The sequence below is a fragment of the Pseudoalteromonas sp. XI10 genome, assembly GCF_001469895.1.
In the GTDB taxonomy this organism is placed as follows: domain Bacteria; phylum Pseudomonadota; class Gammaproteobacteria; order Enterobacterales; family Alteromonadaceae; genus Pseudoalteromonas.
Window position 1 is genome coordinate 57,672 of record NZ_LOPY01000039.1, and the last position, 57,671, is coordinate 115,342.

At 39.4% G+C, this 57,671-nt stretch carries 59 protein-coding genes (2 of these 59 cut by a window edge); 41 read left to right on the forward strand and 18 right to left on the reverse strand.

All coding sequences use genetic code 11. The features are described 5' to 3' along the window. From AUR67_RS08735 to AUR67_RS08745, 3 genes are all read left to right on the forward strand, one after another. A protein-coding gene (locus AUR67_RS08735) for an ABC transporter ATP-binding protein (RefSeq protein ID WP_054561430.1) crosses the window boundary here: on the forward strand, nt 1-664 show its 3' portion. It extends 125 nt beyond the left edge of the window; the window shows 664 of its 789 coding nt (coding positions 126-789); the start codon falls outside the window, past its left edge; it ends in the stop codon at nt 662-664. Beyond that, complete coding sequence (locus AUR67_RS08740; protein WP_058584971.1) at nt 657-1,865, forward strand: ABC transporter permease; 1,209 nt, start codon at nt 657-659, stop codon at nt 1,863-1,865. Before AUR67_RS08735 ends, AUR67_RS08740 begins: the two co-directional genes overlap by 8 nt. A gap of 172 nt (nt 1,866-2,037) precedes the next feature. After that, on the forward strand, nt 2,038-5,076 hold the full coding sequence (locus AUR67_RS08745) for an ATP-binding protein (RefSeq protein WP_058584972.1): 3,039 nt from the start codon (nt 2,038-2,040) through the stop codon (nt 5,074-5,076). On the opposite strand, the gene AUR67_RS08750 is transcribed toward AUR67_RS08745, so the two are convergent. From AUR67_RS08750 to AUR67_RS08775, 6 genes are all read right to left on the reverse strand, one after another. After that, nucleotides 5,073-5,906 carry a UDP-2,3-diacylglucosamine diphosphatase gene (locus tag AUR67_RS08750; protein WP_058584973.1) on the reverse strand — a complete coding sequence of 278 codons (834 nt, stop codon included), beginning with the start codon at nt 5,904-5,906 and terminating at the stop codon, nt 5,073-5,075. The genes AUR67_RS08745 and AUR67_RS08750 overlap by 4 nt on opposite strands. 142 nt (nt 5,907-6,048) lie before the next feature. Beyond that, nucleotides 6,049-7,773, reverse strand: coding sequence for a proline--tRNA ligase (locus AUR67_RS08755; protein WP_058584974.1), 1,725 nt, complete (start codon nt 7,771-7,773; stop codon nt 6,049-6,051). 113 nt (nt 7,774-7,886) lie between these two features. After that, a complete protein-coding gene (gene tsaA / locus AUR67_RS08760; protein ID WP_058584975.1) occupies nt 7,887-8,591 on the reverse strand; it encodes a tRNA (N6-threonylcarbamoyladenosine(37)-N6)-methyltransferase TrmO in 705 nt (234 codons plus the stop codon). A 99-nt stretch (nt 8,592-8,690) separates the two neighbouring features. Continuing rightward, nucleotides 8,691-9,263 carry an outer membrane beta-barrel protein gene (locus AUR67_RS08765; RefSeq protein WP_058584976.1) on the reverse strand — a complete coding sequence of 191 codons (573 nt, stop codon included), beginning with the start codon at nt 9,261-9,263 and terminating at the stop codon, nt 8,691-8,693. 231 nt (nt 9,264-9,494) lie between these two features. Further along, nucleotides 9,495-9,959 (reverse strand): acyl-CoA thioesterase, encoded by a 465-nt coding sequence (locus AUR67_RS08770; RefSeq protein ID WP_054561436.1) that lies wholly within the window; start codon nt 9,957-9,959, stop codon nt 9,495-9,497. A gap of 103 nt (nt 9,960-10,062) precedes the next feature. Further along, nucleotides 10,063-11,709 carry an electron transfer flavoprotein-ubiquinone oxidoreductase gene (locus AUR67_RS08775; protein WP_058584977.1) on the reverse strand — a complete coding sequence of 549 codons (1,647 nt, stop codon included), beginning with the start codon at nt 11,707-11,709 and terminating at the stop codon, nt 10,063-10,065. 193 nt (nt 11,710-11,902) lie between these two features. Here AUR67_RS08775 and AUR67_RS08780 point away from each other — a divergent pair, with 193 nt between their 5' ends. Next, on the forward strand, nt 11,903-12,652 hold the full coding sequence (locus AUR67_RS08780; RefSeq protein WP_054561438.1) for an electron transfer flavoprotein subunit beta/FixA family protein: 750 nt from the start codon (nt 11,903-11,905) through the stop codon (nt 12,650-12,652). Continuing rightward, on the forward strand, nt 12,653-13,579 hold the full coding sequence (locus AUR67_RS08785; RefSeq protein ID WP_058584978.1) for an electron transfer flavoprotein subunit alpha/FixB family protein: 927 nt from the start codon (nt 12,653-12,655) through the stop codon (nt 13,577-13,579). Nucleotides 13,580-13,644: 65 nt separating this feature from the next. On the opposite strand, the gene AUR67_RS08790 is transcribed toward AUR67_RS08785, so the two are convergent. Further along, entirely contained in the window at nt 13,645-14,574 is a 930-nt protein-coding gene (locus tag AUR67_RS08790) for a substrate-binding domain-containing protein (protein WP_058584979.1), read from the reverse strand. Between the two features lie 154 nt (nt 14,575-14,728). Continuing rightward, nucleotides 14,729-16,126, reverse strand: a complete 1,398-nt coding sequence (gene asnS, locus AUR67_RS08795; RefSeq protein ID WP_054553906.1) for an asparagine--tRNA ligase — start codon at nt 16,124-16,126, stop codon at nt 14,729-14,731. Between the two features lie 271 nt (nt 16,127-16,397). On the opposite strand from asnS, the gene AUR67_RS08800 reads away from it, so the two are divergent. Further along, nucleotides 16,398-16,832: an ATP-binding protein gene (locus tag AUR67_RS08800; protein ID WP_054561441.1), complete on the forward strand. Its 435-nt coding sequence runs from the start codon at nt 16,398-16,400 to the stop codon at nt 16,830-16,832. A 345-nt stretch (nt 16,833-17,177) separates the two neighbouring features. Here AUR67_RS08800 and bioA read toward each other — a convergent pair whose 3' ends face one another. After that, nucleotides 17,178-18,470, reverse strand: coding sequence for an adenosylmethionine--8-amino-7-oxononanoate transaminase (bioA, locus tag AUR67_RS08805; protein WP_058584980.1), 1,293 nt, complete (start codon nt 18,468-18,470; stop codon nt 17,178-17,180). Nucleotides 18,471-18,568: 98 nt separating this feature from the next. Here bioA and bioB point away from each other — a divergent pair, with 98 nt between their 5' ends. The 5 genes from bioB (at nt 18,569) to htpX (ending at nt 23,270) form a co-directional block, all read left to right on the forward strand. Further along, the gene (gene bioB, locus AUR67_RS08810) at nt 18,569-19,609 is read left to right on the forward strand and encodes a biotin synthase BioB (RefSeq protein WP_058584981.1); all 1,041 of its coding nucleotides are present in this window, start codon (nt 18,569-18,571) and stop codon (nt 19,607-19,609) included. 7 nt (nt 19,610-19,616) lie between these two features. Then, nucleotides 19,617-20,750: an aminotransferase class I/II-fold pyridoxal phosphate-dependent enzyme gene (locus AUR67_RS08815; RefSeq protein ID WP_058584982.1), complete on the forward strand. Its 1,134-nt coding sequence runs from the start codon at nt 19,617-19,619 to the stop codon at nt 20,748-20,750. Further along, complete coding sequence (locus tag AUR67_RS08820) at nt 20,747-21,538, forward strand: methyltransferase domain-containing protein (protein ID WP_058584983.1); 792 nt, start codon at nt 20,747-20,749, stop codon at nt 21,536-21,538. The genes AUR67_RS08815 and AUR67_RS08820 overlap by 4 nt, the downstream gene beginning before the upstream one ends. A gap of 13 nt (nt 21,539-21,551) precedes the next feature. Next, entirely contained in the window at nt 21,552-22,235 is a 684-nt protein-coding gene (gene bioD, locus AUR67_RS08825; RefSeq protein ID WP_058584984.1) for a dethiobiotin synthase, read from the forward strand. A gap of 174 nt (nt 22,236-22,409) precedes the next feature. Continuing rightward, a complete protein-coding gene (gene htpX, locus AUR67_RS08830; RefSeq protein ID WP_058584985.1) occupies nt 22,410-23,270 on the forward strand; it encodes a protease HtpX in 861 nt (286 codons plus the stop codon). A 38-nt stretch (nt 23,271-23,308) separates the two neighbouring features. Here the strand turns inward: htpX and AUR67_RS08835 are convergent, their stop codons facing one another. Beyond that, the gene (locus AUR67_RS08835; protein WP_054561447.1) at nt 23,309-23,512 is read right to left on the reverse strand and encodes a hypothetical protein; all 204 of its coding nucleotides are present in this window, start codon (nt 23,510-23,512) and stop codon (nt 23,309-23,311) included. An 80-nt stretch (nt 23,513-23,592) separates the two neighbouring features. On the opposite strand from AUR67_RS08835, the gene AUR67_RS08840 reads away from it, so the two are divergent. The 8 genes from AUR67_RS08840 (at nt 23,593) to AUR67_RS08875 (ending at nt 28,018) form a co-directional block, all read left to right on the forward strand. Then, nucleotides 23,593-24,072 (forward strand): GNAT family N-acetyltransferase, encoded by a 480-nt coding sequence (locus tag AUR67_RS08840; RefSeq protein WP_058584986.1) that lies wholly within the window; start codon nt 23,593-23,595, stop codon nt 24,070-24,072. Between the two features lie 82 nt (nt 24,073-24,154). Continuing rightward, nucleotides 24,155-24,586 carry a DUF3859 domain-containing protein gene (locus AUR67_RS08845; protein ID WP_054553896.1) on the forward strand — a complete coding sequence of 144 codons (432 nt, stop codon included), beginning with the start codon at nt 24,155-24,157 and terminating at the stop codon, nt 24,584-24,586. A gap of 21 nt (nt 24,587-24,607) precedes the next feature. Continuing rightward, nucleotides 24,608-25,018 (forward strand): GFA family protein, encoded by a 411-nt coding sequence (locus tag AUR67_RS08850; protein ID WP_058584987.1) that lies wholly within the window; start codon nt 24,608-24,610, stop codon nt 25,016-25,018. Between the two features lie 5 nt (nt 25,019-25,023). Beyond that, on the forward strand, nt 25,024-25,335 hold the full coding sequence (locus AUR67_RS08855; protein WP_058584988.1) for an antibiotic biosynthesis monooxygenase family protein: 312 nt from the start codon (nt 25,024-25,026) through the stop codon (nt 25,333-25,335). Nucleotides 25,336-25,582: 247 nt separating this feature from the next. Next, the gene (locus AUR67_RS08860) at nt 25,583-25,969 is read left to right on the forward strand and encodes a group I truncated hemoglobin (protein WP_058584989.1); all 387 of its coding nucleotides are present in this window, start codon (nt 25,583-25,585) and stop codon (nt 25,967-25,969) included. Next, nucleotides 25,960-26,844, forward strand: a complete 885-nt coding sequence (locus AUR67_RS08865; RefSeq protein ID WP_058584990.1) for a GGDEF domain-containing protein — start codon at nt 25,960-25,962, stop codon at nt 26,842-26,844. Before AUR67_RS08860 ends, AUR67_RS08865 begins: the two co-directional genes overlap by 10 nt. Before the next feature lie 66 nt (nt 26,845-26,910). After that, the gene (locus AUR67_RS08870; protein ID WP_058584991.1) at nt 26,911-27,339 is read left to right on the forward strand and encodes a hypothetical protein; all 429 of its coding nucleotides are present in this window, start codon (nt 26,911-26,913) and stop codon (nt 27,337-27,339) included. A gap of 70 nt (nt 27,340-27,409) precedes the next feature. Beyond that, a complete protein-coding gene (locus AUR67_RS08875; RefSeq protein ID WP_058584992.1) occupies nt 27,410-28,018 on the forward strand; it encodes a HEAT repeat domain-containing protein in 609 nt (202 codons plus the stop codon). 202 nt (nt 28,019-28,220) lie between these two features. Here AUR67_RS08875 and AUR67_RS21470 read toward each other — a convergent pair whose 3' ends face one another. The 3 genes from AUR67_RS21470 to AUR67_RS08885 all read right to left on the reverse strand — a co-directional run bounded on the left by AUR67_RS21470 (nt 28,221) and on the right by AUR67_RS08885 (nt 30,450). Next, the gene (locus tag AUR67_RS21470; protein WP_268801424.1) at nt 28,221-28,355 is read right to left on the reverse strand and encodes a hypothetical protein; all 135 of its coding nucleotides are present in this window, start codon (nt 28,353-28,355) and stop codon (nt 28,221-28,223) included. Nucleotides 28,356-28,548: 193 nt separating this feature from the next. Further along, the gene (locus tag AUR67_RS08880) at nt 28,549-29,757 is read right to left on the reverse strand and encodes a porin (RefSeq protein WP_058584993.1); all 1,209 of its coding nucleotides are present in this window, start codon (nt 29,755-29,757) and stop codon (nt 28,549-28,551) included. 171 nt (nt 29,758-29,928) lie between these two features. Next, the gene (locus AUR67_RS08885; RefSeq protein WP_058584994.1) at nt 29,929-30,450 is read right to left on the reverse strand and encodes a TetR/AcrR family transcriptional regulator; all 522 of its coding nucleotides are present in this window, start codon (nt 30,448-30,450) and stop codon (nt 29,929-29,931) included. A 206-nt stretch (nt 30,451-30,656) separates the two neighbouring features. On the opposite strand from AUR67_RS08885, the gene AUR67_RS08890 reads away from it, so the two are divergent. The 7 genes from AUR67_RS08890 (at nt 30,657) to AUR67_RS08920 (ending at nt 39,096) form a co-directional block, all read left to right on the forward strand. Beyond that, on the forward strand, nt 30,657-32,243 hold the full coding sequence (locus tag AUR67_RS08890) for an ABC-F family ATPase (protein WP_082401562.1): 1,587 nt from the start codon (nt 30,657-30,659) through the stop codon (nt 32,241-32,243). Between the two features lie 148 nt (nt 32,244-32,391). Then, nucleotides 32,392-32,874: a 5-(carboxyamino)imidazole ribonucleotide mutase gene (purE, locus tag AUR67_RS08895; RefSeq protein ID WP_058584995.1), complete on the forward strand. Its 483-nt coding sequence runs from the start codon at nt 32,392-32,394 to the stop codon at nt 32,872-32,874. Between the two features lies 1 nt (nt 32,875). Continuing rightward, nucleotides 32,876-34,024 (forward strand): 5-(carboxyamino)imidazole ribonucleotide synthase, encoded by a 1,149-nt coding sequence (locus AUR67_RS08900; protein ID WP_058584996.1) that lies wholly within the window; start codon nt 32,876-32,878, stop codon nt 34,022-34,024. Nucleotides 34,025-34,178: 154 nt separating this feature from the next. Further along, nucleotides 34,179-34,409 carry a DUF2798 domain-containing protein gene (locus AUR67_RS08905; protein WP_058584997.1) on the forward strand — a complete coding sequence of 77 codons (231 nt, stop codon included), beginning with the start codon at nt 34,179-34,181 and terminating at the stop codon, nt 34,407-34,409. Continuing rightward, on the forward strand, nt 34,406-35,338 hold the full coding sequence (locus AUR67_RS08910; protein ID WP_414858331.1) for a YeiH family protein: 933 nt from the start codon (nt 34,406-34,408) through the stop codon (nt 35,336-35,338). Before AUR67_RS08905 ends, AUR67_RS08910 begins: the two co-directional genes overlap by 4 nt. Next, nucleotides 35,335-36,498 carry an endonuclease/exonuclease/phosphatase family protein gene (locus AUR67_RS08915; RefSeq protein ID WP_058584999.1) on the forward strand — a complete coding sequence of 388 codons (1,164 nt, stop codon included), beginning with the start codon at nt 35,335-35,337 and terminating at the stop codon, nt 36,496-36,498. Before AUR67_RS08910 ends, AUR67_RS08915 begins: the two co-directional genes overlap by 4 nt. 105 nt (nt 36,499-36,603) lie before the next feature. Further along, a complete protein-coding gene (locus tag AUR67_RS08920) occupies nt 36,604-39,096 on the forward strand; it encodes a prolyl oligopeptidase family serine peptidase (protein ID WP_058585000.1) in 2,493 nt (830 codons plus the stop codon). Nucleotides 39,097-39,168: 72 nt separating this feature from the next. Here the strand turns inward: AUR67_RS08920 and AUR67_RS08925 are convergent, their stop codons facing one another. Beyond that, complete coding sequence (locus AUR67_RS08925; RefSeq protein WP_058585001.1) at nt 39,169-39,762, reverse strand: hypothetical protein; 594 nt, start codon at nt 39,760-39,762, stop codon at nt 39,169-39,171. A gap of 52 nt (nt 39,763-39,814) precedes the next feature. Then, nucleotides 39,815-40,399: a rhombosortase gene (rrtA, locus tag AUR67_RS08930; RefSeq protein ID WP_058585002.1), complete on the reverse strand. Its 585-nt coding sequence runs from the start codon at nt 40,397-40,399 to the stop codon at nt 39,815-39,817. Nucleotides 40,400-40,484: 85 nt separating this feature from the next. Here rrtA and ggt point away from each other — a divergent pair, with 85 nt between their 5' ends. From ggt to AUR67_RS08945, 3 genes are all read left to right on the forward strand, one after another. Next, entirely contained in the window at nt 40,485-42,242 is a 1,758-nt protein-coding gene (gene ggt / locus AUR67_RS08935) for a gamma-glutamyltransferase (protein ID WP_058585003.1), read from the forward strand. A gap of 174 nt (nt 42,243-42,416) precedes the next feature. After that, nucleotides 42,417-44,111: an NAD-dependent malic enzyme gene (locus AUR67_RS08940; RefSeq protein ID WP_058585128.1), complete on the forward strand. Its 1,695-nt coding sequence runs from the start codon at nt 42,417-42,419 to the stop codon at nt 44,109-44,111. Between the two features lie 136 nt (nt 44,112-44,247). After that, nucleotides 44,248-44,964, forward strand: coding sequence for an SIMPL domain-containing protein (locus AUR67_RS08945; protein ID WP_058585004.1), 717 nt, complete (start codon nt 44,248-44,250; stop codon nt 44,962-44,964). Nucleotides 44,965-44,970: 6 nt separating this feature from the next. Here the strand turns inward: AUR67_RS08945 and AUR67_RS08950 are convergent, their stop codons facing one another. Then, on the reverse strand, nt 44,971-46,323 hold the full coding sequence (locus AUR67_RS08950) for a DUF2254 domain-containing protein (protein WP_058585005.1): 1,353 nt from the start codon (nt 46,321-46,323) through the stop codon (nt 44,971-44,973). Between the two features lie 119 nt (nt 46,324-46,442). Between AUR67_RS08950 and AUR67_RS08955 the strand changes: the two genes are divergently transcribed. The 5 genes from AUR67_RS08955 to AUR67_RS08975 all read left to right on the forward strand — a co-directional run bounded on the left by AUR67_RS08955 (nt 46,443) and on the right by AUR67_RS08975 (nt 49,535). Further along, nucleotides 46,443-46,817, forward strand: coding sequence for an MAPEG family protein (locus tag AUR67_RS08955; RefSeq protein ID WP_058585006.1), 375 nt, complete (start codon nt 46,443-46,445; stop codon nt 46,815-46,817). Between the two features lies 1 nt (nt 46,818). Next, the gene (locus AUR67_RS08960) at nt 46,819-47,721 is read left to right on the forward strand and encodes a substrate-binding periplasmic protein (RefSeq protein WP_058585007.1); all 903 of its coding nucleotides are present in this window, start codon (nt 46,819-46,821) and stop codon (nt 47,719-47,721) included. Beyond that, complete coding sequence (locus AUR67_RS08965; protein ID WP_058585008.1) at nt 47,718-48,350, forward strand: sulfotransferase; 633 nt, start codon at nt 47,718-47,720, stop codon at nt 48,348-48,350. The genes AUR67_RS08960 and AUR67_RS08965 overlap by 4 nt, the downstream gene beginning before the upstream one ends. A gap of 45 nt (nt 48,351-48,395) precedes the next feature. Further along, nucleotides 48,396-48,968 carry a tRNA-(ms[2]io[6]A)-hydroxylase gene (locus tag AUR67_RS08970; RefSeq protein WP_058585009.1) on the forward strand — a complete coding sequence of 191 codons (573 nt, stop codon included), beginning with the start codon at nt 48,396-48,398 and terminating at the stop codon, nt 48,966-48,968. Nucleotides 48,969-49,163: 195 nt separating this feature from the next. After that, nucleotides 49,164-49,535, forward strand: a complete 372-nt coding sequence (locus tag AUR67_RS08975) for a hypothetical protein (RefSeq protein ID WP_058585010.1) — start codon at nt 49,164-49,166, stop codon at nt 49,533-49,535. Here AUR67_RS08975 and AUR67_RS08980 read toward each other — a convergent pair. Next, nucleotides 49,527-50,234, reverse strand: a complete 708-nt coding sequence (locus tag AUR67_RS08980) for a metallophosphoesterase (RefSeq protein WP_058585011.1) — start codon at nt 50,232-50,234, stop codon at nt 49,527-49,529. The two genes, AUR67_RS08975 and AUR67_RS08980, sit on opposite strands and share 9 nt — an antisense overlap. A 244-nt stretch (nt 50,235-50,478) precedes the next feature. Between AUR67_RS08980 and AUR67_RS08985 the strand changes: the two genes are divergently transcribed. The 4 genes from AUR67_RS08985 (at nt 50,479) to AUR67_RS21280 (ending at nt 54,431) form a co-directional block, all read left to right on the forward strand. Then, nucleotides 50,479-52,056, forward strand: a complete 1,578-nt coding sequence (locus AUR67_RS08985; protein WP_058585012.1) for an ATP-binding cassette domain-containing protein — start codon at nt 50,479-50,481, stop codon at nt 52,054-52,056. 59 nt (nt 52,057-52,115) lie between these two features. Then, nucleotides 52,116-52,496 carry a hypothetical protein gene (locus AUR67_RS08990; RefSeq protein WP_058585013.1) on the forward strand — a complete coding sequence of 127 codons (381 nt, stop codon included), beginning with the start codon at nt 52,116-52,118 and terminating at the stop codon, nt 52,494-52,496. 1,621 nt (nt 52,497-54,117) lie between these two features. Continuing rightward, a complete protein-coding gene (locus AUR67_RS21275; protein ID WP_160318713.1) occupies nt 54,118-54,279 on the forward strand; it encodes a hypothetical protein in 162 nt (53 codons plus the stop codon). After that, on the forward strand, nt 54,276-54,431 hold the full coding sequence (locus AUR67_RS21280) for a hypothetical protein (RefSeq protein WP_201024583.1): 156 nt from the start codon (nt 54,276-54,278) through the stop codon (nt 54,429-54,431). Before AUR67_RS21275 ends, AUR67_RS21280 begins: the two co-directional genes overlap by 4 nt. 239 nt (nt 54,432-54,670) lie before the next feature. Here the strand turns inward: AUR67_RS21280 and AUR67_RS09000 are convergent, their stop codons facing one another. Beyond that, the gene (locus tag AUR67_RS09000; protein ID WP_058585015.1) at nt 54,671-55,369 is read right to left on the reverse strand and encodes a hypothetical protein; all 699 of its coding nucleotides are present in this window, start codon (nt 55,367-55,369) and stop codon (nt 54,671-54,673) included. Between the two features lie 729 nt (nt 55,370-56,098). Here AUR67_RS09000 and AUR67_RS09005 point away from each other — a divergent pair. The 3 genes in view from AUR67_RS09005 to AUR67_RS09015 are tightly spaced (at most 7 nt apart) and all read left to right on the forward strand, a layout consistent with a single transcriptional unit that may run on beyond the window. Then, complete coding sequence (locus tag AUR67_RS09005; RefSeq protein WP_054553848.1) at nt 56,099-56,494, forward strand: response regulator; 396 nt, start codon at nt 56,099-56,101, stop codon at nt 56,492-56,494. A 7-nt stretch (nt 56,495-56,501) separates the two neighbouring features. Then, a complete protein-coding gene (locus tag AUR67_RS09010; RefSeq protein WP_058585016.1) occupies nt 56,502-57,395 on the forward strand; it encodes an AAA family ATPase in 894 nt (297 codons plus the stop codon). A gap of 3 nt (nt 57,396-57,398) precedes the next feature. After that, nucleotides 57,399-57,671, forward strand: the 5' portion of a protein-coding gene (locus AUR67_RS09015; RefSeq protein ID WP_058585017.1) for a DUF58 domain-containing protein. The gene runs 687 nt beyond the window's last position; only the first 273 of its 960 coding nucleotides appear in the window; it begins with the start codon at nt 57,399-57,401; the stop codon falls past the right edge of the window.

Sequence of the window (57,671 nt, forward strand, 5' to 3'; positions counted from 1 at the left end):
TCAATGTAACAAAGGTGAAGTACTCGGTTTACTCGGCCCAAATGGTGCCGGTAAAACAACCACCCTTAGAATGATTTCAACTGCCTTAAAACCAGATGAAGGCAGTATTACCATCTCTGGTCACGATATCGTTAAAAAGCCATTGGTTGGCCGCAAATCAATTGGATTTCTGTCAGGTAGTACCGGCTTATATGGGCGTTTAACAGTTAAAGAAAACGTTGAATACTTTGCCCGTTTGCATGGCATGAGTAAAAAAGCGGTAGCCGCTCGTTGTGATGAACTATTCACCTTACTTGATATGCACAGCTTTATTGATAAACGCGCCGAAAACCTTTCAACAGGTATGAAGCAAAAAGCCAATATTGCTCGCGCTGTTGTTCATCATCCTGATGTGGTTATTCTTGATGAGCCGACAACTGGTTTAGATATTATGACTACGCAAACCGTAATTAACTTTATTCGCGGCCTTAAAGAGCAGGGCACACCAGTTATTTTCTCAACGCACCATTTAGATGAAGTAGCCTTACTTTGTGACCGTGTTGCAGTGATAAACCAAGGTATTAGTTGCTTTGATGGCACCTTAGATGAGTTTAAACAAACAGGTCAAAGTGAAGAATTAAACCAAGCGTTTATGAATATTTTAACGGAGAGCCGTGATGTTTGAAGTATTTAAAAAGGAATTAAAAGAGCTATTACGTGACCGTAAAACATTGATATTCGTTGTTGCACTACCGGTTGCTATCTTCCCACTGTTATTTGCTGTGATGGCATTTATCAGTTCACAAGCGGCGTTAGAGGCAGAACAAGAGGTCCATACTTACGCTATTATCAATGGTAATTACGCGCAAGATTTTACAGATAAGGTGTTTTACCATAAGAGCTTTGCTTTATATAAAGGCGACGAAACCTTTAATACGGTAGACGATCTCACTAAAGCGGTAAAAGCAGGTACCATAGACATGGGTATCTATTTACCGTCAGACGCTAAGCAAACGTTAGATGATGCAAAACAAAGCGAATGGCAAGTTGTGTATAACGACGCAAAAGCAATTAACTTCCTATTTGACCGTGTAAAAGAACTGGCAAAAGAATATGGCGATACGCTGCGTACAAACAAACTATTAAGCTTTGGTGTATCAGAAGAGCAACAAGCTGCCATTATCGAGCCTATTAAAGTTGTGAAGGTCGACACTGCTGATAAACGTGAAAATCTTGGTGAGAAAATTGGTGGGTTTATTCCTTATCTACTTATTCCTCTGGTATTGATGGGCGCAACGTATCCGGCGATTGATTTAGGAGCTGGTGAAAAAGAGCGAGGTACGCTCGAAACCCTTCTACTTACACCAATCACCCGTACACAGCTTGTGTTAGGTAAGTTTGTAACTTTACTTGCTTCTTCTATTGCGACAACCACTATTACCGTACTCAGTATGGGTGTGTGGATATCAGTGGCCATTGCATTTGTAGATTTAGCCGTTGTTAAAAACGCATTTAGCTCTTTAACCGTATTAGATTTAGGCCTGATTTTTGTGTTGTTATTACCTATTGCTGCAATCTTCTCATCATTAGCGTTGGCTATTTCAATTTATGCGCGAACCTTTAAAGAAGCGCAAAACTACATGGCACCACTTAGCATGGGTGTAATTTTTCCAATTATGGTTGCCTTGATGCCGAATGTTGAACTGACGAGCAAAACTGCTTTTATTCCTGTTACAAATGTAGCTTTGGCAATCAAAGAAATTATTAAAGGTACAGTTGATTACACACTCGTGGGTTTAATTTTCTTAGCGACAGTCATTGTGGCAGGTGCATTACTTGCGTTTTGCGTTAAATGGTTCAATAAAGAAGATGTCTTATTTAGATAAGAGATACTGATTTTGCCTAATAATAAAGCACCATTTTGGTGCTTTATTTGTTTCTGAGCTTATCTAAGTGCCTGCTAATCCATATTAATTAATAATTTTTCTGTATACTCCGCTTTTATTACTATTCTCTCCTATACTCTAATGCAGAGTAGAAAAGAAGGCTTTCGATTCAATGGATTCTGGACATTCAGCGCATTTCTATCAACGTCATAAATTACCAATACTCGCTTTTTGTATTCTCTTGTTATTGGCTATTTTTGTAACTGTAAAGTATGAATACGACCTTAGAGAGGATGTGTTCAGCCGCACCTATGAACAGATGCAGAGAGAGCTCGATACTAAAGAAAGTGCACTAAAAACAAGTTTAAGAGAGAATATTTCTGCACTTAACTTTTTAGATTCAACGCCGCCAGTGCTTGCAATTATGCGCGCTACCAATGATCAAAATATAGATCCCGTTTTAGGCACGCCTATCTCGGCATGGAAAGACCGTCTAGCAAAAATCTTTACTGGTTTTATGACAACAGATAAAGACTTAGCTCAGGCTCGTTATATTTACATTGCTGATAATGGCAAAGAGGTTGTACGCGTTGATAGTGTGAATAAACAGGTCTTTAGAATTAGTGAGGACAACTTACAACGCAAAGGCCAACGTGATTACATGCAAATTACGGCAAAGCTTGAAAATGGTCAAATCTACTTATCACCAATTAACTACAACCGCGAGAATGGTCGTTTACAACAGCCTTATACCAGCACATACCGGATTGCGAAGCTGGTGAAAGATAACGAAGGTAAGCCCTTTGCTGTTCTTATCCTCAATTATTATGCAGAAGATCTTATTAACAAGCTAACAAGCAAATCATCAGATAAATTTTCTGTTTATCTGTTAAATGCTCAACAACAATTTATCTATCATCCAAAGGAGTCATACCGTTTTAGTTTTGAGTTCGATGATCCACATTATTGGTCAGAGGAATTTAGTGCCGACCTCAAAATTAGTTCAGTTGATTTTTTTGACGTAGTAAACCTGCCTGAAAAACTATATATAGATAAAATTATTGAGTTTAAAAATGGTGTACATATGCAGCCGCTGACACTGGCTGTCTCAATAAATACCGATACATTGCTGAATGAAATACATCAAAAGCGATTAAGGTTTATTGGCATTTTATGCTTAATCATTTTAGTCGTGCTGATGTTATTTATAATTTATCAACGTGACATCAACAGAAAAATTGAGCTGAGCTTCCTAAAAGAAAAGAACAGTAAAATTATTGAAGACTCAACAGATGCCATTATTATGGTTCAGCCAGATGGTGTTATTTGTAATGCCAATGAAACGGCAAAGACGTTTTTTGGTATAACAGAGCAAACCACCCATTTTGATACCTTGTTTAATTATAACGATGAAGATTTTCAAGGGATTGCACAAGCCATTAAAGAAGGGCAGCGGTGCTCGTTTGAGGCGGTTCACATCAGCGAGCAAAGCACACATTATTTCTCGATTACCATGACACCTGTTTTTGATGCAGCAAAACAGCAATATCAAATAGCGGCAATACTACGCAATATTGATTCACTTAAGTGCGCTCAACATCAACTAGAAAAGCTTAATGTGACACTAGAAGAAAAAGTGAAAAGCCGCACAGCCGAGCTCGAAAAGGCCACCGAAGAAGCATTAGCTGCCAGTAAAGCTAAAAGTGAATTTGTTGCTAATATCTCCCATGAAATCCGCACTCCGATGAATGGTGTGCTTGGCATGCTCGAAATGCTTGAAGAAGAGCCATTATCTACTCAGCAAATGCAATACTTACACTACGCAAATACCAGCGCTAACTCATTGATGACACTGATCAATGACATTCTTGATTTTTCAAAGATTGAAGCTGGTAAACTTGATTTAGATAGTCACGAGTTTGATGTTGTTTCAGTGTGCAGTGATTTAATAACATCAATGGCCGTTCAAGGTCAGAAAAAAGGTATTGAAATCCTGTTCGATGCGCATGCTATTACTAATCGTACTGTAATGGGAGATAGCCACCGCTTAAAACAAATTCTCAATAATTTACTCAGTAATGCATTTAAGTTTACTCATAAAGGCCATGTAAGTTTAACGGTTAAGGAGCAGCTGCATACAGATAAGTCGCTTTGCCTAAGCTTTGTTGTCGAAGATACAGGCATTGGTATTTCGAAAGAAAACCAAAGTAAATTGTTTGAAGTGTTTACCCAAGAGGACTCAAGCACAACACGCCATTATGGTGGCAGTGGTTTAGGGCTTTCAATTAGTCGAAAACTCGCTCAATTGATGGGCGGTGATATTATCGTTGAGAGTGAAAAAGGTAAAGGAAGCCGCTTTTGGGCAAGCATCATAGTGTCACTCAGTGGCTCATTAAAAGAGCAGGGTGCGATTACGGCTTTGAATAACAAACACGTTGGTTGTGCAGTTTTATATGATCTGCTTGGTCAGAACATTGAAACCCAATTAGAGAAATCTTGTCAGCCTCAGCCATCGAAAGTTTCTCGATTAAGTGATATACCTGAAAATGTTTTCAATGAGTTAGACTTACTAATCATTGATCATAAACACCCAGAACTAAACAATGTGTTGAGTTTTGCAAATAGATACCCCGACACCTGTATATTAATTTTAGGTGTTATGGCATCACTTAAACAAAAAGAAACATTACCGAGTAATTGTGCCGTTATTGCAAAACCTGTCACTCCAGATGAATTAGCCTATAAACTCGCGGTTTTATTTAATGATAATGACTCTGTTATTGAGCGTAAGAATACAGATACTAAAGAAATTATTGAGCTTGATTTAACATCTCGTTCAGTGCTTATCGTCGACGATAACATGATTAATATTGAGGTGAGCAAAGCGATTTTAAGAGATAGTCATGTCCATATTGAATCAGCCAGCGATGGTCTTGAAGCAATTGAGGTATTGAATAACAGCGAAACTCAATTTGATCTGATCTTAATGGATTGCCAAATGCCAAACTTAAATGGGTATGACTGTACCAAAGCAATCAGGCAGGGCAAAACAGGTGAGAAATACCAAGATGTGGTGATCATCGCTATGACTGCAAGCGCGATGGCTGGGGATAGAGAGAAATGCCTTAGTGTTGGCATGAACGACTATATCACCAAGCCAATTAAACAAGCCACATTGCGTAAAAAGCTCTCAATGTGGCTGAAGACTTAAGCGGCATCACAGTCTTTATTAAATGCAGGTTTAGGCGTTAATGTACTAATATCAGCAGAGTGAATCACTTTTTGTGTTTCACTCCAGTGCAATAACTCAATACGGCCAGAGCTGTTTTCAACTAATGCAGTGCAGCTCTCAATCCAGTCGCCATCATTGCAATACAAAATTCCATCAACCACTTTAACGGCTGGGTGATGAATATGCCCACAAATGATGCCATCGACGGCTTGTTTTTTTGCTTCGTGGATTGCCGCTTTTTCAAATGCGTCAATTGCTTCACGTGCTTTATGAACTCGCGCTTTTATCCAAGAGGCCAATGACCAATAATTACCGCCAAATAAACGGCGAATGCGATTAGTCCAACGATTTAAAAAAAGTAAAAAGTCGTATCCTGCATCGCCCGCAATACTGATTAATTTGTTGTAGCGGGTTGCTGAATCAAAATCGTCGCCATGCAACAGTAAAAACCGTTTGTTGGCTTTTGTGGTATGGATATATTGTTTATGTACTTCAATACCGAATAATGAATCATTGGCATAATGGCGAAAGGTTTCGTCGTGGTTACCCGGTATATAGATCACTCGAGTGCCATCTTTCGCTTTTTGTTGAATAAGCGCTAATACATCATAATGACTGGGGTGCCAAAAGAACTGTCGTTTCATCGACCATAAATCGACAATATCACCGACCAAATACAGAACATCGCATTCAATCGCATTTAAAAAGTCTAGTAAATACTGCGCTTGGCAGTCTTTATAACCTAAGTGAACGTCGGAAATCCAAACGGCAGGATAGTGGGTTTTACTACTGCAAGTGGTGTTATTCATGGCATTTACTCATGGTGTAATAAAGTAAATGCTAGGCAGAATCAATGACAGTTAAAAGACGCTTTAGCGAAACATCTATGACAATTAATAAATACAAAAAAACCGCCGAAGCGGTTTTTTATATTTTGTTGAGTTGACTTAATTAGCCTTTAACAAGTGCGGCAATTTCGGAAGCGGCACTATCTAAATCAAGCATTAGCTTTTCACCAGTACGACGGTTTTTAAGCTCAACCTTATTTTCATCAAGGTTACGCTCACCAATAACCAGCGTGAAAGGCACACCTAACAACTCCATGTCGTTAAACATAACGCCAGGGCGCTCTTTACGGTCATCAAACAACACATCTAAACCTGCATCTTTTAAACCTTTGTAAAGGTTATCTGCAATATCAGGAATACGATGAGACTTATGCATGTTCATAGGTACAATCGCTAAATCAAATGGTGCGATAGGTTGCGGCCATTTAATACCGTATTGGTCGTTGTTTTGCTCAATAGCGGCAGCTACGATACGTGATACACCAATGCCGTAACAACCCATTGTCATTACTTGGTTTTTACCTGATTCACTTAATACGCCTGCTTTCATTGCTTCTGAGTACTTAGTGCCAAGTTGGAAAATATGGCCAACTTCAACACCACGTTTAATTTGCAGTGAACCTTGGCCACACGGGCTTGGATCGCCTTCCACGATATTACGGATATCAGCCACTTCGTAGTTTTCTACATCGCGATCCCAGTTGATACCGCTGAAATGTTCACCATCTTTATTAGCACCCGCTACAAAATCAGCCATTACGTTAGCTGTGCGGTCAACAATTATTGGCATTGATAGGCCGACTGGGCCTAAAGAGCCAGGTTTTGCACCAATAGCAGCAACGATGTCTTCTTCTTTCGCCATTTCAAGCGGTGAGTCTACAAGCGGGTGTTTCTCAGCTTTTAACTCGTTTAGATCATGGTCACCACGTAATACAAGGGCAACTAAACCACGTTGTTCGTTTTCATCTGGTGCGCCATAAACGATTAATGTTTTCACGCCACGATGAGGTTTAACACCATAGTGCTCTTTAAGTTCAGCAATTGATTTAGCATCAGGGGTTGGGAACGCTTTTAGCTCTTTGCTTGCAGCTGGGCGCTCTTCAGTCGGTGCTAGTGCTTCTGCTTTTTCGATATTTGCAGCATAATCACTAGCATCACTAAATGCGATTGCATCTTCGCCTGATTCTGCAAGTACATGGAACTCATGTGACACGCTACCACCAATTGAACCTGTATCAGCGATAACAGGGCGGTAATCAAGGCCAAGGCGCTCGAAGATGTTGCAGTATGCTTTGTGCATTACTTGGTATGTTTTCTCTAAACACTCATCACTTAAGTGAAAAGAGTAAGCATCTTTCATCGTAAATTCACGAGCACGCATTACACCAAAACGAGGGCGAACTTCGTCACGTACTTTTGTTTGTACTTGGTAAAGAGTCAGCGGTAATTGCTTATAAGAATTTACTTCTTTACGTACAAAATCAGTGATCACTTCTTCGTGTGTTGGGCCAAGTGCAAATGGGCGGTTGTGACGGTCATTAATACGAAGTAATTCAGGACCAAATTGCTCCCAACGACCAGACTCTTCCCAAAGATCAGCTGGTTGGATAATAGGCATTAACATTTCGATAGCGCCTGCTTTATCCATTTCTTCACGTACGATGTTTTCTACTTTTTTAAGTACGCGTAGACCAGAGGGCAACCATGTATACAAACCCGACGCAACGCGGCGGATCATGCCTGCTCGTAGCATTAATTGATGAGAAACAATTTCTGCATCAGACGGAGTTTCTTTAAGTGTTGCGAGTATATATTGACTGGTACGCATCTCTATTCCAAGTAGTGTTAAAATTATTATCGTTTACTCAAGACGTTTGAGTAATAACAAGGCGCTAAGTTTACCAGTGGAAGCACTGACACTAAAGCGCTATATGCTAAAAACTAGCATTTTTCAATGCTGGTCACTGTATTATGATTGTCCTGAACATACCACCTAATATTAAAATCATATAAGGTCATGCCGTAGCTTTGTTCTGAGTCACGTTGCTTTTTATAAGCAGGGCGAGGATCTTGCTTTAATACATTGGTGATAAACGCTTTTAATTCAGGTTGCTCAGTTTGCTTTGCGATAAACGCCAGGGCTTCTTCACTAAACTCAACGCTCATATCGGTTTCTGGTCGGGTATCGGCAAAGCCTGCGGTGGCATCGGTCATTGCGTCTGAGTAGGGCAAATATGGCTTAATGTCTAAAATAGGTGTGCCATCGAGTAAATCGATACCTGAAAGCAATAAACTTAACTGACCATTTTTATATTCGATACCCTCTAATTTTACAGCACTCATGCCAATTGCATTTGGGCGAAAGGTTGCACGTGTTGCAAATACACCTTTACGTTCATTACCGCCTAGGCGAGGGGGTCTCACCATTGCTGAATAGCCTTTATCTGCGGTTTCATGAAATCTGAATAATAACCAAATATGGCTAAATTCATCGAGGCCGCGTACAAACTCTTCACGATTAAAATCGCTGCTGAATACCAGCTTTGCTTTAGCTTCAGGAACTAAACGAGGTTGGCGAGGTATGGCAAACTTTTGTTTATAAGGAGATTGAATATGGCCGACGGCAGTTAATTGGTATTCGCTCATTGTGCATTGTTGTTAAGAAAATCTGCCGACATTTTACATGCAAACGTAAAAAAAGGCAGTCGAGACTGCCTTTTAAATATTTGGACTGTATAGTCTAAATTAAAACATGTATTGGAATGATACAGACGCTACATCCATATCTGGGTCAATATCATCTTCTAATTTATAGCGCTCATACTCTAAACGTACTTGCATGTTTGTTGTGAAGGCATATTCTACACCTGCACCATAAAATACATCACCACCATCTGTATCAGCACTAACGCTGCCAAGCTCGCCTAGGTCTTGCTCAATTTCAGCATCCCACTCTAGCCAACCACCTTTGGCATAAACAGAAAAGCTATCTGTAATTGGGGCTGCTAAGCGTGCTGCTAATGAAACACCGTCAATTTCAGCTTTAGAATCGATATCGCTTACTTCATCAAAATTTTGATAAGCAAGTTCAAGGCTTAAGTACTTGTTAAACTGAGTACCAATATAACCTTTTAGCATTTGTGAATCGTCATCGAAGTCAGTGTCATTTTCACTGTCTTCAAACTCAAAAGAATATTGGCCGTAGCCGATACCGGTATAAATACGCGGAGAATCCATTTCGGTAATATCTGCATGTGCAGCATTATTAAAACCTAGTAGTGCTAAAGAAAGTGCAGAAAGTGAAATTGCTTTAATCATTTAATAGCTCCTTTATAAAATAAATAAACGAATGTTTCGCGTCATTCACAAGGAGTATTGCAACGGCAATGCCAACACAAAAATAAAGCCTAAAGTATTGTTTTTAGGCTTTATTAAGTGGTTTTTTGTGCAGTTTGTTGAAACTGTAATCAGGCATTCAGTTTGGCAGTCGTAACAATTTCAGGGTGCTCTGTAGAAGTTACTAGGTGCAGTTTTTAAATCGGTTTAGTTTTATGCTTTTTGTAATAGGGTTTCTGTTTCTATCGCGATCTCTTTCATTTTAATCGCATAGTTTTCAATTTTCTTTTCTTCGTCAGTTACGGCTGTATATGAAGGCACTTCGATTGGGTAGCCTGCTTCATCCATCGCTATAAAACTAATAACACAATGATTGGTTTCAACTAGGTTTTGGGTTTTAGGGTCGCCGCAGCGTACTTGAATAAAGATTTGCATGCTGGTTTTACCTGTGTGAGCGATACTGGCTTTCACTTCGACTATTTGGCCAACCAAAATAGGGCGCTGAAACTTTACACCCGCAACAGAAACAGTAACGCAGTAATGACCGCTCCAACCTGCAGCACAGGCGTAACCAGCTTGGTCAATCCACTTCATTACCACACCACCATGAACCTTGCCGCCAAAATTGACATCAGTAGGTTCAGCTAAAAAACGAAAGGTTACACTTGAAGACGGCATACTTTACTCACTTTTATAAAACACGACATTTTCAGCATAGCCTAAAAAAGGGGCCGAAGCCCCTGCAATTTAGGATAAATTTTAATTAAATGAGTAACGTGCGTTACATATTAGGATAGTTTGGCCCGCCAGCTCCCTCAGGTGTTACCCAAGTAATATTTTGACTAGGGTCTTTTATGTCGCAGGTTTTACAGTGCACACAGTTTTGTGAGTTGATCACAAACTCTTTTTCACCTTCAACTTCTTGTACTTCGTAAACTCCCGCAGGGCAGTAGCGTTGTGCTGGTTCATCGAATTTAGGTAAATTCACTGCAATTGGAATCGAGTTATCTTTTAGCTTTAAATGGCATGGCTGCGATTCTTCATGATTGGTATTTGATAAAAACACCGATGAAAGTTTATCAAAGCTAAGCTTGCCGTCTGCTTTCGGGTAATCGATTTTTTCGGCCTGATCAGCTGCAACTAATGTGGCATGATCTGGCATGTTGTCTTCAAAGTTAAATGGTAAGTTACCACCAAATAGGTTTTGATCGAGGGTGTTATAAGCACCACCTAAGAACTTACCGAGTTTGTGCATAACAGGGCCAAAGTTACGCGATTGATAGAGCTCTTTGTACGCCCAGCTTTGTTCAAAAGCTGATTTATATTCAGCTAAATCGGCATTTTCTTTACCGTCGCTAAGAGCTGCTACGATCACATCAGCGGCAACCATGCCTGATTTCATGGCTGTGTGGTTACCTTTGATCTTAGCAAAGTTTAATGTGCCGGCATCACAACCCACAAGTAAACCACCCGGGAAGTGCATTTTCGGTAATGAACGCAGGCCACCTTTGGCAATGGCTCTTGCACCATAGGCTATACGTTCTCCGCCTTCTAAAACATCTTTAAAGACAGGGTGATGTTTCATGCGCTGAAATTCATCAAACGGGCTCAAATGTGGATTTGAATAGTTAAGATCAACAATTAAGCCTACGACAACTTGATTGTTGTCGCTGTGATACATAAACGCACCACCACTGGTATCACCGCTTAACGGCCAGCCTGTGCCATGTACGACTGTGCCTTCTTTGTGTTTACTCGGGTCGATTTGCCAAATTTCTTTGAAACCTAAACCGTAATGCTGTGGTGACGCATCTTTATCAAGGGCAAAGTGTTTAATTAGCTCTTTACCTAAATGACCGCGGCAACCTTCTGCAAATACTGTATATTTAGCTCTAAGCTCCATACCCGGCATGTAACCATCTTTTTCGTTGCCGTCTTTATCAAGGCCCATATCGCCAGTGATAATGCCTTTCACTGTTTCGTCTTCAATAATTAAAGAGTGAGCACTAAAGCCAGGGAATATTTCTACCCCTAAGTTTTCCGCTTGCTCTGCTAAAAAGCGACATACATTACCCATAGAGACAATGTAATTGCCTTCGTTATGGAATGTTTTAGGGCTAGCAAAGTGGGGGATGCTGGTGGCTTTTTCACTGTTATTGAACCAGTAAATATCATCTTGCGTTACTTTAGTGGTAACTGGAGCGCCTAATGACTGCCAATCAGGTAATAATTCATCCAGCGCTTTGGTTTCAAAAACCGCACCCGATAAAATGTGTGCGCCCACCTCAGAGCCTTTTTCTACCACACAGATCATTAATTCTTGTTGTTTTTCTTGTGCTTGTTGAGCCAATCTAATCGCAGTTGATAAACCTGCTGGGCCTGCGCCTACGATGACTACATCAAATTCCATGGTTTCGCGTTCGACCATATAAACCTCTTCTCGGTGACGGACCTGCTGTAAAGAACCTTATTTCATACTTGCAAATGAAACGTTACAGGCTGTGAATACTTTAAGGTTATTTTAGGTTGACGTTTACGTCAACAGGAAGTAGTCTGAATTCATAAAATAAATAAGTTGACGTTTAGGTCAACTTTGAGAACACACAATTGATGGAGTCACGATGAAAGTCCTCGTTCCAATTAAAAGAGTAATTGACTACAACGTCAAAGCACGCGTTAAAGCCGATAAAACGGATGTTGATCTAGCTAATGTAAAAATGGCGATGAACCCGTTTTGTGAAATTGCAATTGAAGAAGCTATTCGTTTAAAAGAAGCAGGAACTGCCACTGAGGTTGTTGCTGTAACTATTGGTAATAAATCATCTCAAGAGCAATTACGCACGGCTTTAGCACTCGGTGCTGATAAAGCCATTCATATTGAAACAGAAGAAAAGCTTGAGTCTTTACATGTTGCTAAATTACTTAGCAAGATTGTAGAGCAAGAATCACCTGAGCTGGTTATTTTAGGTAAGCAATCGATTGACTCTGACAACAATCAAACTGGTCAAATGCTTGCTGCTTTAACGGGTCGTGGCCAAGGTACTTTTGCATCTAAAGTCGATGTTCAAGCAGGTACCGTTAATGTAACGCGTGAAGTAGACGGTGGCTTACAAACAGTTGCTCTTAAACTACCTGCTATCGTAACCACAGACTTACGTTTAAATGAACCACGCTATGCTTCATTACCAAACATTATGAAGGCAAAGCGTAAACCTCTTGATGTAATTGCTGCTGATAGCCTAGGTGTAGACCTTGCGCCTCGCGTACAGCTGGTAGAAGTAAACGAGCCAGAAAAACGCAGTGGCGGTATTGTCGTTGAAGATGTTGCGACATTAGTAGAAAAGTTAAAAACAGAAGCGAAGGTGATCTAAATGAAAACATTAGTGATAGCCGAACACGATAAAGGTGTTCTAAAGCCTGAAACCAATAAAACGATTACTGCTGCTGTTAAACTAGGCTTTGATGTAGATTTACTACTTGCAGGCGAAAACTTAGCTGCAATGAGTGAGCAAGCAGCATCAATTGCAGGTGTTAGTAACGTACTTATTGCCGATGATGCAGCTTATGCAAATCAACTTGCAGAAAACCTAGCTGATTTGGTTTTATCTTTAGCTGATAACTATTCACACATTGTCGCAAGCGCAACAACAACGGGTAAAAACTTTATGCCACGTGTTGCTGCACTTTTAGATGTTGCGCAAATCTCTGAAATCATCGACGTTATTGATGCAGATACCTTTAAGCGTCCTATTTATGCAGGTAATGCAATTGCCACAGTTAAATCACTGGATAGCAAAAAGGTTATTACTGTTCGTGCAAGTAGCTTTGATATTGCACAAGAGCAAGCGCCAGTAGCTGTAACAAGTGTTGCAGGTAAAGGTTCTGTTGGTCTGAGTGAGTTTGTATCAGAAGAACAAACTGAGTCTGAGCGTCCAGAGCTTACTGCAGCACCTGTGGTTATTTCAGGTGGTCGTGGTATGCAAAATGGTGAAAACTTTGCGTTATTAAATGGTATCGCCGATAAACTAGGCGCAGCCATTGGTGCTTCACGTGCAGCTGTTGATGCGGGCTTTGTACCAAACGATATGCAAGTAGGTCAAACAGGTAAAATTGTTGCCCCAGATTTATATATTGCTGTGGGTATCAGTGGTGCGATTCAACACTTAGCGGGTATGAAAGACTCAAAAGTGATTGTTGCCATCAATAAAGACCCTGACGCACCAATTTTCCAAGTCGCTGACTATGGTTTAGTTGCTGATTTATTTGATGTGTTACCAGAGCTTGAAAGCGCTCTGTAATTCATAACGATTCTGGTTGTTAAAAGCTGTTCACCTTTTTAGGTGCGCAGCTTTTTTTCGTTTAACTATTTTACCGGAAGGTAACCAAACTCAAGCATTTTCTGTTGTATCTTGTTTGATTTAACAATCACAGCGAGCTTGTCGCCAATCTTTTTTGAACGAGGTGATTGTGTGTTTACGATAAGCACCAGTGGCCTTACAAAGGCATAGTCGCCACTTTGAATTGATTCGACAGAAGGGCTTACCCCATCTATCTCAAGTAAAGTTACTCGATTAATACGTCTATCATTTTCTAATTTACTAATGGCGCCATATGAATCGTAGGCAATGGCATTTGGAATACGCTGCACTATCCCAAGCGCTTGATTGAACTGATCGTAAAGCTCTACTTTTTGTTTAGAAAATAAACCTCTGTTACCTGCCATTTTAAGGCGTATAAAGTTACTACCAGGTTCTTGAATATAATCTAAATTTAAATACTCTAAAAAGACGTCAAAACTACCATGACTAGTGCCTTTGCTAAAAAGTAGGATCTCATCATTTTTTGCGCTTAGCTCTGGAGTATAAGGCGAAACCTCAGACCATGCCTTTAGTTTTCCTTGGTAAATATCGCTTAGTTTTTTAGTGGTAAGCTCAGTGATGTTTAAGTTTTTGTTTACAAAAAATGCGATTGCATCTTGGGCTATGATTATTTGCCGCAAAAAGGGCCAGCGTTGTTGTTCTTCTTTTGTTAAATAACGCGAGCTGGTGCCGATATCTATAACATTTTCGGCAATGGCTTTTATGCCTTTATCGCTGCCCATTGGCCTGATTTGGATACTATTTCCAAACTCTTGGCTTAAGTCGTCTTTTATATCGACTAATAATTCTGTCACTGTGGTTGAGCCGGCAATAAAAATAGGTTTGGTATTAATATTTTCTTCAATTGCATACGCACTATGTGCAGAGATAAGGGTTGTAGATAGCAAAAGGGCTTTAATAGAGCGAAATAGCATAGTAGACGCATACTCCTTAATAGTTAGCTTCCTATCAATATAGGCAATATGTCTGGCTTTGCTAATTCTTTAGGCTGTAAACTTTAAAATATTTAATGATTTACACACAAAAAAGCCGCTCGAAAGCGGCTTTTAAATTATGTAGTGTTTCTTATTAGTAAGTCGCGCTGCCTTTTGTACGAGGGAAGGCGATAACGTCACGTACGTTACCCATACCTGTTACATATGCAACTAAACGCTCAAAACCTAGACCAAAGCCTGAATGCGGTACAGTGCCGTATTTACGTAGGTCACGGTACCAGCTGTAATCTTCTTTGTTTAAGCCCATTTCTTCTAGACGCTTATCTAGTACATCTAGACGCTCTTCACGTTGAGAACCACCAATGATTTCACCAATACCTGGTGCAACTACGTCCATTGCAGCGACTGTTTTGCCGTCTTCGTTTTGACGCATGTAGAAGGCTTTAATATCACGCGGGTAGTTCTTAATAACAACTGGCGCATTAAAGTGCTCTTCAGCAAGGTAACGTTCGTGCTCAGACTGTAAATCTACACCCCATTCAACAGGGTATTCGAACTTCTTGCCACACGCTTTTAAGATTTCGATAGCATCTGTGTAATCAACTTGCGCGAAATCTTTAGTTACGAACTCTTCTAAACGAGAGATAGCTGTTTTCTCAACACGTTGTGCAAAGAATTCCATATCATCACGGCGCTCAGTTAATACTGCATTGAAAACATATTTCAGCATGTCTTCAGCAAGTTTTGCGATATCTTCTAAATCTGCGAATGCAACTTCAGGTTCAACCATCCAAAACTCAGCTAAGTGACGAGATGTGTTTGAGTTCTCAGCACGGAAAGTAGGGCCAAAGGTATAGATTTTTGACATTGCTGAGGCATATGTCTCACCATTTAATTGACCAGATACTGTTAAGAATGCTTCTTTACCGAAGAAATCTTCACTGTAATCGATGTCGCCTTTATCTGTGCGTGGTAAGTTTTGCATATCTAAAGTAGATACACGGAACATTTCACCGGCGCCTTCACAGTCACTTGCAGTGATGATCGGTGTGCTGATCCAGTAGTAGCCTTGCTCGTGATAAAAACGGTGAATCGCTTGTGCTAAACAGTTACGTACACGGGTTACCGCGCCCATGATGTTAGTACGAGGGCGAAGGTGTGCGTGCTCACGTAAATATTCAATGCTGTGACGTTTCGCAGACATAGGGTAGGTGTCTGGATTCTCAACCCAACCTAATACTTCTACAGAGTTAGCTTGAATTTCGAAAGACTGACCTTGACCTGCAGAAGGCACAAGAACGCCGGTTACAGATACAGAACAACCTGCAGTTAAACGTGTTACTTCATCATAATTATTGAGTGAATTAGGTACTACCGCTTGAATAGGATCAAAACACGAACCGTCATGAACGGCTAAAAATGAAATTCCTGCTTTTGAATCGCGGCGTGTACGGATCCAGCCTTTTACTGTTACTTGGCTGTCTACCGCAACCTTGCCTTTTAATAGCTCTGAAATCGCTAAATGGCTCATCTTCACTCCAATGATATAAGTTGCCTAATATAATAATGCTGTGCATTGCACTTGAATCGACTATCTTACCCTCGTAAATCAAATAAAAAAACTATTGAGGCGTACTCTTTAGTAGTTTTTCTTCAATTGAGCAAAATAGCAGCAATATTTTGCGTAAAATTTGCGTTTATTTAAATTCTCGCTGCGCTAATTGGTTATTTTGTGGCATTATTAACAATTCCCAATAGGATAACTGTCCTTTAGTCTTTAATTAAATTGTATAACAGGTGCTATGAAACAAGTTTTTATTCTTCGCGGCTTACCAGGCTCAGGTAAATCATATTACGCACAAAGCCTTGCTGATGAGTTGGTAGCTGGTAATGAAAGTGATTATGTCGTGTGCGCAACAGATGATTATTTTTATAATAGCGAAGGTGTGTATCAATTTGATAAGTACAAGTTATCTGAGTATCACAATCTAAACCTTGCACGCTTTATTAATGCCTTAGCAGAAGAAATCCCGTTAGTAATTGTTGATAACACTAATATTAAAAAGTGGGAATTTATCGCCTACGCACAAGCGGCCACTGCACTGGGTTATCAAGTAAAAGAAGTGATCGTTGGTGAAATTAAAGATAAATCATTACAACATCTTTACGCCAAGCGCTGTGAACATAAAGTACCGCTTCGAATGATCAGTAAAATGGCATATATGTTTGAATGGTAAAGTTTAAAGGAAAAGGAAGCATTAGCTTCCCTAGAGGGCGTGTTGACCTTTGTGGATTAAAATTTGTTCACTCTAGGAGCGATTTAATCGCGGCGCGAGATTTGTAACCTAGTGGGCTAAGTAAAAATCGAGCAAAGCTACCGCGTCCTGCTCACGCCCCTTACCTACATCCATGTAGGTAACAAAGAGTTAATCGCCCCTAGGAAGAACCCGAAGGGCAGCGCGTGTTTGGCATTGATGCTGCGTTATCGCCTATTTATGTGGAACAACCACACTACATAGGCTCTGCCTTGCCTAAATACCAAACACACTGCTGCAAAATTAATCACAAAGGGTCAACACGCCCTAATACGCCTGTTGTTCAATGGCTGCATAAATAGCATTGCATAACGTAGTTAAGCTTTGTTCGTCGCTTATGTAAGGCGGCATCAAATAAATTAACTTGCCAAACGGGCGTATCCACACACCTTGCTCGATAAAAAAGCGTTGAATTTTTGCAACATCTACACTTCTATTAAGCTCAACAACTCCAATTGCCCCCAATGTTCGCACATCAACGACTTCACCGAGCTGCTTACACTTAGCAAGCTGGGTTGTTAGTACATCATTTATATGTTCAATTTGTTCTTGCCACGGTTGCTCTAACAGTAAATCAATACTCGCGCAGGCTGTGGCACAAGCAAGTGGGTTACCCATAAATGTTGGGCCATGCATTAATACTCCGGCTTCACCTTCACTAATGCCAATAGCGACTTTGCTGGTGGTTAATGTCGCTGAGAGCGTCATCATTCCGCCCGTTAATGCTTTGCCTATACATAAAATATCCGGCTCTATGTTGGCGTGCTCAACAGCAAACAAGGTACCGGTGCGACCAAAGCCTGTGGCGATTTCGTCACAAATAAGTAAAACATCATACTTATCACAAAGAATGCGCAGGTGTTTTAAGTAATCAGGGTGGTAAAAATTCATTCCCCCAGCATTTTGTACAATGGGTTCAATGATAAATGCAGCAACATCTTGGTGGTGAGCTGCAAAGTAGCTTTCAAGCGTATCAGCCTCAGCTGGGCTAAACTCGCCATTAAATTTAGCACTCGGCGCAGGTACAAAAACATGTTCAGGTAAAAAACCTGAGTACATGCTGTGCATTGAATTAACCGGATCGCAAACGCTCATGGCTGCAAAAGTATCGCCATGGTAGCCCTTAAGCGGCGTCATTAATTTTTGTTTGCTGGTGTAACCTTGGCTAAGCCAGTACTGCAAGGCCATTTTTATGGCAACTTCAACACTCACAGAGCCACTGTCGGCTAAGAACACCTTATCGAGTGATTCAGGTGTGATACTGACTAGCTTTTTACACAGCTCAACAGCGGGCTCATGAGTTAAACCACCAAACATGACATGGCTCATTTTGCTAACTTGTGCTGTTATTGCTTCATTTAAAACAGGGTGGCAGTAACCATGAATCGCACTCCACCAAGAGGCCATACCATCTATTAGGCTTTCGCCTGTTTCTAAGAAAATACGATTTGCATTGGCATGACTGACTGGGTAAACGGGAAGGGGCTGAGTCATAGAAGTATAAGGGTGCCAAATATGCTCACGATCAAAATCTAAATCTATTGGTTGTTTATTAATCATATGTAAACTTTATATCACTTCGATTCGTTGACAATGTTACGTCAAGTCGTAGACTAAGCCAATCAAACCGTCCCAATAATTTAAAAAAAGAGACTATTATGGAGCACGCAGTTGTCCGTCACGATTGGACTCACCAAGAAGTAAAAGCATTATTCGAAATGCCGTTCAATGATTTGTTATTTAAAGCGGCCAGTGTGCATCGTGAAAACTTCAACCCAAATGAAGTACAAATTTCTACTTTGTTATCGATTAAAACCGGTGCTTGCCCAGAAGATTGCAAATATTGTCCTCAGTCAGGCCATTATAAAACAGACTTAGACCGTGAACGCCTTATGGAAGTAGAAAAAGTGGTTGAGCAAGCGCGTGTTGCTAAAGAAAAAGGCGCAACCCGTTTTTGTATGGGTGCTGCGTGGTCTGATCCGAAAGAACGTGACATGCCTTATATTTCAAAAATGGTAAAAGAGGTTAAAGAACTAGGCCTTGAAACCTGTATGACGCTTGGCATGCTAGATAACGAAAAAGCCCATGCATTAAAAGATGCGGGCCTTGATTACTACAACCATAACCTAGATACCTCACCTGAGTATTACCAGCAGATCATTACAACACGTACTTACCAAGACCGTTTAAACACCATCGATAACGTGCGTGATGCCGGTATGAAAGTGTGTTCTGGCGGTATTGTTGGTATGGGCGAGCAGGCAGCTGACCGTTTTGGTTTATTAATGCAATTAGCTAATTTGCCGCAGCAGCCAGAGAGTGTGCCAATTAATATGTTGGTTAAGGTTAAAGGCACGCCACTTGAAGATGTCGAAGACTTAGACCACTTTGAGTTTATTCGTACCATTGCTGTTGCACGTATCATGATGCCGAAAAGCTATGTTCGTTTATCAGCTGGTCGTACGGCGATGAATGAACAAATGCAATCTATTTGTTTCTTTGCTGGTGCTAATTCAATTTTCTACGGTGATAAACTACTGACTACAGAAAACCCTGAAGCAGACGCTGACATGATGCTGATTAAAAAATTAGGCATGAACCCAGAAACCCGTGAAGATTATTCTGATGAAGCGGTTGCAGCATCACTTTCATCAAAAGTTGCTGATAAAGCAACATCAGAACTATTTTACGAAGCGTAATATTTAAATGGCTTTTGATTTTATTGCCGAGCATCTTGTTGAGCGACAAGCAGATGCATTACTGAGAAAGCGTCAACTTGTTGAGCAATCAAGCGGGCGCTTTATTCAGGTTGCAGGTAAACAGTATTTAAATTTTGCAAGTAATGATTACCTTGGCTTTGCTGATGATTTTATTGAAATACAAGCGCAGCATCTAGGTAGCCATAGTTCAGCATTAGTGAATGGTTATAATAAACCACAACAACAGCTTGAACAGCGTTTATGCCAGCTATTAGGCTACGAAAGCGCCATGTTATTTAATAGCGGGTTTAGTGCCAATAGCAGCGTATTAAAAGCGTTGTTTCAAGATAAAAGCGTGGCGCAATCATCGGCAATTTTTCAAGATAAGCTTAATCATGCCAGCCTTATTGATGGCGGCCTTCATTCTGCCGCTGCCATGGTACGGTTTAATCATAACGACCTTAGGCACTTAGAATCTCGGTTACAAAAATCAAAAGCAAAGCATAAGCTTATAGTGAGCGAAGGGGTGTTTTCGATGGATGGCGATCAAGCCCCCATTGAAGCACTCTGTAAACTTGCTAAACAATACAATGCGTGGCTGATGATTGACGACGCCCATGGCTTTGGCGTGTTAGGCGAGCAAGGCTTAGGCAGTTGTGAGGTAATTAAGCCTGATTTACTGATCATCACCTTTGGCAAGGCACTAGCAAGTAGTGGCGCTTGCCTGCTTGCATCAAAGCAAATGATTGATTACATGTTGCAGTTTAATCGTGAATACATATATTCAACGGCGATGTCTCCACTGATGGCAAGTTGTACTCTTGAGCGACTCGAAAAGTTACTAAAGGCTGATCAAAAACGCTCTCAGCTTACAAAGAATATTGCCTACTTTAGAGAACTTGCCAAAGAGCATAACTTAGCATTAATGGAATCAACAACCGCTATACAACCTTTGGTATTGGGCGATGCAGAACATACTCTTGCTGTTGCAAATAAGCTTAAAGGTAAAGGTGTGTGGTTAACCGCTATTCGACCGCCCACGGTGCCATTTAATACGGCACGACTTAGAGTAACCATAAGTAGCGCGCATCAAGCTGACGATATAAAACAGCTTGTTGATTCGCTAGTGGAGTGTTTATGAGTGTTCAACTGCAAGCGCCTTTAAGCTTTCAACACAGTAATAAGCTAACAACACAAACTAAGTTCTCTAAAGCGGCTGCAAATTACGCGAGCCATGCTAATGTTCAAAAACAAGCGGCTGCGCACTTATTCAAAATGATGGCCAGTAAACATCAGCAGGGTACTTGCCTTGATATAGGTGCTGGGCCTTTAGTTAACACGGCAATGCTTAAAACACATTTTGATACTGTATTGGCAATGGACTTAAGTCATTCCATGCTCAGCACAGAACAAAACCCGCATTGTTTAAAAGTGTGTGCTGATATGGACAACCTACCAATACAGCAAAGTTCGCTAGATTGTGTGTTTAGTAATTTTGCAATGCAATGGTCTGCTGATTTAAAAGGGCTACTTAAAAGTCTTTTTTATTCACTAAAAGCGGGCGGTAAGGTTTATTTAAGCTGTGTGGTAGATGGATCCCTTAAAGAGATCAAACAGGCTTTTGCTTGTTTAGATGAGCAAAGCCATATTAATCAGTTTCATTGTGCTAGTCACATTATTGAGTATGCAAAATTAGCAGGGTTTAAGCTCAATTTTGCAGCTGATAGATGTTATATAGATGCCTATAACTCTCCCTTAGAAGCACTGCGTTCAATAAAAGCGATTGGTGCTACCTCATTGCAAACTAAGCAAAAACGCCAAGGGTTATTAACGAGGCAAGCACTTAATAGTGTTTGTAAGGCATACCCTCTGGTTGATGGGCATGCTAGAGTGAGCTATCAAGTTGTCCTTTTAGAACTCGAAAAATAGAATTAACTCAAAAATGAAAGAATTTTTTATCACTGGTACAGACACCGATGCCGGAAAAACCCATGTCACCAGTTTATTATTAAACTTACTGGCGCAACATAAACAGCGTGCGGTTGGTTTTAAACCTATTGCAGCAGGTGCAGAAGAAGCATTTGGTCAGCTAGTCAATGATGATGCATTAACCTTAATGGAAAGCTCATCAATTGGGGTTAAATATAACATTGTTAACCCCTTTACCTATGAGCCACCCATTGCACCGCATATTGCAGCAGCCCAAGTAGGCGACATACTGACATTTGATAAGCTCGATACTGCTTATGCAAATGTAAAAGCACTCAATACCGATTATATTCTTACAGAAGGTGCAGGCGGTTGGTGTTTACCTATCAACGAAACCGATTTACTCAGCGATTGGGTTAAGTCACAAAACCTCAATGTTGTTCTAGTAGTAGGCATGAAGCTTGGTTGCCTTAATCACGCACTATTGACAGCTGCTCACTTTAAAGCGCTCGGTGTAAATTGTGTGGGTTGGATAGCAAATCATGTAGACCCAAACATGCGTGAACAAGACGCCAATTTAGAAACTTTAAAATCAGCACTACCTTTCCCGCTTTTAGCGATTAGTCCGTATACAGACGGCACCCCTAAATTAAAAATTTACAAAACCTTACTTGAAATTTTATCTATCAACCCATAATAATTGAGTTGTTACTTTTGACATACTCTGTCACAATTGGTTGCAATTAGTTCCTTGCAACCAATTGCATAAGCCCTAAACTGAGTTGGTAGAACACCCAGATAATTTTATTAACTAACGATTTTTAACCATGTCGTTAGTTAATACAATTGGTATGTTTATTCTGAGGTTTTTATGAAGCGTGTATTTCTGTTTCTACTTACAAACTTAGCGGTAATGCTAGTGTTAGGTATTGTGTTGTCTATTGTGATGAGCGTACTGGGTATTAGCCATCGCAGTTTAGGCGGCATTTTAGTTATCTCAACTGTATTTGGTTTTGGTGGCTCGTTTATTTCGTTATTTATGTCGAAATGGATGGCAAAAAAATCAACCGGTGCACATGTTATTGAACAGCCTCGTTCTGAAACAGAACAATGGTTAGTTTCTACGGTAGCAGCGCAAGCTAAAAAAGCAGGTATCGCGATGCCAGAAGTGGCTATTTACGATAGTCCTGAAATAAACGCATTTGCGACTGGTCCAAGTAAAAACAACTCGCTGGTTGCTGTGAGCACAGGTTTATTACACAACATGAATCAAGATCAAGCTGAGGCGGTATTGGCTCATGAGGTATCTCACATTGCAAATGGTGACATGGTAACGCTTACTCTTATTCAAGGTGTAGTGAATACCTTTGTTATCTTTATGGCGAAAGTATTGGCAGGTATTGTTGATAACTTCCTTAATAGTGATGAAGAAGAGGGCGGTAGTAGCTGGACATACTTCTTGTTCGATATGATTTTCCAAATGTTATTTGGTGTTCTAGCAAGTGTGATTGTTGCTTACTACAGCCGTAAACGCGAATTCTCTGCGGATGCCGGTGCAGCAAAACTAGTAGGTGCAGATAAAATGCGTAGCGCCCTTGAGCGTTTAAAACAAAACCATCCATCACAACTAGAAGGCTCAATGATGGCATTTGGTATTGCAAGCGGTAAAGGTGTTGCCGAGTTATTCTCATCACACCCACCACTTGATGAGCGTATTAACGCATTACGTTAATTTTAAACAAGAAAAAGCCAGCTTGATGCTGGCTTTTTTTATTGTTGGTTTTTCTCTCGCTCGAGTTGTTGTGGCAATAATACCTCAACAATTTCACGGGCCGGTAGGGTATACCTTACGCCATCAAACATCACAGAAGTATGTTCATCAATACTGGTGATCCCTGTTAAGGTCCAGCCTTCACCGCGTTCTTTACAGTATACTGTGGTGGTAGGTTGAATTACTTTAAATTCTTCACTCATCGAACTTAATCTAATTGCTTGAAATTGCGTTTATAGTAAGACAATAATGCCAGCTCATAAAGCAAAAAGAAGAAATTAACGTGTCTAGCCACGATGACTTAGCCTTTGACTTACGCCCAATTCGTCATAGAGATTGCCAAGCGATATGGGATATTTTAAAAGATCCGCAAGTACAAACGTTTAATGATTACGGCGTTGATATAACGAAAGGTGACGTGTATGACTTTATTCAAGGAGACATAGAACTTTTTTATAATCAACAAGGCATTCGTTTAGTTATTGTTTTACGAAGTAGTGGGCAGGTTATTGGCAGCGTAGGCATATTTAACATAATTGACGGGCAGGGCATGTTGGGGTTTGAGTTATCGTCAAAATACTTTGGCAAAGGAATAATGCAAAAGGTACTAGATATGCTATTTGAAAAACTAACTACTTTTGTACCTGCTCCGCTAAACAGTGTGGTAGCTTTAGTTAACCCAAATAACAGCGCAAGTATTAAGCTTTTAACTAAATGTGGCTTTCAACAACATGACGCGCACTGGGTAAAATACGTTAGCTAATTACTATAATAGTACAATCTTGTTCTGCTAGGGTTGCTACTATAAAATAGCGCCTCATTTTTAAAAAGGAGCGCTTGCAACTATGGCAAAAGCCAAACCAATTACCAGTATTGAAAGTTACGGCATTTACAGTCATTGGGATGCAAAAGAGAAAGACCTGCCTCAAATTACCGAATTTACAACAGACGTTCCTGCACAGTTAGATATTGAATTTGGTTTTATTGTTAATATTAAAAAGGCCAAAGGACAAAAAATAAAATTTTGCGTTTACCACCCAGATATCCCCGATGAAGATGGCGAGATCATGCCACCATTTGAGGGCGAGCAGTACGTTAAAACAAACGATTGGCAGTTTTATTTAGGTGATACGATATGGGCACCTGTTGATAATAAAGTTGGTATTTGGCGCATGACTATTGAGTTAAATGGCCATATAATTGCCGATAAATCCTTTAACTTATTAAAGGAAGCCGAAGGCACTGCGACTGAGTTTTGGAAGCATCGCGGTTATTAATCTTTAAACCTGAGAGGGACTATGTATCAAGGAAGTTGTTTGTGCAGCAAAGTAAAAGTAACTATTGCTGGTGGCATAGACTCAATTATTCATTGTCATTGCTCCTTATGTCGTAAAAACTCAGGCACAGCATACGCAACCAATGGCTTTATTCAACGAGATGGTTTTAACCTCACAGAAGGTAAGCAGCATCTAAGCGCGTTTGAATTTAAACCCGGCAGAATTCGCTATTTTTGTAGCTGTTGTGGCTCGCCTATTTATAGCGAGAATAAAGATGACCCAAGCCGCTTACGTATTCGTTTAGGTTTATTAGATAGCGATATAAACGAGCGCCCGATCAGTCATAACTTTGTAAGCTCTAAAGCAAATTGGGATACATTTGACGAAGAAATTCCATGTTATGATGGTTTTGAACCAAGTAGAGGGAAGTAACAGCCATGATAGCGAATACACCAAAACCGCCATATTACGCCGTGATTTTTACGAATACCTTATCTGACGATACCGCCGGTTATGAAGAAGTGGCTAATAGAATGGTAGAACTTGCAGAGCAACAACCTGGATATTTAGGTATAGAGTCTGTTCGTGATGGTTTGGGTATTACGGTGTCGTATTGGCAAAGCTTAGATGCGATAAAAGCCTGGAAACAAAACGTTGAGCACTTAAACGCCCAGCAGCTCGGCAGAGACAAATGGTACAGTGCGTTTACAACGCGTATTGCTAAAGTAGAACGTGATTATTCGTTGTGATAGTCATTAATGAGAAAAAGAACACATCATACTGTATTGGGTTTAATTTCAATATCAGCATAACCTTAAATTTGAGATTGTTAATAAGCAGCGTAAGTGTGTAAAGGGGGTCAAATTTTAAGTCGTAAAATAATCGCATTAATTGCTTATTCAAAAAATGCAAAATCTCTTTTCCTTTCTATAATTTAAATATCAATAGCTTGCAGACTTTATTGTCATCTTTTGTGGTGCCTTATTAGCTAGTTAAATGTTTATCGATAATACAGGACTCGGTGTGGAATCTTCTTTGTTTATCAAATACGGTGGTTTTTCTCGAATTTATATCGTCATAGAAAAGTTTTATGACAATATTTTGAATTCAGAAATCCTTAATGCACATTTTAAAAATACCAATATGGAAAGGCTGATTCATCATCAAACAAGTTTTATCTCATCTTTAATGGGTGGACCTGATTACATCAGTGATGAACAGCTAGCACAAGCCCATAAAAATTTAGGTATTAATCTTAAAGATTGGCAAGAAATGATAAATATCTTGTCGCTTACATTTTCTGAACAAGGAATATCAGAAGACGACGCGAAGCAAGTCATAGCTAAGCTTGAAACAAAACGAGACTTTATCGTATGTCATTAGAACAAAACAACGCGGATTATTCTGTTTTAAACTATTTGCAGTTACCTGTCGTTGTTTTTTCGGCTAATGAACACAAGGAAGTATTTCAAAACAACTCATTTCAACTTGTTGCACAGCATTATCTAAATGCATCGAACAATCCAACTAACAGAGGCTTAGTACAATTAATTATTTCAAAATTATTAGAAAATGATACTGATAAGCTTGAAGTAGAAATTAATGATGCTTCATATCGTCATATATTTAGGTTTACTGCCAATGTAGTCGGTGAGAACGTCATTGTTGAAGGTGAGGATATAACCGAACTTAAGAGAAATCAGTTTTTGTTTAACAGGACAAACTCATTGTTAGAAGACTACAGTAAGCAAATGTTTGAACTTGCTCATACTGACCAATTAACAAATGTGCCAAATAGGCGAGCCTTGTTTGCAAAATTCAGTCAATTACAATCAAATCATAAAGAGTTTAGTTGTACTGTTTCTCTGATCGATCTTGATCACTTTAAGCGTTTTAATGATTCATTTGGCCATGATTTTGGCGACCAAGTATTAGTCACATTTGCGAAGCATGTAAAAGATAGCATTGATGATACGTGTTATTTTGCAAGACTTGGCGGTGAAGAGTTTTGCCTTATTCAAATAAACAATAAAGACACGTTTTGTTTTGCCAATACAGAAAAACTACTTCAAACAACTAAGACCATAAAGCTAATGACACCTGATAATTCAAATATAGGCATGTCGTTTAGCGCTGGTGTTGCTGTGTATGGTAATGACGGCATTTCACTTGATGAGCTTTTGAATAATGCCGATAAAGCACTTTATATTGCCAAAGAGAATGGCCGTTCGCGTGTAGTAAAGTTTGAAGGTGCTTAAAGCGCTAAATTTTTATTTTTTGTCTACTATATTGTGTTGGTTATTTGATGCTTGAGTGCAAAGATTATGAATAAATGGAAATTCCTTCGTTTTGCTTTAATAACCTGTGTAGCAGTCTCATCTCTATTTACACCGCTTGAGCCGAAGGCTAACCCGGCTATCAATTTGAGTGCATTAGGTGTTATTTTTGTATTTACCTTTTTGGCTCTTTTATTTGTTGTTGGCATGCAAGTTGTTAATCCACTATCAACAAAGGTATGGCACAAGCCAGATTGGAATCGCAATCCATTCAGCTTGGAAGATCCAATACAGTTCTTTCATCTTGCTGCGTATATAATGCTTGTTCAAGGCGCTGTTGTTTTATTTCGGTTGCTTCTCTCAAGTATTCCATTTTACTTAGAAAGCTTAGTCCCGTTCGTTATAGGGGCTGGCGCACTAATTGGAATCAAGCTTGCTATGCTTCTTTTTAGGGTGAAGTATGCTGAAAACACATAACAACAGAATTAGAACGTTCATTATGATGCGGTTATTTAGCTACCCTATATGTTTTACGAAGAGTTGAATAATGAATGAAATAATGGAACAACTGAGAGACAAGAAATCCCAAAAACGTCGCTCAGCAGCGAAGAAGTTGCGGAAGCTAAAAGATATTAACGCTGGTCCGTATTTATTGGCTGCGCTTGAGAATGAACTCAATGATGACCGGACTTGGGAAACACAGTATCAGATGATCATGGCTATAGGTGAATGTGATTATAAGCCAGCATTGCCATTTTTAAATGGTTTCTTAAAGAAAGATAATAAAGCAACTATGCTTTACGTCGCTATTGGAGATGCAATAGTAAGACTTTCTACAGAGAATGAAAGAGACACTGCTACAATATTTAAGCTTATTGATATTGGCAATGAGGCACTCATTGAAGGGGCTTTTCGAGCAATGGCTATGCTAAAAATGATACCGGGTGATAGTGAGATAGAAAAAATTATCAATTACGTTGCTGCAAAAGATTTGAACCAAGGTATTCATTTTTGGGTCGTAGCAGCAGCTCCTGGGTGGTCAGGATCAATAGTAGAAGAATACTTAAATTATTGTGAAAGGTCACCGCGTGAAGAAATCACCAACGCTGTTGCTCTTGCACGTAAGGGAAAGTGCAAGAAATGGAGTCCACTGTAAGATGAAAAGCAGTAAATACGCCTTAACACGTAGCTACCTAGCATCATTTTTAATTTTATTGAGTGGAGGAGTCAATGCAGTTGTTGAGCTAGAAACACTTAAAATGAACGGCTAATAGGGTAGTTATAATCTTTATAACAAGTTTAAGCCAAACGTTTTATGACTTGGCATCATACAGTTCCAAAAAACACTCAATATTTGTTTAACTTTTAAGTGTGCTTAATGTAACCAGCATCACACCAATAGCAAACCCCATTACTAAACCACCCGATAAATCGGAACTAACACCTAATACCGTATCCGACTCTCTGACATTTGTTAGCCAGTGAAAGAGCATGAACGAAACGCTAGATATTGATGAAAGTAGAATTAGCTTTACCTTGTTAGACACAACAACCTCAAATATTGACGTATTTTAGTTTTATGATTGTTAAGTAATAGCAGACGTTGATTGATATTGCGAACAATCTTGAAAGTGTGCAATTAGATTAGAAAAAAGCCCACAATAGTGGGCTTAGTGTTTATCGTACCTACAAAGTATAATTAAAACCGATGGCAATACCGTCATCTTCGGTTTGTGACATCTGTGCTTCTTGCTCTGCGTCATTACTCGAAAAATCGCTGAAATCTTTACGGGCTTCGATATATAAAATAGTGTCTTCTGCCATAAAGTAGTGTGCACCAATTACAGCAAATTGGCGTTTAAACACATCTTCTGGGTCGGCATTAAAGTTTGGCTGAATAACATAGTCACTACCTGCATCAAAAACGTTATAAGCAACAAAGGTACGAATGTCATTATCAAAGCGATAGCTTAAAATAGACTCTAGACCAACAGCATCTTTTATTAAGCGGCCTAAGTTGTCGGTATCGTGGTTTTCGTTTTTATTTATATTCGCTGATGCATACCAACCTGGTTTATAAAAATCACCATAGGTAATGCCCATACCATAAATTAAATCGTTTACTGATTGATTTCTGCCACCTGCGTACACAATATCGAACTGGCCGCGGTTAACACCGGCAGTGACTTTTAAATTAGGGCTAACCGAGTAGGTGAGTGCAGCGCCATAAGTCGAGTTAAATTCTACTTTTTGTGCAGCATTGTTTCCTTGGTTCCAAAGTACTTCACAAGAGCTTCTTGAAATATCAACGATGTCGCAGGTATAAAATTCATCAGACTTTAGCTGTGCTTGTAGCGCTAAATGAAAATCACCCCAGGTATTTCGATACTGCAGTACTTTATCGCCGCGGCCTGTACCATTCACAGCACCATCATCTTTATTGTAGGTATAAACACCTGCAGCGTTACCATCCCACACTAAGCTGTAGTTGGTGTTGTAAACAACGTCGTACCATGCGCCCCATTGTTTACCTAATGTCACTTGGCCATAATCGTCATGTTTAAGACCAACATAGCCTAAACGGTTATATAAAAACTCATCTTGAATTGTTTCAAAGCGATTGTTGTAAACGATATCACTACTACCAACAGGGTTTACTCCCCATTCAAGTAGAGCAAAAGCTTGCCAGCCATTTTTTAATTGGCGCTTAAAATCAAAATTGATGCGTGATGCACCATTTACTACCTCAGTTTCGCCTTGAGTATTAATAACTCTTGCATCGATAAAGCCACCAACAGTAACGCTATTGGTTTGATCGTTATAGATCTCGATGGCATTGGCTGTAGGTATGGCAAGCATACCTGCAACAAATAAGGCAGTGTGTGTTCTTTTCATAAAGTACCTTGATTAAATATTGTCCCTAATAGGTATAATTTAGTTAAGAGACGGAGATTATCAAAGCTAAAATAGGGTCAAAAGTGAAAAATTATCATGCAACAAACCTACATAGAGGAAAAATTATTCACTTTAGGTTCACTGTGTTGAATTATCAATGAGTTACCTAGTCTAAAAAACAGACACCTTCTGGCTAAGCGTTCTAAGCATAAGTTTAGTGTTTGGTGTTTCGGCGCCTAAACCATACAACAAGGTCATAAAATAGCAGTCGAGCAATATAGCTGCTTTCACTTTATTAAATTGCGGTTGGTCGGCAAAAACCAATGATTGGATTAATTCCATGTGTTGTTGTTGGAATGCTTGCGAAAATAATCGCTGGCTAAAAAGCACTTTATAAAAGCGGTGATGTAAACAATAAAACTGATAAAAATATTGTGCGTAATGATTAATCTTTAAGCGAGCAGGGCGGTGTATGTCGGTTTCTTTTGCGCGCTCTAACACATCATTAAATTTATCTTCGAGGCAAGCTTCTAAAATAGCCACTTTATCTGCAAAATGATTAAACAAGGTACCAACCGCTGTGTTACTTGCTGCTGAAATTTGCCGCGTTGAAGTATCGTTAAACCCTTGCTCAGTAAAGAGTCGCCAAGCAGCCTCTAAAATACGTTGATGAGTATCGCCACGTTTGCTCATTTTTAACCTGCTGTTTTTATATGGTTATTTTGAAAGTGAGCGTGCTCATATATTTTAATGAGCGCGCTCATTAAAGGTAGACGATAGTGATGAACCTGTAAAATGAGCAAGTGTATTTAATTAAACTTTCATGGCGTGCCAAGCGGCTTTAGTTTAAAATTGCCTGCAGTTTCGTTTTTACTTTTTACCCGCTGGAGGGTACCGCTATCATTAGTACAGCTAATATCACCATGCAATTTGGTGCTAAACCTTTATTCGAAAATATCTCAGCAAAATTTGGCGATGGTAACCGTTACGGTTTAATCGGTGCGAATGGCTGTGGTAAATCAACCTTCATGAAAATCCTAAGTGGTGAACTAGAGCCATCTTCAGGTAATGTCAGCACAGATCCAAACGAGCGTATTGCTAAACTAAACCAAGACCAGTTTGCTTACGAAGAGTTTTCTGTAATCGACACAGTGATCATGGGTCATAAAGAGCTGTGGGAAGTAAAAAAAGAGCGTGACCGTATTTACAGCTTACCTGAGATGAGCGAAGAAGATGGTATGCGCGTAGCAGACCTAGAAACTGAGTTCGCCGAAATGGATGGTTACTCAGCAGAAGCTAAAGCAGGTGAGTTACTAATTGGTGTAGGTATTGGCACAGAGCAACACTACGGCCCTATGTCAGAAATTGCGCCGGGTTTTAAACTGCGTGTGTTACTTGCGCAGGTGCTGTTTTCTGATCCAGATATCATGCTACTCGATGAGCCTACCAATAACTTGGACATCTACACAATCAAGTGGCTAGAAGACGTACTAAATCAGCGTGACTGCACCATGATCATCATTTCGCACGACCGTCACTTCTTAAACTCAGTATGTACACACATGGCTGACATCGATTACGGTGAGCTTCGTATTTACCCGGGTAACTACGATGAGTACATGTTTGCTGCAACGCAAGCTCGTGAGCGTCTACTAAGCGAAAATGCCAAGAAGAAAAGCCAAATTGCAGAACTTCAACAGTTCGTATCGCGCTTCTCTGCAAACGCTTCAAAAGCAAAACAAGCCACATCACGTGCTAAACAAATTGATAAAATTCAGCTTGAAGAAGTTAAAGCATCTTCTCGTCAAAGCCCGTTTATTCGTTTTGAGCAAGAAAAGCAGTTATTCCGTAATGCCTTAGAGCTAACAAATTTAACACAAGGCTTTGAAGAAACTTTATTTAGTGGCCTTGAAGGCCTAGTTGAAGTAGGCGAGCGCATTGCAATTATCGGTGAGAACGGTGTTGGTAAAACCACACTATTAAATACCCTTGCTGGTCGTTTAGCACCAAAACAAGGTGAATTTAAATGGTCTGATAACGCTAATATCGGTTATTATGCTCAAGACCATGCTGACGAGTTCGAACAAGACATGAACTTATTTGAGTGGATGGAACAATGGCAACAAGAAGGTGACGACGAGCAAGTTGTTCGTAGTTTCTTAGGTCGTATGCTGTTTTCACAAAACGATATCAAGAAGTCAGTAAAAGTGATTTCAGGTGGTGAGCAAGGCCGTATGTTGTTTGGCAAAATCATGATGCATAAACCAAACATCTTATTAATGGATGAGCCAACCAACCACATGGATATGGAATCTATCGAGGCGCTTAACTTAGCACTTGAAGCATACGAAGGGACATTATTGTTCGTATCTCACGATAGACAATTTGTATCATCGCTTGCAAACCGTATTTGGGAAATCAAAGACGGCAAAGTTATCGACTTTAAAGGTACATACACTGAGTACCTAGCAAGCAAAGAAGCTTAATTAGCTGATGAGTGATTAAAAGCCATGCATGTCATGGCTTTTTTGTGCTTCTAGAGTCGCATCTTGATGTGAGTTAGGTATATAATACCCGCCACAAAATAAGGACAAAAGTCCGCTTTTTAGAAAACTATTTAACTGAGGTGTATTTATGACTGTTGGCATTATTATGGGTTCCAAATCAGACTGGCCAACGATGGAACATTCGGCGTTAATGCTAGAAAAATTCGGCATTGAATACGAAACTAAAGTTGTTTCTGCTCACCGTACCCCTCAATTACTTGCTGACTATGCAAGCTCAGCTGCTGATCGCGGCATTAAAATTATTATCGCAGGTGCCGGTGGTGCTGCGCACCTACCAGGTATGGCTGCGGCGTTTACATCTCTGCCAGTTTTAGGTGTACCAGTTAAGTCTAAAACACTTAATGGTGTTGATTCATTATTATCTATTTGCCAAATGCCTAAAGGTGTTGCGGTAGGTACTCTTGCTATTGGTGAAGCAGGCGCTGCAAATGCTGGCCTTTTAGCGGCACAAATTTTAGGTTGCCAACAGCCTGAAATCTTCGCAAAAGTAGAAGCTTTCCGTAAAGAACAAACAGACACTATTTTAGCTAACCCTAATCCTGCAGAGTGATATGAATATTCTAATTTTAGGTGCAGGTCAGTTAGCTCGCATGATGAGCTTAGCGGGTGCACCGCTTGATTTAAATGTTGTTGCCTACGATGTGGGTAGTGAAAAAATCATTCACCCATTAACAGGTGAAGTTCATAACAGCACATTACAACAAGCTATTGATAACGCAGACGCGATTACAGCAGAGTTTGAACACATTCCTGATGATGTACTTACACTATGTTGTCAAAGCAATAAGTTTTATCCGGGTAAAGCGGCAATTAAAACAGGTGGCGACCGCGCACTTGAAAAAGCATTACTTGATAAAACTAATGTTGAATGTGCGCCTTACCAGCTAATTACAGAAAAAGAGCACCTTGTTGCTGCCGTAGAGCGTTTAGGCAAGCCGCTTGTGATCAAAACTTGCCAAGCAGGTTACGATGGTAAAGGGCAGTGGCGCTTAAAGTCTGATGATCAAATTGACCAAATCTGGTCAGAAATGGCAGATTTCATAGCATCAGGCACTGAAAGTGCTCCGCATTCTATTATCGCTGAAAAGATGATCCCATTTGACCGTGAAGTATCTATCATTGGTGCTCGCGACAAAGCGGGTAACACTGTTATTTATCCATTAACTGAAAACCAACACACCAATGGTGTACTTACGCTTTCAGTTGCGGGTAAAGAAAAAGCAGCAATTCAAGAACAAGCAGAGCTTGCATTTAACAAGTTAGCGCAAGAGCTTGATTATGTGGGTGTATTAGCAATTGAGTTTTTTGATGTACAAGGTACGTTATTAGTAAACGAAATTGCGCCACGCGTTCATAACTCAGGTCACTGGACACAGCAGGGTACACACTGTTCACAGTTCGAAAACCACATGCGCGCTGTTGCAGGTCTACCATTAGGTAGTACAGAGTGTCTTCGTCCTACTGCTATGATCAATGTATTAGGTCAGCCTTCAATCCCACACTCAGTACTGGCAACGCAAGACGTTACAAGTCATTGGTATGGTAAAACGGCTAAACCGTGTCGTAAGATGGGTCATATCAATGTATCGGCTGATAACCTTCATCAATTAGGTGAGCGTTTAGCGGCACTGGCTGAAATTCTGCCAGAGCAAGACTACCCAGGTGTAGCAGCTACCAGCACTCAACTTATTTTAAACTAATCAGTTTAAATTCTTAAAAGCCGAGTTTATCTCGGCTTTTTAATCGCTATTATTTATCCACAAACTTCGCTAATTTTGTACCTCTTGTCTCAAAGCACTTGCGTCAGGAACATCTTGCTATAGACTAATATTTTTATATTAATATTAGTTCGTTATGTTACATCCTCGATTTAGAACAGTCGTATTTGCGTTCTTTATGGCGCTGTTTATGTCTGGATTTATGTCTTTAGTGATCAGCATCTTTAACGTTGGTTTAATCGATAACATTGCAACCATTTGGCTTAAAGCATGGGCTTTTGCATTTTGTGTGGCATTTCCTACCGTTATTTTTGTTGCACCTGTGGTGCATAAGCTAACCAATAAACTTATCAGAGCACAATTGTGATAGCCGAACGCCCAAAGCAGTTTCTATTTATTGCACTATTTTTAGTATCAGCATTACCATTTGTTGGCTCTGCTACAGCACTTGTCGTCGGTGCTTTATTTGCCATGATATTAGGCAACCCATTTGCAGTGCAGTCACAAAAAATAAGTAAATGGATGCTAAAGTTGGCGGTGATTGGCTTAGGCTTTGCTGTTGATTTTAATCAAGTTATAGAAGTAGGGCGCAGCTCTATTGTACTTACTATTGTCAGTATTACCGCGATTATTGGCCTTGGTGAAATTTTATCTCAGTTATTTAAGTTAAATAAAAACACCGGTGTACTTATTTCATTTGGTACAGCCATTTGTGGTGGTAGCGCCATTGCAGCAATGGCGCCGGTTATAAAGGCCAAAGATCACGAAGTAGCTATATCACTCGCTGTGGTGTTTTTATTAAACGCCCTTGGCTTAGTGTTATTCCCAATGATTGGTCATTACTTTGGCCTGACTGAGCAACAATTCGGTGTTTGGGCAGCACTTGCTATTCACGACACCAGTAGTGTAGTGGGGGCTTCCGCTGCGTATGGCGCATCAGCGCTTGCTATTGCCACAACCATTAAACTGACCAGAGCGATGTGGATAATCCCTTACACGAGCATCGCGGGTGTGTTTTGGAAATCGGATGAAAAAGCCAGTATCCCATTGTTTATATTTGGTTTTTTAGCGGCTGCACTGATTAATTCGAGCTTTCCTGAGTATCAAACACTGTGGCATGCACTCAATGTGGGTGCTAAACAAGTTTTAATAATGACCTTATTTTTGATTGGTAGTGGTTTATCTATTTCAGTCTTAAAACAAGCGGGCATTAAACCTTTTATCATGGCGATGATCTTATGGATCATTGTCAGCAGTATTATTTTACTACTTATAGTAGACGGATTTATTTCATGAAAAACGCTTTATTAACTTCTTCAATAGCAGTGGCTGTAGGCTTATTTGCTAACAATGTATCGGCTGCTGATTTGCGTGTTGCTACCTTTAATGTGAGTATGGATGCAACCAACTATGCTAAAAAAGGCGAAGCAATAGATAAAGATGCTCTAAGTAAAGCATTAGCCAGCAACCACCAGCAAATTCGTAACATTGCCGAAATTATTCAGCGCGTAAGACCTGATGTAATTTTACTCAATGAGTTTGATTATATTGATGCCGATAAAGGCATTAACGTATTTCGTAAAAACTACCTGCAAGTATCGCAAAATAAGCAAGTTGCCATCGATTACCCGTATTACTTTATTGCACCTGTTAACACAGGTTTACCTACTGAGTTTGACCTAGACAACGATGGTGTAAAGGGGCATTACAAAGGCGACGCACATGGCTTTGGCTTCTTTGAGGGGCATTATGCAATGGCAGTATTGTCGCGCTACCCAATCGATTTAGATAAAGCGCGTACATTACAATTATTCAAATACAAAGATATGCCAAATGCACAAATGCCTATCGACCCCAAAACAGGTAAAAACTGGTATTCAGCTGAAGAATGGCAAGAAATTCACCTAAGTTCTAAGTCTTTTTGGGATTTACCAATAGATGTAAAAGGTAAAACGTTTCACTTGCTTGCATCGCACCCAACGCCGCCTGTTTTTGATGGTGACGAAGACCGTAACGGTAAGCGCAACCACGATGAAGTACGCCTAGTTGCTGATTACATCAACAATGCTAACTACATTTACGATGATAAAGGTCAAAAAGGTGGCTTAAAAGCGAAAAGTCGTTTTGTTATTGTTGGTGACTTAAATGCTGCGCCAGAAGGGGGTAAGGCACGCCCGAATACCACAGACCAAATTTTAAAAAATCCATTAGTGAATACCTCTTTTACGCCAAAAAGCAAAGGCGCTAAAGAGTCGTATAAAGAAGATTACGCTAAAAACTATACCGCTTATTGGCAAGCTCGTGCTGATTACGTTTTACCATCAAATTATGGGATTGAGATAAACGATGGTGGAGTTTTTTGGCCACAAAAAAACTCTGAACTGTTCCGTTTAATTAAAGATCGTAACGCATCATCTGATCACCGTATGGTATGGCTTGATATCAGCTTAAAATAAGTTGTTATTAAACGGAAATCTTTGGCTGTTTATCCTATAAAAATTGCTATTTCATCAGTGCTTCTGCTTAAATAGGGCGAATTATAATAACCCGTAAGAAGCACTATGAAATTCAAAACCACTGCTAATAAAACGTTAGTGGCTCTCGCAGTCGCATCTAGCTTCATGCTAGCAGGTTGTCAATCAACCGCCTCAACGCCTTCTGAAGAACAAGTTACCAATGTAGCACCAGTTGTTGCTACTCCTGCTGATACAGGTTCAGCTGAAATCACGTTAGAGCAAGCAATGGCTCACCCTGATTGGTTAGGCCGTCAGCCAGAGCGTGCTTTCTGGAATGGTGATTCTAACAGCATCGTTTATGCACAAAAGCAACAAGGCAATGAGTTACGCGATTTATACGTTCAAGCGGTAAATAGCCAATCTGCATCACAATTAGCGTTAAACAAACTACACACTGTAGGCGCTAAAAATGCCGTTTATTCTGCAGATAAAAAGCAACAGGCTTATGCATTTGAAGGTAATATCTTCGTTAAAAACCTAAGCACTGGGCAAATTACACAAATCACTCACGACAGCGCGCAGCAATCAAAACCACAGTTTTTAACTGATGGTAGCCTTGCATATCGCCAAGGTAATACATTTTATAAAGTTGATTTAGCAACGGGTCGTCAAGTTGAATTAGTTAACTTACACCTAGACGATGCACCTAAAGGTGTACAAGAGCCAGACACTTACATTGCAAAAGAGCAGCACAAGCTAATTGATTACATTGCGCTGACGCACAAAAACAAAAAAGATCGTGAAGAGCGTAAAGCACAAATCAACGAGCAAAACGACAGCATTGCTAATGCACAGTTTTATTTAGGTAAAGGTAAGCGTTTAGCCGATGTACAGCTTTCACCAAATGGCCAAGCACTTGTTGCAGTAACCACAGAAAGCCGTTCATGGCGCGATGAAGGCGATATCATGCCTAATTACATTGCCGATGATGCACGCGTTAAAGCAGAAAAAGTACGCCGTCGTGTTGCTGATGAAAAACCAATCAGCTCAGACGTTGTTTACATCGACCTTAAATCAGGCGAGCAAACAACGCTTGCATTCGATACCTTACCTGGTTTTGATGAAGACGTACTTGCAGCTGTTAAGAAAGAAAACTACGCCCGTGATGGCAAAACTTATAAGTCTGAAAAAGCACCACGTGCCATCAACTTAATGATGGATTGGGGTTGGGACCAAAGTGCAATCCAATGGAACACAGATGGTTCACAAGTGGCTCTTATGCTAGAAGCATGGGACAACAAAGACCGTTGGTTAGCCACTGTTGATACGCAAAACAATAAACTTGTTTCACAACACCGTCTGCATGACGATGCGTGGGTTAACTATGCATACAATGATTTTGGTTGGTTGAACAACTCAGACACGCTTTACTTCTTATCTGAAGAGTCTGGTTACAGCCACATTTACAAAAAGCCACTTAACGGTAAAGCAACGCAGCTTACAAAAGGCCAATTTGTTGTTTCTAACTTAACGTTAACGGCTGATAACTCTGCGATTTACTACAAAGCCAACGTTGAGCACCCAGGTCTTTACGAAATCTATCGTGTAAACCCTGCAAACGGTGAATCTGAGCAAGTAACAAACCTTGATGGTATGACTGATTACCAGTTAAGCCCAGATGAAAGCAAACTATTGCTAACTCATTCAAAAATTATGTCGCCGCCTGAGCTTTATGTTGCAGATGCAAAAGCAAATACCCAAGCAACTCAGTTAACGCATACAGTATCTGATGAGTTCTTAGCGAAAAAACTAATTGCACCTAAGATTGTTGCTGTTCCTTCAAGCCACACTGAACAGCCAATTTACGCAAAAGTATATTACCCAGCTGATTATAAAGAAGGCGAAACAGGTAAAAACCGTAAAGCGGTTATCTTTAACCACGGTGCTGGTTACCTACAAAACTCACACATGGGTTGGTCTGGTTACTTCCGTGAGTTTATGTTCCACTCACTACTTGCTTCAGAAGGCTACGTAGTAATGGACATGGACTACCGTGCATCGAAAGGTTACGGCCGTGATTGGCGTACAGCCATTTATCGTCAAATGGGTACACCTGAGATCCAAGATTTAGCAGACGGCGTAAGCTGGATGGCAGACAACGCAAACGTAGATACACAAGCTGTAGGTACTTATGGTGGTTCTTACGGTGGTTTCATGACGTTTATGGCGCTATTCACACAACCTGATTTATTCAAAGCAGGTGCTGCACTTCGTCCGGTAACTGATTGGGCTCACTACAATGGTCCTTATACGTCTAACATCTTAAACCACCCAGATGTTGACCCGATTGCTTATGAAAAGAGCTCTCCAATTTACTTTGCTGAAGGTCTTAAGAGCCATTTATTAATTAATGCGCCTATGGTTGATGACAATGTATTCTTCCAAGACTCAGTACGCTTAGTACAGCGCTTAATTGAGCTAGAAAAAGAGAACTTTGAAACAGCTATCTTCCCAGTTGAGCCGCATGGTTTTGTACAACCATCAAGCTGGTTAGATGAATACCGTCGTATTCATAAGCTATTTAAAGAAACGCTTTAATCAATAGCGTAAATGAAAAACAGCCACTTTAAGTGGCTGTTTTTGTTTGTAATAGAACTTATCCAAAAGGGGTTATTTGCAGTAAAATTCACTCACATCGAGTACAGTCTTACCTTCCTTTGAGTCGTTATCAAAAATTAAACTATCACCCTCTAAACTCATTTTATAGTCTCTCATCCATGATAGATTGGCTATTAACTCCAATTCATAGCGATTAAACGAAGCAGGGCACTTTAAATACACATAATGGTGAGCAGTTCCAAAAGCTCCAGGGTCTGATGTGTAGACATAAAAGGTGCGATATTCAAATGCCTGTTCTTGGTGAACGTAATCAGTATTTGAGTTAAACATGATGTTGAATAATATAAGTAAACCAATACCAAAGAACATTAAGCATGAATACAAAATACTAAGAATAAGGGTCAAATGAGCAATAATTTTATTCTTAAACGATTCTTTAACGATTCTGTATTTTGCTAACAACAGACAAAACCCAATACAAAGTGAGCAAAATACTATGGTGTAATAGATATTATCAAGGCTTGCCATAAACGTTGGTGAAACAAATTTTAAGTTTACCAATTGGCCAAATAGCCCAGCCAATAGAGGCCCGTAAAGGCAAAATAGGATAATGCGAAGGTAAATATCTCCTTTATTTTCATTCATTTAAAATTCCTTTTTCTAGTTAACAAAGAGCAGTTGTAAAGAGCGAGTAAGGTTACCCGCGCATTTTTAATATTTTTATAAAGACAGGCAAAGCCAACAATGTGCCGCCAATTGCGCCGATAAAGTGGGCATCAATGGCAACATTAGACGCGATTAGCTGACTCACCGATTCACTAGGGCCTGCTATTTGCTCCCAAATCACTTTAGCCCAAGTACCAGCAAATAATAACCAGCCTGCAAACATGCCTGCTTGTACATCTTTAACTGCACCCCAAATGATCACACCGTGCAGTAGGGCACTTAACCCGGTGTAAATTTGGATATCTGGGCAAAATAGCCACACACCTAAGCCACACCATAATGCAAGAATGGCAATATTAAACGCATAGCGAGCAGGGCTTGTATGTTCAGCGTGTAGCGCCCAAATTAATAAAATTCCGGCACAATTTAAGCCTAAATGGGGCCAATTTGCGTGTACAAATTGACTAGTGAAAATGCGCCAAAATTCACCATTTGCTACTAACTCACGGTTAAATTCGAGATATTCATTTAAGTTAAAAGTAGCAAATAAGGAACTTAGTATTACTAAACACAATGGCGGCAGAATATATTCTAGTTTCAGGGGCAGGTTTATCATGTTATTTTTGTTGTATCTGAGATTGTCGCCTATTGTGCACGTTTAATTTTAAGATGCCAAATACACTACGGGATTAAGTTTATTTATGTTATTCAAAACCAAAGCGCTGTTAGCTCTGTCCACCTCATTAATTTATTCAACGGCTATTTTTGCAACCCCTGCAAAAATTGAAACTCGCGAACCTGAAGCTGCTACAGGCTTTGCTCATAAACAGGTTGTTGAAGGCGATAAGTACATGGTCGCAGCAGCAAACCCTTATGCAGTAAAAGCTGGCCAAAAAATGCTTGAGCTAGGCGGCTCAGCAGTTGATGCAGCCATTGCTACGCAATTAGTACTGACACTGGTAGAACCTCAATCGTCGGGCATCGGTGGTGGTACATTTATGATGTACTTCGACAGCAAAAGCAAAAGCCTAACCAGCTTTGATGGCCGCGAAACGGCTCCAAGCAATGCTGATGAAACACTATTTTTAGATAAGCACGGTAAAGCCGTAAAATGGATTGAAGCCGTTGTAGGTGGTCGTTCTGTTGGTGTTCCAGGTATTTTAGACGCTTTTGCCACCGCCCATAAACGTTACGGCAAGTTAGAGTGGCAAACTTTGTTTGGTCCTGCCATTGAATTGGCTGATAAAGGCTTTATTGTGTCGCCGCGTTTACATCAATTATTGGCTAAAGAATTAAACCCAGGGGTTACTAAGCTACCTGTTATTCGTGACTACTTTTTCCCTGATGGTAAACCGCTTGCTGTAGGTACGGTTAAAAAGAACCCTGAACTTGCCGCGCTTTATAAAGATATAGCAAAACAAGGCATTGATGCTTTCTATAAAGGTGAAAACGCCAAAGAACTTGTGCATGCAGTGCAAAACTCAGCAGTCGCACCGGGTACTTTAACGGTTGAAGACTTAGCTAATTACAAAAGCAAAGAGCGCGCACCTGTGTGTGTTGATTATCGCCAATACGAAGTGTGCTCAATGGCACCACCTAGTAGTGGTGGTGTAGCTGTATTACAGATTTTAGCCTTACTTGAACATAAAGACATGGCTAAACTTAAACCAAACTCTGTTCAAGCACTGCATTACTTTACCCAAGCATCGCGTTTAGCGTTTGCTGATCGCAACGTGTATATGGGTGACCCTGACTTTATGCCAATCCCAACTCAAGGATTACTCGATAAAGACTACCTTGCAGGTCGTGCAAAGCTTATTTCAGAAAAAGATGCTCACGCAGAAGCAGGCACACCGCCTAACTCACTTGCTTACGCGCAAGATGATGCTTACGAGTTACCATCAACAACTCATGTATCGATCGTTGATAGCCAAGGTAATGCGGTTTCGATGACCAGCTCTATTGAAATGGCGTTTGGTTCAACAGTAATGGTGAACGGGTATATTTTAAACAATCAACTAACAGACTTTGCTTTATCGCCTACTAAAAATGGTAAGCCATTAGCTAATCGCGTTGAAGCGGGTAAACGCCCGCGTAGTTCAATGTCGCCAGTCATGGTGTTTAACAAAGACGGCAGCTTACGTTTAGTGGTTGGTTCACCAGGTGGTAGCCGTATTATTGATTATGTAGCTCAAGTGGTTGTAGGTGTGCTTGATTGGAACTTAGATGCGCAAACAGCTATTAACTTACCGCGCATTACTAATCGCAATAATTACACAAGCCTCGAAAAGGGCACTGAACTTGCCAACGCTGAAGCAGAATTTGTTAACCGCGGACACGCAGTTCGTATCCTAGATTTAAACTCTGGTTTACATGCTGTTGAAGTTAAAGACGGTAAACTTTATGGCGCAGCCGATCCGCGCCGTGAAGGCATCGCTTTAAGTGATAAAAGCCACTAAAAACAAGCTCAGCAGCCTTAAAGCTGCTGAGTTTTCATGTATACTATCTGCTATGCTATTTAGAGCATAAAATTCATTTTCTTCAATGGTCTGACAAGGTGAATTGTCATTGCAATTTCGCCTTCAAGAGTAATAATGTCAGGTCATAATTATGACGCATCAAAGCTTGGAAATATGACTACAAATACCGATCCAAATTATCTTTATATTCCTTATTCAGGCCCAGGTCTGATCGAAACGCCACTATTAAATAAAGGCAGTGCTTTTTCACAAAAAGAAAGGGAAAATTTCAACTTAGCCGGTTTACTGCCACCGCGTTATGAAACGATCGAAGAACAAGTTGAGCGTTGCTACCAACAGTATTCAAGCTTTAGCGATAATTTAAACAAGCACATTTACCTTCGTGCTATTCAAGATAACAACGAAACACTTTACTACCGTTTAGTGCGTGATCATCTTGAAGAAATGATGCCAATTATCTACACACCAACGGTAGGTGATGCCTGTGAAAAATTCTCAGACATCTACCGCAGTGCCCGTGGTCTATTTATCTCTTATGAAGATCGTTTCCAAATTGATGATATTTTACGTAATGCTACTAAAGGTAAAGTAAAAGTTATCGTTGTGACTGACGGTGAGCGTATTCTTGGTCTAGGTGACCAAGGTATTGGTGGTATGGGTATTCCAATTGGTAAATTATCACTTTACACAGCATGTGGTGGTATTAGCCCAGCTTATACGTTACCAGTAATGATTGATGTTGGTACAAACAACGAAAAACTACTTAACGACCCTATGTATATGGGTGCACGTCATAAACGTATTTCGCAAGAAGAGTATGACGAATTCTTAGATCTATTCATTAAAGCCGTTAAACGTCGTTGGCCAAGTGTGTTACTTCAGTTTGAAGACTTTGCACAACCAAATGCAATGCCATTACTAAAACGTTACCGCGATGAAATCTGTAGCTTTAACGATGATATTCAAGGTACTGCTGCGGTTACTGTAGGTTCTTTGCTTGCTGCATGTCGTGTTAAAGGCGCGAAGCTTTCTGAGCAAAAAGTTGTGTTTGTTGGTGCAGGTTCTGCGGGCTGCGGTATTGCTGAGCAAATCATCAGTACTATGGTTGCTGAAGGCATTAGCGATGAACAAGCGCGTTCTCAAATCTTCATGGTTGACCGTTTTGGTCTGCTTACTGAAGGTATGGAAGGCTTACGTGACTTCCAACAAGCCCTTTGCCAATCTAAAGATGGCTTAAGCGAGTGGACATACAGCGGTGAGTTCGCATCGTTATTAGATGTTATGCACTGTGCACAACCAGACATCCTGATTGGTGTTTCTGGACAACCTGGTTTATTCACAGAACAAGTTATTCGTGCAATGCACGCATCTTGCCCACAACCGATTATCTTCCCGTTAAGTAATCCGTCTAAGCAAGTTGAAGCGCTTCCTTCAGATGTAATCGAATGGACAGACGGCCAAGCAATTGTTGCCTCTGGTAGCCCATTTGATCCGGTTGAGTATAACGGTCAAACGTTCCCAATCCCACAATGTAACAACAGCTACATTTTCCCGGGTATTGGTTTAGGCGTTATTGCTGCCAAAGCAACACGTATCACAGATGCAATGCTAATTGTATCAAGTGAAACACTGGCTGAGTCTTCACCACGTGCAAATACTGGTAAAGGCAGCTTATTACCAGCACTAACAGAAATCCAATCGTTAAGTAAGCGTATTGCATTTGCAGTAGCGAAAAAAGCGATGGAAGAAGGTGTGGCACTTGAGCTGAGCGATGAAGCGCTATGGGCAGCCATTGAGAAAAACTACTGGCTTCCAGAGTACCGTAACTACAAGCGTCGTAGTATCTAAGCTATAACGGATTGAGTAATTGAAAAAACAGGCTTTTAACGCCTGTTTTTTTATATCTGAATAATAGGGTCTTGTTCAGATTCAATTAACCCTTTAAGGTGATAATGAAAGGAGTTTTTAATTAAGGAACAGTATTATGCGTAAGTTAGTTTTTACCGCTATGGCCGCCGCGCTAAGTTTTAATGCATTAGCAGAAGCAACACCAGATGCGCCACATATTTATATTCAAGGTAACGCAACGGTTAAAGCAATCCCAGATAACGTTAAACTGACAGTAGGTATTGTTGAAGTAGATAAAGATTTAATTGCCGCTAAAAACAAAGCCGATGCAACCATGGCGAAAGCGATTAAGCTTGCTAAAAACCAAGGCGTAGAAGAAAAGGGTATTTATGCCTCTAATATCTCAATTCATCGCCAAACAGAATATAACCGCGAAACAGGTAAGCAAAACTTTGTAGGCTACAGAGTAACGCGTAGTTTGTCTGTTACGTTAACTGATATTAAAAAATACCCGATTATGCTTCAGCAACTGGTGAACTCAGGTATTAATGAAATCAATCAAACTCAGTTTGTATCAAGCAAGTACGAAGAGCTACAAAAGAAAGCGCAAAAGCTTGCTATTAAAGATGCCCGTGCTGCTGCGAAAGAGTTTGCCAGTGATTATGGGGTTGAACTTAAAGGTCTATATACTGCATCAAGTAGCCCACTCGATACAGGTAGCCAACCTTATATGCGTGCCAGCAAAATGGTTATGGCAGAAGCTGCACCAGATAACTATGTACCTGATGCATACAACGGTGGTGAGCTTACAATTACTGCAAGCAGTTATGCGGTTTATCTAATCGAAAACTAAATTCAGTTATTGGTTGCTGGCAAACCTTGCCAGCAATTTTTCACCTTGTTGCTCAGAAATACGGGCAATCGCTTTTAGCATATTAGTAATTTGTTCACGGTCGTACTCATTACTAATATGCGTATCTATATCCTCAATAATCGCCCCTAAGTAAACAAATAGGCTATCAGTTGCTTTTTCGTTATCAGATGCTCTAAACAATATGTTTTTAAACGCCTCAAGCACATTCACCATTACATAGGCGTCATTTTTTGCATAGTTACGAATGGGCGTAAAGTTATCATGCAGCAGCTCATCGAATGATGTTTCGTGTATGAACAAGTGTGGTTTATTGTTCTCGCATCGTTTAAGCGAGTAGTTCACGTCGTAAATGTTTAAGCGCAATATAAGCAATATACTCAACATATCTATGGCTTTTACCGCAGTGCCGGGATCGTTAATACCCGGGCTCATTGCTTTAACGGCAATTTCTGAAATTTGCGTCATACCGTAGCGGTAATGGTCACTAATATATTCTTCGATATAAAAAATAAAACAGTCTAGTAATTTCTCTACCAGCTCTGGTTTGTCAGATAAGTCAGTGTCGCATTTTAAAAACGGATAACCTTTAACCGTAAAGAAACCTTGCTTAACCGAAATATAAATTTTTATACCGTGCTGTTGGCACAAGGCGCATAATTTGTCGGTATGAGCGCCCTTAAAGTAGCCTTCGGTTTTACTTTTAACACTATGCCAGTCATCAAACTCAGGAAATTGTTCAACAGGGTTTTCTTGTTGCATGTCAATTATGCATTTAAGCTCGCTTTTGGTATTTTTAAACAAGTCGTTTAGTACGTTATCGACCTGAATTGCTTTTGAAATTGAGTGAATAAAAAACACAAAAAAGCCCAGCGAAATTAAACCAAACACCAAAGAAAAGAAGATACCGAGCGATGGGATCCCCATGTCGCCATCACCAATGGTACGTATGTTTATCAACATTAATATGGTGTAGATAATACTGCCAAGATAAAACCCTAGCACTAATTGGTGTGACTTACGTGTAATAAGCCCAGGCAGCACTCGCGGTGAAAGGCTGGCACTGGCACTATTAAGCACCACCATAACCATAGAAAAGCTAAAAACGGTTAATGAGATAATACTGCCTGCAAGTGTACTGAGGATGGTTCGAGCGTTCTCTTCGCTATCGACCAGTAACACACCAATGAGCTTTTTAAATTCCATAGATAATGACGAATACTCGACCGCTGTGGTTATTAAACCAAATAATAAAAACACCACAGAGAGCATTGAAGGGTAAAAACCGATACTACTGATCATCTCGCGGTAGTTATCGGCGATTTTTCTTGGCGTAAACATGCACTTCCTTAAGAACTGTTAGACATTAAATATCATACTGAGCTAACCTAACTACTTACTTAACAGCCTAGCAATAAACAGTGCTAAGCGTCTAACTTTAAATAAAATTTGGAAAAACTGTGATTGTTTCAACGTTTGCTGCCATTTTGGCCATTTTATACATTCAACTTAGCTTTCGTGTAATTAAACTGCGTAAAGCAAAACGCATTTCACTTGGTGATGGTGGCGATGCTAGCCTACAAGCGGCAATACGCGCTCATGCTAATTTTATTGAATATGTGCCATTTTCCTTGATTATGCTATTTTTATTAGAGTACCAAGGCCTTCCAAGCCATTATTGCTATATTTTAGGGGCAATGCTCTTGTCTGGCCGTTTTTGTCATAGTTATGCACTCGCTGATAATCTGATGAAATTACGTGTATTAGGGATGATGCTAACTTTCTTAACTATGTTGATCAGTGCAGTGATGTTATTAGTTACACAGGTATTCTAATATGCAGAAGGTTGTTTTTACTTTAGTGCTTTTATTATTCTCGATTTCAGGCGTAGCTGAAGTAAAAACAATCAATGGCAAAAAAGAAATAACTATCCCTCCAGCAACACTCAATATTATTTACCCTAAAACCATGCCAAGCCTCATTGAGGATAATTATTACCCGTTGCATTTACTTAAAACAGCACTAAAAAGAAGTGGTTATAAATATACACTTACCCCTGCGGCAGAAGTGTTAGGGCAAAATCGTGTTTTAAAAGAAATCGAAAAAGGCACCATTGATGTTACTTGGACCATGACTGATAAAGAGCGAGAAGATCGTTTATTGCCCATTCGAGTACCGCTGTTTAAAGGTCTGTTTGGTTGGCGTGTGATGTTTATAAACGAGCAAAATCTAGCACACTTAAGTCAGCTAAAAACCTTAGATGATCTAAAAAGTATCTATTTTTTGCAAGGTCAGGATTGGCCAGATACCAAAATATTGCGCGATAATGGTTTAGTAGTTTCTACCTCGTTAGATTTAGAGTTTTTGTTTGTCATGCTTGAAAGAGGGCGTGGCGATTTGTTTCCTCGATCTATCCTCGAAATCAAAGACGAATATGAAGTATTCAAAAACCAAATGCCGTTAGCAGTACTTCCTCAGTTAATGCTTAAATATAAAAGCCCAATTTATTTTTTCTTTAATAAGAACGACCCAGAAATAGCCAAAGCAGTTAATAAAGGCTTAAAAATCATGCGTAAGAGCGGGGAGTTTGATGAGCTTTTTGATAAGTACAACGGCGAAATTATTAAAAACGCCCACCTACACGACAAAATTGTTATAGAATTGCGCAATTATGATTTACCAAGGTTAACCCCAGTCAACGACAAATCGCTGTGGTTATCATTTGATCAGGTGCCATGAGCTCTAAAATATTTATAATCGGTTTACCACGAACCGGCACAACCAGTATCTGTAACAGCTTTTTACAACTCGGCTATAAAACCGCCCACACAGCCTATACCCAACAAGCAATTACAACCGCAGACGTTATTGCCGATACTCCGGTATTTAGCGAATACGCCTTACTTGATGCACATTTTGCAAATAGCCGTTTTATCAACCTTGAGCGCAATTTAACTAAGTGGCTGCCTTCGATTAGGCAGTTATTAACACGTATGCACACTAATTTAATGCGCCCAGATGGTGGCTTTAATATCCATTTAAAGCGCTGTTATCTCGATGTATTTGGGCAGTATAGCTTGGCAGAATTAGAATCTGATGAATACTTAATAGCGTGCTATCAGCGTCACCAACAGCAAGTAGCAGACTACTTCAAAGGCCGTGAACAGCAGTTATTAACACTGGATGTAGCTGATCCAAACAGCCCGCAATTACTTCAGCAGTTTTTAAATACCGAGCAGCCAATTAACTTTAAACAGCTCAATATAGGCGGTAAGGTCACAGCCTGGAATGATATAAAACACCCTGATAAAGTGTCATCGACCCGAAGTGGTAAAATTGATAAATCTCTTGGTTATAATCACACGTAAAATACGTTAAAATCGCCGCCATTATAAGTTTAGTTGTTCCTTATCATGTTTGAATTGAAATACCACACGCCATTTGAATGGACAGAAGGTGTCTTAGCTGACTTCGATACCTTTTTACAAGATCATGCTGCAGCAGAGAAAAAAGCCTCTGGTATGGCTATGTCTATGCTTTCTCATTACCCAGACCGTCGTAAGCTTGTTAAAGCCATGACAGACTTAGCACTGGAAGAAATGATCCACTTTAAGCAAGTTTTAAAGCTATTAATGGAACGTGATGTATCTCTTGGTAATGACCAAAAAGATCCTTACATCAAACAAATTCGTGCGGTATTTAGAAATGGTCGTGATGAATTTTTAATGGACCGTTTATTAGTAGCAGGCGTTATTGAAGCACGTGGTCATGAGCGCTTTTCGCTTGTTGCAGAAGCTTTACCAGCAGGCAAAGAAAAAGAGTTTTATGTCGCGATTGCTAAATCAGAAGAAAAACATAAAAACTTATTCGTCGAACTTGCCTACGAGTATTTCGATAAGCAAGAGGTTGATACACGCCTTGAAGAGATCCTTATCGCTGAAGCCGAAATCTGTAAAAATATTCCGTTTACAGCAGCGCTTCACTAGTGAGATGCTTGTGTATTAGGCCTTTTAGCCTAATACACAAATTAATGTTTTATCCCAAAGCAGTAAATTAGGGACTAAAAACAATAATTAAGTCTCCAGAAAATAGTTTTGCCAATCCTAATTGATTAAATAAACAGCATACATTCATCTTTCTCTCCTATAGTTAAATTAGTACCTAACTGTGAGGAATAGAGCATGAAATGGATGATGACTCTTACGACGCTGTCGTTAATAGGGATTGTAATTACCGGTAATTCAATTTACACCGAAGTTAAAATCTTTCGTTCCAACGATAAGCCAACAGAAATAACTGCTAGTATGTATCGCTCGCTTATTTGGCATAGCGATATTTATAAAGACGATCAGTTTTTAAATACCGCGCAAAGCTACTTCAGCGATGGCAAAATTGATACGCGTGAATACAGTAAACTTACAAGTTTAGCGAGCAAAATTGCCGGCCCTATCATCTACATTCAAGAAACCGATGAGCAACTGTGGCATGCAAGGTTTACCTACAAAAAATACCTTGAAGAAAAAACGGTCGAACGACTGGCAAGTTTACATTGATGTAAACTGCTTGATCAGCGTGCTAAGCTCAACAATGGTGGGCTTACCGCTGAGATAGTTTGTATCAAGATGGTAACTATTGCCAAGCCAATAGGGCTTTTTGGTCGTGTTATGGCCATGCACAGAAAAGTCGATACTTGGATTTATTAGCGGCTTTTTTGCTTTGGTTAAGCTTCTATCCCAAAGCAATGCGCCAATCGCTTGTTGTATTTCTTGTTTAGGATTTTGCCAATCCCAATCAGCACAGGTGGTATGCGATAAGCCAATTTTTAATGTGCCGTATTCAACATAGTAAGAAAGCGGGCATCTAAGTAGCTGCTTACAGGCAAGTGCGAGTTCTTCATCGGTTGCTTCTAGATGCCAACGGCCGCCGTTCTCAACCCATAAACGGTAGTAACCTTTATCCTTTGCAAGTAAAGACTCAAGCAACATATGCTCGTGATTACCAAGACACATATGTACACCAAGTTCTGTAAAACGCGCAAGTAACGCTATGCTGTGCTCACCCCGGTCAATCACATCACCCAGTGAAAACAAAGTATCTTCGCTTGGGTTAAAATTAACAGAGCAAAGCGCCTGTTCAAATTTAGTTAAATCTGCATCTAAATCGCCAATAACAAATACACGTTTACTTTCATTAATTTGCATCTTAACTTGAATTAGATTTTGCGAGGCAAGAGGGCTTTTAACTAAATTCAAAATACATTCCTTTAACCAGTGTGTAGCTTAAGACTATCATAACTCGTTGCTATTTTAGCACTGGGTGGTTATTATCTAGCCTCACCTTTTAGGAGTTACCGCCAACATGAATAACTAAACCTGTTATCCAATTTCATTTTTATCTTTTGGATCAACAGGGTTAGTAGGCGTTGCTCACTATCACTTTTAATATGTTACTTCTCGTGTGATCAAACGCTTATGCCCCTGTAATACAGGAGGCACTATGCCACAACTTCAAGCTTTTAATTTATGTTATCAACATGGCAATGGTGATGTTGTTTTTAACGACCTTTCATTTTCACTCACAGCTAAAGTCACCGCGTTAGTCGGCAGGAACGGCTGCGGTAAATCTATATTAGCGTCAATTCTTGCTAAGCAAAGAGAGCCTAGCTCTGGCAAGGTTGTTTGCCATTCAACCCTTGGCTTTTATAAGCAAATGAACGATGTAAATCAGGCTGAAAACCTAAAAATTGCAGAGGCTATTGGGCTAGAGCCTGTGTTTAATGCCCTTGATGCTATAAACCAAGGGCAAGTTACAGAGCAAAACTTAACTTTGCTTGAAGGTAATTGGGATTTAGCAGAGCGCTTTAATGCAGAACTTATAAGGCTTGGCGTAAACAACAAAACCCCAAACTCATTAAGCAAATATTTAAGCGGAGGCCATCTTAGCCAATTAAAGCTTTGGGCACTATTTACCTGCATAAAGCGCGATATTTTAATATTGGATGAGCCATCAAACCACCTAGATGCAAAAGGCAAAAGCTGGCTTATAAAGCAAATACACAACTTTAAAGGGCAATTATTACTAATAAGTCACGACCAAGAATTATTAGAACAAGCCCATGAAGTTTGGGAAATAACAACCCTTGGCTTAACACAATATGGTATGTGTTTTTCTGAATACCTAATACAAAAACAGCAGCAAGTTGCTGCCCTTGAAAATAAATTAAACCACGTTGTTAAACAGCAAAGTAAGCTCAAGGCAGCAGAGCAACTACAAAAGCAAAAAGTACAAAAACGAGCAGGCCAAGGCGCAGCGCTGAGAAAATCAGGCAGCCAGCCTAAAGTGTTGATGGATGCTAAAAAAGATAAAGCCAGCGCTAATTTATCATCACTAAGTAAAAATACCGCTAAGCGAGAATGTGAGCTCACACGTAATAAGCAACAACTTTCTAGCAAGCTTGAACAAACTAAAGCGCAGCAATTTTATTTAGCGCAATCAGATGCAGCTAAGCACCATAAAGTACTTAGCCTGGAAGGTGTTGTATTAGCACACGGCACAAAAAAGCCGCTTAATTTTCAGGTGTTCAGTGATGATAAAATTCATTTAGCGGGTGCTAATGGCACTGGTAAATCAACCTTACTTAAAACACTTATTTTCGAAATACCAGTAAAAGCAGGGCAGTTACATTGCAATCAAGCACTCTATTATTTAGACCAACATTTTACATTAATAAACAACGAGCTAACCCTGCTTGAAAACGTGATGACTTACTGTAAAAAACTAGATGAAAGCACCGCACGTACTCTACTTGCCAGTATTGGTTTTAGAAAAGACGCTGTTTTTAAAAAAGCCGAATTTTTAAGTGGTGGCGAGAAAATGAAGCTCGCTATGTTTATCGTCAGTAATATTGAAAGTACTGCATTTTTGTTACTCGATGAGCCCGATAATCATCTAGACCTTGAGTCAAAACAGCTCTTGGCTCAGTCATTACGGGGTTTTAAAGGTGGGTTTATACTCGTAAGCCATGATAAATACTTTGTAGAAAGCATCGGCTGTAATAAGCAAATTGGTTTATAAAATAGCCATTTATATATTAGCATGCTAGGGTGGTTGTAGGTACATTACAAGGAATGACTATGAATTTTACAGCCGCTTACCGTATTTTTACTGCTTTATTCATGCTGATAGTAACCATAGGTTTAGGCATGACACTCAATGATTTTACCTCAGTAGTATACGTGTTCGTGCCGTTATTATTGATGCTAGGTACGTCATTTATGCTATTTTTTAAACAGCGAAAACTGCGATTAATGCTGTTTGCAGCACCAATCGTTATTCTTTACGGCTTTGGCTTTTACCCTTGGCTTACAAATTACCAAGAAGTCGCCGTTGCATCATCTACTTCAACCCTCGATTTTATCATTATCCCAGTATGGGCTACCTTATATGGCGCGGGTTTTGTCGTGCTGCATGAAATAGCGCTGGGTGTTTCTAAGGCGTTTAATTGGGGGAAGTGAAAAAAATTATTAGCCTTGGTCTTTCAGATACATGAATAAATTTGACTATATTTTTAATAATAAAATCTCAGATGAAATTGCAGACATTTACCGGGTTAGTAAGGAGTCGTATTATTTGGGCGAGTTGTACCGTAGAATCCGTAAGTATAGCGGTAGGTTATCAGCCCTAAATCAACGACCACAGGAAGTAGATAAAAGCATTCTTAATTAGGTTGAATTTATGTGGTGTGCAGCATTTAAGTCAACAGCAAGTTACAAGTATATAGTCGCTGAAATGGGTTTAACTGTTCAAGTAATTCAATCAAGAAAGAACATTGATCGCAAATAAATTCAGCATTGATTGCGTAAAGAGACTGACAAATCAACACTCGAGATAATTATGTTATGTTTTAGCTTCACTTGTGGAGCTAATTACAAACCTTTGATTCACCTTAGTTAGCTTCTTAGTCTCACATTCTACGAATATTATTTTATTGTTGTTCGAATAAATTACATACCCGCATACCTTTTCTTCCTGATCTTTTATTGTCAGGTTAGTTTTCAAGAAGTGTTTATAATTCTCTGTATTCTTCTCATATTCGTCTACATAATCATGAACCCGGTAAAAAGTGTGGTAAGTTAATGTTGAGCAAACGATTAAATACATTATAACTTGAGGTTTACAGATAGCTGAAAACACAAAATTTCCTCTTTTAATGTCTTCAGACTTATTAAGAAGTTCTTGTGCAGATTCTGTCGAATTGGTGTAAATCAGATTCGAAATTTTCTTTTCAGCTACTTTTACTTCTAAGCTGTTTGAAAACATAAAGAACCAACTCACCCACTGTAAAATTAGAGTAATAATCAGCATAAAAACATTTAAGGATCTTTTAAGTCCAATAGAATCAAGGGTGAAGCTGTAAACCTCTGAAAAATCGATATACTTTAGATAAGATACCTCCCACAATTGGAATATACTTGATGAAATATAAATACAGAAAAGAGTTGTACAAAGAATAACGAAGCTACTGAACACTATCCAATTATCCTTTAGATAGTTTAAAAATTTTAAAATTATCTTTTCCATGTATTACCTATAAGTAAAGCTAAAACGTCCTAATTTAATTGAGTTTATCTTCTATCTAGCTTTTTCTAAAGGAGATTCCTTAATGAACACTAAAAATCGATTAATTACCGTTGGTATGGCACTAGCTGCTTTTGCTGTTATCAACAAAGTTCGCGCTCTGCGTCCAGTTAAAAACTTAATTAACTAGGAACCGTCAATGCGCAATTTTTCTAAACTTCCAAGTATTACAGGCGTTGAACCAGGTAACACAGTTTCTTTCTACGTTCCCGTTGGCCTGAGATACTACAAAAATCTACTTCAAATATTCAGACGCAACATAAAACAGATTGGAAACTACTTAAAACCTACTCAAATACAATAGGTTGAGCATTATTAACGATGCCTACTAAGCACGAATCAAAAAGGATTTGAATGGTGGAGTTCATTGACATTTTATAGCTAAGTTCCTAGACCGTAATTGGTTTGGCTAATTTGCGATTAAAAACGCAATACCGCGTTTTAATCGATGGTTTAGTTGATGCTGAAACCATAACGATAGCGGCTAAGGGGTAGGGCATGACAGTCGATGCAAACTCAATAAACTTACTTTTCATTGTTATTGTGCAAATTGGTGGCGCGTTCGCCACCGTTGCCGCAGTGAAAACAGATATTACTTGGATTAAACAGGTAATTAAAAAACACGGTGAAGATATTACGAAACTACAGGACAAATTATGATAGCAACATTAGGTAAATATTTAGCAGCTAAATTGCTGACCGAAGCATTTATAAAACGAGTATGCTTAGCAACGGCTAAGCACTTAGCAAGTAAGTCAGAAAATAAGCTTGATGATGAAATTGTTCAGGCTTTACAGGATGCACTAAGATAAGTACTGTGTAAGTTCATAGAATTTATTAAGGAAAAAGCGTGAGTGAAAAAACAATTTAGTTAATCTCATTTCATACTATTTTAAAAGCACAATGGAATATGCAAACTCTGATGAATTTAAAGAAAAGAAGATAGAAAATCAAAGGTTTATACTTAACCGTATAAAAGAAATTAAAGACGAGGACAACCCTGAATTAAAAAGGATTTTAGAAAACATTAAAAGTAATCTTAAGGCTAACTCTAAATAGAGTTAGCCTTTATTTTTGAAAGGTCGTTGGTTACTTTGCGTATTCTTTTCATCAAACTTACATCCCTAGAAATAATGCCATCTTCATATTCTTTTATAAGTTTAGGCATGGGTACACGCCCTCTAGACCATTGTGGGGCTAACTGCTTTGCCTCATATGATAAACCTTTCCCTAAATCATCAATAATATTACTTAACTCTTCAAGTAGAGGGTCAATGGTTTTGTGTAAATTATCATTGTAATACGAAAAATCTGCTGAAAACTTGACTATTTCATACTGTATTTTTCTATATTCTGTCATTAAATCACTGAGCAGGTGAATTTTTTCAATCTTTTTTTCTTCTGTATAATTAGCTGACTTTTTGTGTATGAGCTCTAGCATCCTTATATCTCTTATAATCTTGCTACTCGATTTATATAAAATATCATTAATAAAAGCTCTAAATTCTTTTGCGCCACTAAGACTCTGAATCGTTTTGTATTCTTTAATTGCAAAAACAAATGCTAAAATTGTAAAAACACCACCTAAAAAACTACCTATACTAGATAATGTTACAGTAGCTGAATTCTTTTCACTTAACATTAATACTACGCCTAAAGAGGCTATTAAAAATAAAATTAAATAAATTATCCAAGTAAAATTAATAAATAATTTCATGAAACTAAATTTGTTTTTTTGTTGTGAATCCATCTTAAATTTCCATAAGTGCTGCACTAAAAGTGCAGCTATGATTTTATGCGGTTTTCTTATCTCCATACTTTAACACAATATCTTTTAAAGCAAGCTGATCACTCATTTTGATTAAGTCATGACCAATGATTTTCAGCGTTTCACTGGCTTCAACTAGGTCATACAAGTGTTCAATTTGAGCTTGTAGGGCATCTACATGGCTTTCGTTAAACGAAGCTTGTTGTAGAAACCAGTCATAGTTAATGAACTTAAAGCCATAACGGTACGGGCAGTGAAACCAAAATTGCTTTTATATTTTTGGGAAGCCATACCAGAAAGGCATTTCAAATCTAGGTTTGTAATAACTTACCGTTGTGGACTTATTTTAATGAAGTAAGGCGTGTTGAAAATTTACAAATTAAAAATGAGCAGTTCATAAAAAGCTATAACTTCGTGAAAACCAATATTAAACAAAAAAGGGCTGAAAAACCTTAAAATCTAACGACTAATGAACCTGCTTATAAAGATAAATATGTTATTTAACATAATATAAATTATAGGAAGTAAAGTATCTATACACAGCTATACCTATTCTCTGTGCATGTTAAGTCCAATACTAGACGGTATCGGACATTAAGGTGGTGTTTTATCATATTATTCATTTTATTAGTGCTTGTTTCTTGAGCTTAGTTATCTCATGACTTATATTAAAACTATCAACTTGAGATGTAACGATAAGATGTAAACGATATGGAATTTGTGAAGCCGTTAGAACCTATTCTGATAATCGATGATATGCAAGATATCCGCGACTATCTAAATCAAATTTTAACTGGTCTTGGTTTTGACGATATTTTAGAAAGTCGAGATTTTGAATCAGCTAAAACAGTTATTGAAGAAAAGTCGCCTAACGTTATCTTTCTTGATATTGAACTACCTAATACTGACGGTACTGAAATTCTTGAATACTTAAATGACCGCCATCCTCATACTCATGTTGTTATGTGCTCAGGCCATAATAGCCTTGAGAATGTGCAAAACACTTGGGAATTAGGCGCTAAAGGTTTTATCGCCAAACCATTCAACGCAAAAAAAGTCGACTCTGTTATGAAACGTCTAGAATTGATGGAAACCATAACAAATTAAGTAGTTTATGAATTCGACAATCCAACTCATTATAGATGACCTATCAACGGTCATTTTTGGTAAGCAACAACAAATCAAACTCGCCTTAACGTGTTTATTTAGTGAAGGCCACCTGTTAATTGAAGATTTACCTGGCATGGGAAAAACCACTTTATCTCATGCACTTGCCGCAGTTCTTGGCTTGTCATATCAACGTATTCAATTCACTAGCGATTTATTACCTTCTGACATTCTTGGTACAAACATCTTTGATGCTAAAGAACATAGTTTTACTTTTCATCAAGGCCCAGTATTTAGCCAAGTTGTATTAGGCGATGAAATTAATCGTGCAGGCCCTAAAACACAAAGTGCACTGTTAGAAGCAATGGAAGAAAAACAAGTGACGGTAGATTCGGTTAAACACGCCCTACCATCACCATTTTTTGTGATTGCAACGCAAAATCCAGTGCATCAATCTGGTACTTACCCGTTACCTGAGTCACAATTAGACCGCTTTTTCATGCGTATTAGTTTAGGTTTTCCTGATAAACAAGCTGAGAAAAACCTCATTTTAGGCCTAAACAACCGTAATTATGACGACTTGCCTGTTCGCATTAATCCTGAGCAACTTGCTGTTATTCAAAAAGAAATTAATAAAGTAACGATAAGCAACTCGGTGGTTGATTATATCCTTGAGCTAGTTGCGTTTACTCGCCAAGATAAACATTTTGTAAACCCATTATCTCCAAGAGCCAGCATTGCGCTTGCCCGAGCTGCAAAGTCATGGGCGTATATTGAAGGTCGTGATTTTGTAATGCCTGAAGATGTAAAAGCGGTTTTTCCTAGTGTGACTGATCACAGGCTTGGCTTAAACGCTGGTGACAGCGGCTATGCACTTAAACATGTGCCTGTAAGCTTATAAAACATGTTTAAGCGCCCTGCTTTTATTGATCAATTTCGTCAGTCTGTTTTTAATAAGTTATTAAAAAACAAGCATAAAACCAACGAAATTGAGCTTCAACATAAAACAATTTATGTATTACCATCAAAACTTGGTGGACAGTTTTTACTAATTGCCTTACTGAACTTTGTTATGGGCATTAACTATCAAAACAACCTGATTTTAGCCATGGCGTATTTAATGGTGGTTGTTTTGGTGTTTGCGATACTCACCGGCTATAAAAATGTGAGAGGTTTG

Bases quoted from the DNA above. Each gene is read 5' to 3' on its own strand.
- AUR67_RS08740 (WP_058584971.1), top strand. From the start codon at position 657: ATGTTTGAAGTATTTAAAAAGGAATTAAAAGAGCTATTACGTGACCGT.
- AUR67_RS08745 (WP_058584972.1), top strand. From the start codon at position 2,038: ATGGATTCTGGACATTCAGCGCATTTCTATCAACGTCATAAATTACCA.
- AUR67_RS08750 (WP_058584973.1), bottom strand. From the start codon at position 5,906: ATGAATAACACCACTTGCAGTAGTAAAACCCACTATCCTGCCGTTTGG.
- AUR67_RS08755 (WP_058584974.1), bottom strand. From the start codon at position 7,773: ATGCGTACCAGTCAATATATACTCGCAACACTTAAAGAAACTCCGTCT.
- tsaA (WP_058584975.1), bottom strand. From the start codon at position 8,591: ATGAGCGAATACCAATTAACTGCCGTCGGCCATATTCAATCTCCTTAT.
- AUR67_RS08765 (WP_058584976.1), bottom strand. From the start codon at position 9,263: ATGATTAAAGCAATTTCACTTTCTGCACTTTCTTTAGCACTACTAGGT.
- AUR67_RS08770 (WP_054561436.1), bottom strand. From the start codon at position 9,959: ATGCCGTCTTCAAGTGTAACCTTTCGTTTTTTAGCTGAACCTACTGAT.
- AUR67_RS08775 (WP_058584977.1), bottom strand. From the start codon at position 11,709: ATGGTCGAACGCGAAACCATGGAATTTGATGTAGTCATCGTAGGCGCA.
- AUR67_RS08780 (WP_054561438.1), top strand. From the start codon at position 11,903: ATGAAAGTCCTCGTTCCAATTAAAAGAGTAATTGACTACAACGTCAAA.
- AUR67_RS08785 (WP_058584978.1), top strand. From the start codon at position 12,653: ATGAAAACATTAGTGATAGCCGAACACGATAAAGGTGTTCTAAAGCCT.
- AUR67_RS08790 (WP_058584979.1), bottom strand. From the start codon at position 14,574: ATGCTATTTCGCTCTATTAAAGCCCTTTTGCTATCTACAACCCTTATC.
- asnS (WP_054553906.1), bottom strand. From the start codon at position 16,126: ATGAGCCATTTAGCGATTTCAGAGCTATTAAAAGGCAAGGTTGCGGTA.
- AUR67_RS08800 (WP_054561441.1), top strand. From the start codon at position 16,398: ATGAAACAAGTTTTTATTCTTCGCGGCTTACCAGGCTCAGGTAAATCA.
- bioA (WP_058584980.1), bottom strand. From the start codon at position 18,470: ATGATTAATAAACAACCAATAGATTTAGATTTTGATCGTGAGCATATT.
- bioB (WP_058584981.1), top strand. From the start codon at position 18,569: ATGGAGCACGCAGTTGTCCGTCACGATTGGACTCACCAAGAAGTAAAA.
- AUR67_RS08815 (WP_058584982.1), top strand. From the start codon at position 19,617: ATGGCTTTTGATTTTATTGCCGAGCATCTTGTTGAGCGACAAGCAGAT.
- AUR67_RS08820 (WP_058584983.1), top strand. From the start codon at position 20,747: ATGAGTGTTCAACTGCAAGCGCCTTTAAGCTTTCAACACAGTAATAAG.
- bioD (WP_058584984.1), top strand. From the start codon at position 21,552: ATGAAAGAATTTTTTATCACTGGTACAGACACCGATGCCGGAAAAACC.
- htpX (WP_058584985.1), top strand. From the start codon at position 22,410: ATGAAGCGTGTATTTCTGTTTCTACTTACAAACTTAGCGGTAATGCTA.
- AUR67_RS08835 (WP_054561447.1), bottom strand. From the start codon at position 23,512: ATGAGTGAAGAATTTAAAGTAATTCAACCTACCACCACAGTATACTGT.
- AUR67_RS08845 (WP_054553896.1), top strand. From the start codon at position 24,155: ATGGCAAAAGCCAAACCAATTACCAGTATTGAAAGTTACGGCATTTAC.
- AUR67_RS08850 (WP_058584987.1), top strand. From the start codon at position 24,608: ATGTATCAAGGAAGTTGTTTGTGCAGCAAAGTAAAAGTAACTATTGCT.
- AUR67_RS08855 (WP_058584988.1), top strand. From the start codon at position 25,024: ATGATAGCGAATACACCAAAACCGCCATATTACGCCGTGATTTTTACG.
- AUR67_RS08860 (WP_058584989.1), top strand. From the start codon at position 25,583: ATGTTTATCGATAATACAGGACTCGGTGTGGAATCTTCTTTGTTTATC.
- AUR67_RS08865 (WP_058584990.1), top strand. From the start codon at position 25,960: ATGTCATTAGAACAAAACAACGCGGATTATTCTGTTTTAAACTATTTG.
- AUR67_RS08870 (WP_058584991.1), top strand. From the start codon at position 26,911: ATGAATAAATGGAAATTCCTTCGTTTTGCTTTAATAACCTGTGTAGCA.
- AUR67_RS08875 (WP_058584992.1), top strand. From the start codon at position 27,410: ATGAATGAAATAATGGAACAACTGAGAGACAAGAAATCCCAAAAACGT.
- AUR67_RS21470 (WP_268801424.1), bottom strand. From the start codon at position 28,355: ATGCTCTTTCACTGGCTAACAAATGTCAGAGAGTCGGATACGGTATTA.
- AUR67_RS08880 (WP_058584993.1), bottom strand. From the start codon at position 29,757: ATGAAAAGAACACACACTGCCTTATTTGTTGCAGGTATGCTTGCCATA.
- AUR67_RS08885 (WP_058584994.1), bottom strand. From the start codon at position 30,450: ATGAGCAAACGTGGCGATACTCATCAACGTATTTTAGAGGCTGCTTGG.
- purE (WP_058584995.1), top strand. From the start codon at position 32,392: ATGACTGTTGGCATTATTATGGGTTCCAAATCAGACTGGCCAACGATG.
- AUR67_RS08900 (WP_058584996.1), top strand. From the start codon at position 32,876: ATGAATATTCTAATTTTAGGTGCAGGTCAGTTAGCTCGCATGATGAGC.
- AUR67_RS08905 (WP_058584997.1), top strand. From the start codon at position 34,179: ATGTTACATCCTCGATTTAGAACAGTCGTATTTGCGTTCTTTATGGCG.
- AUR67_RS08915 (WP_058584999.1), top strand. From the start codon at position 35,335: ATGAAAAACGCTTTATTAACTTCTTCAATAGCAGTGGCTGTAGGCTTA.
- AUR67_RS08920 (WP_058585000.1), top strand. From the start codon at position 36,604: ATGAAATTCAAAACCACTGCTAATAAAACGTTAGTGGCTCTCGCAGTC.
- AUR67_RS08925 (WP_058585001.1), bottom strand. From the start codon at position 39,762: ATGAATGAAAATAAAGGAGATATTTACCTTCGCATTATCCTATTTTGC.
- rrtA (WP_058585002.1), bottom strand. From the start codon at position 40,399: ATGATAAACCTGCCCCTGAAACTAGAATATATTCTGCCGCCATTGTGT.
- ggt (WP_058585003.1), top strand. From the start codon at position 40,485: ATGTTATTCAAAACCAAAGCGCTGTTAGCTCTGTCCACCTCATTAATT.
- AUR67_RS08940 (WP_058585128.1), top strand. From the start codon at position 42,417: ATGACTACAAATACCGATCCAAATTATCTTTATATTCCTTATTCAGGC.
- AUR67_RS08945 (WP_058585004.1), top strand. From the start codon at position 44,248: ATGCGTAAGTTAGTTTTTACCGCTATGGCCGCCGCGCTAAGTTTTAAT.
- AUR67_RS08950 (WP_058585005.1), bottom strand. From the start codon at position 46,323: ATGTTTACGCCAAGAAAAATCGCCGATAACTACCGCGAGATGATCAGT.
- AUR67_RS08960 (WP_058585007.1), top strand. From the start codon at position 46,819: ATGCAGAAGGTTGTTTTTACTTTAGTGCTTTTATTATTCTCGATTTCA.
- AUR67_RS08965 (WP_058585008.1), top strand. From the start codon at position 47,718: ATGAGCTCTAAAATATTTATAATCGGTTTACCACGAACCGGCACAACC.
- AUR67_RS08970 (WP_058585009.1), top strand. From the start codon at position 48,396: ATGTTTGAATTGAAATACCACACGCCATTTGAATGGACAGAAGGTGTC.
- AUR67_RS08975 (WP_058585010.1), top strand. From the start codon at position 49,164: ATGAAATGGATGATGACTCTTACGACGCTGTCGTTAATAGGGATTGTA.
- AUR67_RS08985 (WP_058585012.1), top strand. From the start codon at position 50,479: ATGCCACAACTTCAAGCTTTTAATTTATGTTATCAACATGGCAATGGT.
- AUR67_RS08990 (WP_058585013.1), top strand. From the start codon at position 52,116: ATGAATTTTACAGCCGCTTACCGTATTTTTACTGCTTTATTCATGCTG.
- AUR67_RS21275 (WP_160318713.1), top strand. From the start codon at position 54,118: ATGACAGTCGATGCAAACTCAATAAACTTACTTTTCATTGTTATTGTG.
- AUR67_RS21280 (WP_201024583.1), top strand. From the start codon at position 54,276: ATGATAGCAACATTAGGTAAATATTTAGCAGCTAAATTGCTGACCGAA.
- AUR67_RS09000 (WP_058585015.1), bottom strand. From the start codon at position 55,369: ATGGATTCACAACAAAAAAACAAATTTAGTTTCATGAAATTATTTATT.
- AUR67_RS09005 (WP_054553848.1), top strand. From the start codon at position 56,099: ATGGAATTTGTGAAGCCGTTAGAACCTATTCTGATAATCGATGATATG.
- AUR67_RS09010 (WP_058585016.1), top strand. From the start codon at position 56,502: ATGAATTCGACAATCCAACTCATTATAGATGACCTATCAACGGTCATT.